Origin of the sequence: Martinezella tropici (assembly GCF_003287875.1) — a bacterium.
Classification (GTDB): Bacteria; Pseudomonadota; Alphaproteobacteria; order Rhizobiales; family Rhizobiaceae; genus Rhizobium; species Rhizobium tropici_C.
Window position 1 is genome coordinate 112576 of sequence record NZ_QMKK01000020.1, and the last position, 57671, is coordinate 170246.

Annotated in this window: 50 protein-coding genes (2 of these 50 only partly in view); 22 read left to right on the forward strand and 28 right to left on the reverse strand. The window is 61.1% G+C overall.

All coding sequences use genetic code 11. From position 1 onward, the window contains the following. Positions 1 to 923 carry the 3' portion of a hypothetical protein gene (locus DQ393_RS03750; RefSeq protein ID WP_112340464.1) on the forward strand. The gene continues 286 nt to the left of window position 1, outside the view, so 923 of the gene's 1209 nt are visible here — the last part of the coding sequence; the start codon falls outside the window, past its left edge; it ends in the stop codon at positions 921 to 923. Between the two features lie 9 nt (positions 924 to 932). Here DQ393_RS03750 and DQ393_RS03755 read toward each other — a convergent pair whose 3' ends face one another. Beyond that, complete coding sequence (locus DQ393_RS03755; RefSeq protein ID WP_112340465.1) at positions 933 to 1763, reverse strand: TrmH family RNA methyltransferase; 831 nt, start codon at positions 1761 to 1763, stop codon at positions 933 to 935. A gap of 10 nt (positions 1764 to 1773) precedes the next feature. After that, positions 1774 to 2151, reverse strand: a complete 378-nt coding sequence (locus DQ393_RS03760) for a hypothetical protein (RefSeq protein WP_112340466.1) — start codon at positions 2149 to 2151, stop codon at positions 1774 to 1776. A gap of 49 nt (positions 2152 to 2200) precedes the next feature. On the opposite strand from DQ393_RS03760, the gene DQ393_RS03765 reads away from it, so the two are divergent. Beyond that, a complete protein-coding gene (locus tag DQ393_RS03765; RefSeq protein ID WP_112340467.1) occupies positions 2201 to 3226 on the forward strand; it encodes an RluA family pseudouridine synthase in 1026 nt (341 codons plus the stop codon). A gap of 370 nt (positions 3227 to 3596) precedes the next feature. Beyond that, positions 3597 to 4505, forward strand: coding sequence for an RNA polymerase sigma factor RpoH (gene rpoH, locus DQ393_RS03770; RefSeq protein WP_112340468.1), 909 nt, complete (start codon positions 3597 to 3599; stop codon positions 4503 to 4505). 89 nt (positions 4506 to 4594) lie between these two features. Here rpoH and DQ393_RS03775 read toward each other — a convergent pair whose 3' ends face one another. The 3 genes from DQ393_RS03775 to DQ393_RS03785 form a co-directional block, all read right to left on the reverse strand. Then, positions 4595 to 6964 carry a hypothetical protein gene (locus tag DQ393_RS03775; protein ID WP_112340469.1) on the reverse strand — a complete coding sequence of 790 codons (2370 nt, stop codon included), beginning with the start codon at positions 6962 to 6964 and terminating at the stop codon, positions 4595 to 4597. Positions 6965 to 7025: 61 nt separating this feature from the next. Beyond that, positions 7026 to 8321: an adenylosuccinate synthase gene (locus tag DQ393_RS03780; RefSeq protein ID WP_112340470.1), complete on the reverse strand. Its 1296-nt coding sequence runs from the start codon at positions 8319 to 8321 to the stop codon at positions 7026 to 7028. A gap of 347 nt (positions 8322 to 8668) precedes the next feature. Then, complete coding sequence (locus DQ393_RS03785) at positions 8669 to 9526, reverse strand: GNAT family N-acetyltransferase (protein WP_112340471.1); 858 nt, start codon at positions 9524 to 9526, stop codon at positions 8669 to 8671. Positions 9527 to 9853: 327 nt separating this feature from the next. Here DQ393_RS03785 and DQ393_RS03790 point away from each other — a divergent pair, with 327 nt between their 5' ends. From DQ393_RS03790 to DQ393_RS03800, 3 genes are all read left to right on the forward strand, one after another. After that, positions 9854 to 11176: a UDP-glucose dehydrogenase family protein gene (locus DQ393_RS03790; RefSeq protein WP_112340472.1), complete on the forward strand. Its 1323-nt coding sequence runs from the start codon at positions 9854 to 9856 to the stop codon at positions 11174 to 11176. 71 nt (positions 11177 to 11247) lie between these two features. Next, positions 11248 to 12252: an NAD-dependent epimerase gene (locus DQ393_RS03795; RefSeq protein WP_112340473.1), complete on the forward strand. Its 1005-nt coding sequence runs from the start codon at positions 11248 to 11250 to the stop codon at positions 12250 to 12252. A gap of 5 nt (positions 12253 to 12257) precedes the next feature. Further along, positions 12258 to 13031, forward strand: a complete 774-nt coding sequence (locus DQ393_RS03800) for an alpha/beta fold hydrolase (protein ID WP_169645338.1) — start codon at positions 12258 to 12260, stop codon at positions 13029 to 13031. Between the two features lie 18 nt (positions 13032 to 13049). On the opposite strand, the gene rutF is transcribed toward DQ393_RS03800, so the two are convergent. From rutF to DQ393_RS03825, 5 genes are all read right to left on the reverse strand, one after another. Further along, positions 13050 to 13589, reverse strand: a complete 540-nt coding sequence (rutF, locus tag DQ393_RS03805; protein ID WP_181592280.1) for an NADH-dependent FMN reductase RutF — start codon at positions 13587 to 13589, stop codon at positions 13050 to 13052. A 179-nt stretch (positions 13590 to 13768) separates the two neighbouring features. Further along, positions 13769 to 14497: a class I SAM-dependent methyltransferase gene (locus DQ393_RS03810; protein WP_112340475.1), complete on the reverse strand. Its 729-nt coding sequence runs from the start codon at positions 14495 to 14497 to the stop codon at positions 13769 to 13771. 126 nt (positions 14498 to 14623) lie between these two features. Then, on the reverse strand, positions 14624 to 15130 hold the full coding sequence (locus tag DQ393_RS03815) for a VOC family protein (protein WP_112340476.1): 507 nt from the start codon (positions 15128 to 15130) through the stop codon (positions 14624 to 14626). Further along, positions 15130 to 15519, reverse strand: coding sequence for a RidA family protein (locus tag DQ393_RS03820; RefSeq protein ID WP_112340477.1), 390 nt, complete (start codon positions 15517 to 15519; stop codon positions 15130 to 15132). The genes DQ393_RS03815 and DQ393_RS03820 overlap by 1 nt, the downstream gene beginning before the upstream one ends. Before the next feature lie 62 nt (positions 15520 to 15581). Continuing rightward, complete coding sequence (locus DQ393_RS03825; protein WP_112340570.1) at positions 15582 to 16478, reverse strand: DMT family transporter; 897 nt, start codon at positions 16476 to 16478, stop codon at positions 15582 to 15584. Between the two features lie 241 nt (positions 16479 to 16719). On the opposite strand from DQ393_RS03825, the gene DQ393_RS03830 reads away from it, so the two are divergent. Then, positions 16720 to 17145 (forward strand): hypothetical protein, encoded by a 426-nt coding sequence (locus DQ393_RS03830; RefSeq protein ID WP_112340478.1) that lies wholly within the window; start codon positions 16720 to 16722, stop codon positions 17143 to 17145. 51 nt (positions 17146 to 17196) lie between these two features. On the opposite strand, the gene DQ393_RS03835 is transcribed toward DQ393_RS03830, so the two are convergent. The 3 genes from DQ393_RS03835 to ung form a co-directional block, all read right to left on the reverse strand. Next, complete coding sequence (locus DQ393_RS03835; protein ID WP_112340479.1) at positions 17197 to 17808, reverse strand: alpha/beta hydrolase; 612 nt, start codon at positions 17806 to 17808, stop codon at positions 17197 to 17199. Positions 17809 to 17823: 15 nt separating this feature from the next. Further along, positions 17824 to 18756, reverse strand: coding sequence for a VOC family protein (locus DQ393_RS03840; RefSeq protein WP_112340480.1), 933 nt, complete (start codon positions 18754 to 18756; stop codon positions 17824 to 17826). A 167-nt stretch (positions 18757 to 18923) separates the two neighbouring features. Continuing rightward, positions 18924 to 19625 (reverse strand): uracil-DNA glycosylase, encoded by a 702-nt coding sequence (ung, locus tag DQ393_RS03845; protein ID WP_112340481.1) that lies wholly within the window; start codon positions 19623 to 19625, stop codon positions 18924 to 18926. Positions 19626 to 19960: 335 nt separating this feature from the next. Here ung and DQ393_RS03850 point away from each other — a divergent pair, with 335 nt between their 5' ends. Next, on the forward strand, positions 19961 to 20392 hold the full coding sequence (locus DQ393_RS03850; protein ID WP_245430248.1) for an AAA family ATPase: 432 nt from the start codon (positions 19961 to 19963) through the stop codon (positions 20390 to 20392). A gap of 45 nt (positions 20393 to 20437) precedes the next feature. Here the strand turns inward: DQ393_RS03850 and DQ393_RS03855 are convergent, their stop codons facing one another. Both DQ393_RS03855 and DQ393_RS03860 read right to left on the reverse strand, forming a co-directional pair. Then, on the reverse strand, positions 20438 to 22885 hold the full coding sequence (locus tag DQ393_RS03855) for a GcvT family protein (RefSeq protein WP_112340483.1): 2448 nt from the start codon (positions 22883 to 22885) through the stop codon (positions 20438 to 20440). A 9-nt stretch (positions 22886 to 22894) separates the two neighbouring features. After that, complete coding sequence (locus DQ393_RS03860) at positions 22895 to 23773, reverse strand: choline/ethanolamine kinase family protein (protein WP_112340484.1); 879 nt, start codon at positions 23771 to 23773, stop codon at positions 22895 to 22897. A 310-nt stretch (positions 23774 to 24083) separates the two neighbouring features. On the opposite strand from DQ393_RS03860, the gene DQ393_RS03865 reads away from it, so the two are divergent. Then, positions 24084 to 24893: a DeoR/GlpR family DNA-binding transcription regulator gene (locus DQ393_RS03865; protein WP_112340485.1), complete on the forward strand. Its 810-nt coding sequence runs from the start codon at positions 24084 to 24086 to the stop codon at positions 24891 to 24893. Positions 24894 to 24951: 58 nt separating this feature from the next. On the opposite strand, the gene DQ393_RS03870 is transcribed toward DQ393_RS03865, so the two are convergent. Next, a complete protein-coding gene (locus DQ393_RS03870; protein WP_112340486.1) occupies positions 24952 to 25833 on the reverse strand; it encodes a LysR substrate-binding domain-containing protein in 882 nt (293 codons plus the stop codon). A 116-nt stretch (positions 25834 to 25949) separates the two neighbouring features. Here DQ393_RS03870 and DQ393_RS03875 point away from each other — a divergent pair, with 116 nt between their 5' ends. Further along, on the forward strand, positions 25950 to 26972 hold the full coding sequence (locus tag DQ393_RS03875) for a YeiH family protein (RefSeq protein WP_112340487.1): 1023 nt from the start codon (positions 25950 to 25952) through the stop codon (positions 26970 to 26972). Here DQ393_RS03875 and DQ393_RS03880 read toward each other — a convergent pair. From DQ393_RS03880 to DQ393_RS03905, 6 genes are all read right to left on the reverse strand, one after another. Beyond that, positions 26935 to 28761, reverse strand: a complete 1827-nt coding sequence (locus tag DQ393_RS03880; RefSeq protein ID WP_112340488.1) for a bifunctional diguanylate cyclase/phosphodiesterase — start codon at positions 28759 to 28761, stop codon at positions 26935 to 26937. The genes DQ393_RS03875 and DQ393_RS03880 overlap by 38 nt on opposite strands. A 232-nt stretch (positions 28762 to 28993) precedes the next feature. Continuing rightward, entirely contained in the window at positions 28994 to 30778 is a 1785-nt protein-coding gene (locus tag DQ393_RS03885; RefSeq protein WP_210209406.1) for an IlvD/Edd family dehydratase, read from the reverse strand. A 7-nt stretch (positions 30779 to 30785) separates the two neighbouring features. Further along, positions 30786 to 31670, reverse strand: coding sequence for an NAD(P)-dependent oxidoreductase (locus tag DQ393_RS03890; RefSeq protein ID WP_112340490.1), 885 nt, complete (start codon positions 31668 to 31670; stop codon positions 30786 to 30788). Positions 31671 to 32009: 339 nt separating this feature from the next. Continuing rightward, on the reverse strand, positions 32010 to 35207 hold the full coding sequence (locus DQ393_RS03895) for an efflux RND transporter permease subunit (RefSeq protein ID WP_112340491.1): 3198 nt from the start codon (positions 35205 to 35207) through the stop codon (positions 32010 to 32012). A gap of 120 nt (positions 35208 to 35327) precedes the next feature. Next, positions 35328 to 36518, reverse strand: a complete 1191-nt coding sequence (locus tag DQ393_RS03900; RefSeq protein WP_112340492.1) for an efflux RND transporter periplasmic adaptor subunit — start codon at positions 36516 to 36518, stop codon at positions 35328 to 35330. Positions 36519 to 36688: 170 nt separating this feature from the next. After that, a complete protein-coding gene (locus DQ393_RS03905) occupies positions 36689 to 37501 on the reverse strand; it encodes an alpha/beta hydrolase fold domain-containing protein (protein WP_112340493.1) in 813 nt (270 codons plus the stop codon). A gap of 231 nt (positions 37502 to 37732) precedes the next feature. On the opposite strand from DQ393_RS03905, the gene DQ393_RS03910 reads away from it, so the two are divergent. Continuing rightward, positions 37733 to 38644, forward strand: a complete 912-nt coding sequence (locus DQ393_RS03910; RefSeq protein ID WP_112340494.1) for a LysR family transcriptional regulator — start codon at positions 37733 to 37735, stop codon at positions 38642 to 38644. A gap of 59 nt (positions 38645 to 38703) precedes the next feature. Here DQ393_RS03910 and DQ393_RS03915 read toward each other — a convergent pair whose 3' ends face one another. Beyond that, a complete protein-coding gene (locus DQ393_RS03915; protein WP_112340495.1) occupies positions 38704 to 39162 on the reverse strand; it encodes a carboxymuconolactone decarboxylase family protein in 459 nt (152 codons plus the stop codon). 134 nt (positions 39163 to 39296) lie between these two features. Here DQ393_RS03915 and DQ393_RS03920 point away from each other — a divergent pair, with 134 nt between their 5' ends. Beyond that, positions 39297 to 40181, forward strand: a complete 885-nt coding sequence (locus DQ393_RS03920; RefSeq protein WP_112340496.1) for a sigma-70 family RNA polymerase sigma factor — start codon at positions 39297 to 39299, stop codon at positions 40179 to 40181. 2 nt (positions 40182 to 40183) lie between these two features. On the opposite strand, the gene DQ393_RS03925 is transcribed toward DQ393_RS03920, so the two are convergent. Continuing rightward, on the reverse strand, positions 40184 to 40945 hold the full coding sequence (locus tag DQ393_RS03925; RefSeq protein WP_112340497.1) for an AraC family transcriptional regulator: 762 nt from the start codon (positions 40943 to 40945) through the stop codon (positions 40184 to 40186). 136 nt (positions 40946 to 41081) lie between these two features. On the opposite strand from DQ393_RS03925, the gene DQ393_RS03930 reads away from it, so the two are divergent. From DQ393_RS03930 to DQ393_RS03960, 7 genes are all read left to right on the forward strand, one after another. Beyond that, the gene (locus DQ393_RS03930) at positions 41082 to 42041 is read left to right on the forward strand and encodes a DMT family transporter (RefSeq protein WP_112340498.1); all 960 of its coding nucleotides are present in this window, start codon (positions 41082 to 41084) and stop codon (positions 42039 to 42041) included. Between the two features lie 82 nt (positions 42042 to 42123). Then, the gene (locus DQ393_RS03935; RefSeq protein ID WP_112340499.1) at positions 42124 to 42846 is read left to right on the forward strand and encodes a GntR family transcriptional regulator; all 723 of its coding nucleotides are present in this window, start codon (positions 42124 to 42126) and stop codon (positions 42844 to 42846) included. Positions 42847 to 42945: 99 nt separating this feature from the next. After that, a complete protein-coding gene (locus DQ393_RS03940) occupies positions 42946 to 44226 on the forward strand; it encodes a cysteine desulfurase-like protein (RefSeq protein ID WP_112340500.1) in 1281 nt (426 codons plus the stop codon). 168 nt (positions 44227 to 44394) lie between these two features. Continuing rightward, the gene (locus DQ393_RS03945) at positions 44395 to 45171 is read left to right on the forward strand and encodes an HpcH/HpaI aldolase family protein (RefSeq protein WP_112340571.1); all 777 of its coding nucleotides are present in this window, start codon (positions 44395 to 44397) and stop codon (positions 45169 to 45171) included. Positions 45172 to 45365: 194 nt separating this feature from the next. Beyond that, positions 45366 to 46571 carry a pyridoxal phosphate-dependent aminotransferase gene (locus DQ393_RS03950; protein WP_112340501.1) on the forward strand — a complete coding sequence of 402 codons (1206 nt, stop codon included), beginning with the start codon at positions 45366 to 45368 and terminating at the stop codon, positions 46569 to 46571. 79 nt (positions 46572 to 46650) lie between these two features. Continuing rightward, positions 46651 to 47448, forward strand: a complete 798-nt coding sequence (locus DQ393_RS03955; protein ID WP_112340502.1) for an ABC transporter substrate-binding protein — start codon at positions 46651 to 46653, stop codon at positions 47446 to 47448. A 92-nt stretch (positions 47449 to 47540) separates the two neighbouring features. Then, on the forward strand, positions 47541 to 48215 hold the full coding sequence (locus DQ393_RS03960) for an amino acid ABC transporter permease (protein WP_112340503.1): 675 nt from the start codon (positions 47541 to 47543) through the stop codon (positions 48213 to 48215). 9 nt (positions 48216 to 48224) lie between these two features. On the opposite strand, the gene DQ393_RS03965 is transcribed toward DQ393_RS03960, so the two are convergent. Together DQ393_RS03965 and DQ393_RS03970 are read right to left on the reverse strand one after the other, a co-directional pair. Further along, positions 48225 to 48740 carry a MarR family winged helix-turn-helix transcriptional regulator gene (locus DQ393_RS03965; protein ID WP_112340504.1) on the reverse strand — a complete coding sequence of 172 codons (516 nt, stop codon included), beginning with the start codon at positions 48738 to 48740 and terminating at the stop codon, positions 48225 to 48227. A 97-nt stretch (positions 48741 to 48837) separates the two neighbouring features. Further along, positions 48838 to 50406 carry a phytoene desaturase family protein gene (locus DQ393_RS03970; RefSeq protein WP_112340505.1) on the reverse strand — a complete coding sequence of 523 codons (1569 nt, stop codon included), beginning with the start codon at positions 50404 to 50406 and terminating at the stop codon, positions 48838 to 48840. A gap of 399 nt (positions 50407 to 50805) precedes the next feature. On the opposite strand from DQ393_RS03970, the gene DQ393_RS03980 reads away from it, so the two are divergent. The 3 genes from DQ393_RS03980 to DQ393_RS03990 all read left to right on the forward strand — a co-directional run bounded on the left by DQ393_RS03980 (position 50806) and on the right by DQ393_RS03990 (position 53779). Then, on the forward strand, positions 50806 to 51588 hold the full coding sequence (locus tag DQ393_RS03980; protein ID WP_112340507.1) for a cyclase family protein: 783 nt from the start codon (positions 50806 to 50808) through the stop codon (positions 51586 to 51588). A gap of 70 nt (positions 51589 to 51658) precedes the next feature. Continuing rightward, positions 51659 to 53248 carry a phytoene desaturase family protein gene (locus tag DQ393_RS03985; RefSeq protein WP_112340508.1) on the forward strand — a complete coding sequence of 530 codons (1590 nt, stop codon included), beginning with the start codon at positions 51659 to 51661 and terminating at the stop codon, positions 53246 to 53248. A gap of 24 nt (positions 53249 to 53272) precedes the next feature. Continuing rightward, positions 53273 to 53779 carry a MarR family winged helix-turn-helix transcriptional regulator gene (locus DQ393_RS03990; protein WP_112340509.1) on the forward strand — a complete coding sequence of 169 codons (507 nt, stop codon included), beginning with the start codon at positions 53273 to 53275 and terminating at the stop codon, positions 53777 to 53779. A 191-nt stretch (positions 53780 to 53970) separates the two neighbouring features. Here DQ393_RS03990 and DQ393_RS03995 read toward each other — a convergent pair whose 3' ends face one another. Together DQ393_RS03995 and DQ393_RS04000 are read right to left on the reverse strand one after the other, a co-directional pair. Beyond that, positions 53971 to 55530, reverse strand: a complete 1560-nt coding sequence (locus DQ393_RS03995; protein ID WP_112340510.1) for an indolepyruvate oxidoreductase subunit beta family protein — start codon at positions 55528 to 55530, stop codon at positions 53971 to 53973. 9 nt (positions 55531 to 55539) lie between these two features. Continuing rightward, positions 55540 to 57671 carry the 3' portion of an indolepyruvate ferredoxin oxidoreductase subunit alpha gene (locus DQ393_RS04000; protein WP_112340511.1) on the reverse strand. 22 nt of this gene lie beyond the right edge of the window, so only the last 2132 of its 2154 coding nucleotides appear in the window; the start codon falls outside the window, past its right edge; the stop codon is at positions 55540 to 55542.

Sequence of the window (57671 nt, forward strand, 5' to 3'; positions counted from 1 at the left end):
CCGCCGGAAACGCGGAGCTGCAGACACGCATCGACGATCTGGAAGCGGAAGCGGGTGAACTGCGCTCCCGCCTGAGGCAAGAGGAGAGCTATATCAGCCAGCTCAAATCGGGCATCCATGCTGCCGAGCAGGCCAGTGCCGAAAAAGAAGCCGATATCGACGGGTTGCGCAAGCGGATGACGAAGATGGCCGCCGACACGGACAATCTCAAGATCGATCTCGCAACGCGCGAAACCGAAATCGAAAGCCTGAAGCTGCGCATCAATACATTGCGGGACGAGCGTGATACGCTGCGCCAGGAGCTGAGCGCGGCAAACCTGCGCGCTGCGGATGCCGCACAGGCTCTGCGGCAGGAAAGCGACAAGAACAAGCGGCTCGAGGAGCGCCTCAATCGCGAGATCGCCGGCAGCGCCGACAAGGAAACCGCGATCGAGCGGCAGGCTCAGGATGTCATCCGACTGAGGGAGCGGCTCGAGACCGCCGTCAGGGAATCCAAGGAGGCCGGCAAGGCGTTGCGCGCCGCCGGTCTAACGCCACCGAAAAAGCCGGCAAGAACGCCGAAACTTTCAGCCGCCGCGGTGATCGCGACCGCCGATGATCAGGCAAAATCTGCAGAACCGCCGCAAATGGCAGAACCGGAACGGACAGTGGAAGACGAGATCGCCGAAATGACGGAAGAGGTCCGCAACCGGGCTACGGCTCTTTCGGACCGTCTGGCAAAGACCCGCTCGCCCGCGCATGACGACGCCATGCGCGAGGAGATCGCGAAGATCGCTGCCAATATGGTGGCGCTGACGGCGCTGAAGGAGGGCGATAGCTCTCCGATCTTCGATCTCCTGCCGAAGGATAGAGAACCCGCCGACTCGGGTGCGCGCCTCAGCCTTGCCGATCGCGTCGCGGCCATGCTGCCGAAGCATCCCTGACCGCCCTGCTCAGATGCGGCCGTGCTTCGCTGCCATCTCGTAAAGTGCGATGCCGCTGGCCGTTGCGACGTTGAGACTGTCCAGCCCCGGCGCCTGCGGAATGCGCACGCTGTCGAAGGCGGACAGAATACTCTCCGGCAAACCGTCCCCTTCCGTGCCGACGACAAGCGCCATGCGCTCCGAAGCCGTGACGTCGCGAATATCGACCGCCCCGTGCGGCGAGAGGCTCCAGATCGCAAAGCCATGCTCGGCCAGCGCCGCAAGCAGCTCCACGCTGCTCGATTGCCGGCGGTAGGGCACGGTCAGGATCGAACCGACCGAAACCCGCAGCGCCTTGCGATAGAGCGGATCGCAGCAGCTCTCGTCGAGCAGTACCGCATCCGCGCCGAAGGCTGCCGCATTGCGGAACATGGAACCCATATTGTCGTGATTGGAAATGCCACAGCCGACGAGCACGAGCGCGTGCTTCGGGAGGCGATCGAGAAGGCCGCTCATCCCGTCTTCCACCGTTCTGCGTCCAATTGCCAGAACACCGCGATGGAGATGGAAACCGACAATGCCGTCGAGCACCTCGGCTTCGGCGACATAGATCGGGACATCCGACGGGAAGGTGTCGATGATGTCGCTTAGGCCGGCAACGCGGTTCTTGAGGAGCAGCACCTTTTCGGCGGTGAAATCGCCAGCCGCCGAATGAGCGCTGGCAAGAAGCCGCAGCACGACAGTGCCTTCCGCAACAAAGCGGTTCTCGCGACCTGTCAGATCGCGCTCGCGGATATTGCGGAATTCGGCGATACGCGGATCGTCGGGATGCGTGATCTCGATGAGCCGCTCACTCGCCATCGTCAGGCCGTCAGTTGGACAGCGATACGGTCGCCACGATGCGGCCGATACCGTAGTCGAAGACGATGGCTTGGCGCTGGCCGCCGGCAAGCGTGCCGTAGAACAGGATCTGGTTGCCCGACAGCGCCGTGGACTGCACCGTAAAGCCCGCCGGCAGCAGTGCCGTCACCGCAACCGGGGCATCGGACGGAATGCCGGACGCCGCCTGCCCTGCGGGCTTGGCCGCTGGCTTCATCGTCTTGTAGACAACCGCACCGAAGACAGCCATAAGGCTCACCACCATGACGGCCGCAGAGACGATCTGCAGGCGGATCATCTTGCGTCGGACTTTCTCCAGGGCCGGATCGAGGGGTTTTTCCTCTTGATCGTCTGGCTCGAGATTCGTCATCGATGCGTCCTTGCTTCCTGAAGAGCGCTTTGAGCGCCGGAGAATAGATTTGAGCGACCCCTTTAAAGAAGCCGCGGGCATTAGAAAAGTCCTAACCGCCGATGAAAATGCCGAAGGACGGCTGGATTCATGGCTGACGGCCGAGATCGGCGAGGAATTTTCCCGCAGCCGCGTGCAGGCGCTGATCAAGGACGGCGCCGTTAGGCTCAACGGCGCGCCGGTGACCGACGCCAAGCGCAAGGTTCGCCCCAGCGATGTCTACGAGATCACCCTGCCCGAGCCGGAAGACCCGACGCCGCTGGGCGAGGATATTCCGCTGGACGTGCTCTACGAGGACGACGATGTCATCGTCATCTCCAAGCCCGCCGGGCTGGTCGTTCATCCCGCCGCCGGCAATTGGACCGGCACGCTGGTCAATGCACTGATCCATCATTGCGGCAGCAGCCTTTCCGGCATCGGGGGCGTTCGCCGTCCAGGGATCGTGCATCGGCTGGACAAGGATACGACTGGCGTGATGGTCGTCGCCAAAAACGATATCGCCCACCGGCATCTGTCGCTGCAATTCGCCGATCATGGCAGGACGACTTCGCTGGAGCGTGCCTATCGGGCCATTGTCTGGGGGCGCCCCCGCCAGCTTGTCGGCACCATCGATGCGCCCCTCGGCCGGTCGAGCAGCGACCGCACCCGCCGAGCCGTCAAGCGTCCGGATTCACAGGAGGCCGATGAGGCCATCACGCATTACGAGGTGCTGGAGCGCTTTCACGAGACGCCGGACTCGACTGCACTCGCCTCGCTGATCGATTGCCATCTGGAAACCGGCCGCACCCACCAGATCCGCGTGCACATGGCGCATATCGGTCACCCCCTGCTTGGCGACGCCGTCTACGGCGGTGGTTTCAAGACCAAGGCCAATCTTCTGCCCGAGACCGCAAAGCAGGTCGTCAACCGCTTCACCCGCCAGGCCCTGCATGCCTACATGCTGCAATTCGAGCATCCCCGTACCGGCGAGGTCATGCATTTCGAGGCGCCACTGCCCGAGGATATGGAAGAACTGGTTGAAGCTCTCAGGGGCTAGGAGTTCGTCTCCGGAGCGAGCGGCTGGACGTTCACGGCCTGCCGCCCTATAATGCCAGATATGGAGGACCGAAGTCCGAGCGCTTGTGTCTATCGAAAACGCGACCGCGTTTTCGAGGTCTATGTGACCGAGTTGCCTGGTGCCGGAGCATTCGGGAGGATAAACCCAAGGGCGAAGTCACGGCGGGACCGGCGGTCACGCTGCAATAACACTTGCGTGACCACATCCTTGAATCACCATTTCGCCGTACTTATCTTTACATTGGTTCAGTGCGGGGTCCTCGGACCCGTACGCCTTGGTCCGCTTCGAAGAAGGCGCGCAAAATACGCCCCCAGGAGGAACCAAATCTCGAATAGGAGGGTGCAAAATCATGGCCCGTAATACCTTACCGTCTATTGCTGCCGGAGAAGCCGGCCTCAATCGCTATCTCGATGAAATCCGCAAGTTCCCGATGCTGGAACCGCAGGAAGAGTACATGCTCGCCAAGCGCTATGCGGAACATGCCGACCGTCAGGCCGCGCATAAGCTCGTCACCAGCCATCTGCGCCTCGTGGCGAAGATCGCCATGGGCTATCGCGGCTATGGCTTGCCGATCGGCGAAGTCGTGTCGGAAGGCAATGTCGGCCTGATGCAGGCCGTGAAGAAGTTCGACCCGGAACGCGGCTTCCGCTTAGCCACCTACGCCATGTGGTGGATCAAGGCTTCGATCCAGGAATATATCCTGCGCTCCTGGTCGCTGGTGAAGATGGGCACGACGGCTAACCAGAAGCGCCTGTTCTTTAACCTGCGCCGGCTGAAGGGCCGTATCCAGGCTATCGACGATGGCGATCTGAAGCCGGAACACGTGGCCGAGATCGCCACCAAGCTGAACGTCTCGGAAGAGGAAGTCGTTTCGATGAACCGCCGCCTTTCCGGCGACGCTTCGTTGAACGCCCCGATCAAGGCTTCCGAGGGCGATTCCGGCCAGTGGCAGGATTGGCTCGTCGATGATCACGACAGCCAGGAAGACGTGCTGATCGAACAGGACGAGCTCGACACGCGCCGCCGCATGCTGGCGCGCGCCATGGGCGTGCTGAACGATCGCGAACGCCGCATCTTCGAGGCACGCCGCCTCGCCGATGAGCCGGTGACGTTGGAGGATCTCTCGTCTGAATTCGACATTAGCCGCGAACGTGTCCGCCAGATCGAAGTTCGTGCCTTCGAAAAGGTCCAGGAAGCCGTTCAGAAGGATGCGCTGGAACGCGCCAAGGCGCTTCGCGTCGTTGAAGCGACGGCCTGAAGCCTGTCTTCGGATAGATTTCTCTATAGGTGAAAATCAAAAGGCGGGCGGCAAGCCCGCCTTTTGCATATCCATCGATTTCAGAAGCCTTACTGACCGTTCGAGGCGACACCGCCAAGTGCCTGCCATTCCGAAATCGCCTTGTTGAAGGCATCGGTGCCGGTCGGGCCTTTTTCCATCGTCAGCAGGGCGCGCCGGCCGTTGCGATAGACGACCGGAATATCGATCCAGTTACGGCTCTTCAAGAGATCGAGATTGGTCTTGCGCGCATCGGGGAAATCGTTGAGCGCGACCATATAGACATCATCGGTCACCTTGGCCGGCACCGCGATCAACGCATCGCCACGATCCTGCTCGGTCGCCTTCAACGCCACACGCTGGACATTATCGATCGCTCCGCCTTCGAAAGTCGGGGGAACCTGGAACGCCAGCTCGATCAGATGGCTCGCCGGAAGCGAGGAATCCGAATTTCGCGAAACGGTGATGGTAGCGGTCAGGCCGCGATCCGGAACGGTGATAAGACCCTGTACTGAAGGCTCCGGCCGGCCATCAGCCCCCTTGCCTTCCTGAACGGACCAGGTGACCGTGCCCTGGAAGGCGGATGGCGACGTTTGACCAAGGCGCTCCTCATAAAGGAAAACCTTCTGCCCGTTGGTAGCCGTCGCCGTCTGCTGCGTCACAGGCGGCGGCTGGTTGGCAGGTGCCTGCTGTTGCTGGCTGGCCGGGGGTGTCTGCTGGTCCGCGGAAGCGGATGGGTTCGGCGCGGCAGTCGCAGGTGCCTGGGTCTGCGCGGCAGCAGCATTGTTCGCCGGCGGCGTCGCCGTCGCGGAGGGTGCGGCGGAAGCGACATTCTGCTGCGCAACGGACTTGCCCTCGACGACACCCGGCTGACCGGTGGGGGCAGGCCCTTGATCCTCTTCCGTGCCATTGGCCAGAAGACGCTGCGTGAACTTCGTGTTGACCGTATTCGGGTCGCTGGTCACCGCGGCAACATCCGTATTGCCCGCACCCGACGGCTGCTGGCTCGCCGGATTGTTCGGCTGCGGCGCGGCCGCCTGCTGCTGGGCGGGGGCGGAAGCGTTACCGTTCTTCGGTGCATTGTTGCCTGCCGTATCAGCCGCAGGTGGCGTTGCCCCATTCTTCGTTGCCGAGCTGACGAGTTTCGTCACCATGTTGTTGAGCGCATCACGGTTCAGCCAGGCCGCATAGCCACCGCCTCCAACGACCGCAAGTCCCACAAGCGTGACGATAATGCCGGTAATGTTGAGCCGACGGCGCTTCGGCTCCATGCGGAAGCTGCGGCCCTGCAGTTTTGCCGCCATGCCCTGGTCGAGATCAGGCGGACCGGAGGAGCCACCACCGCGCTCGTCTTCCGCGCGCTTATCGAAGCCGGCAAGCTCCTTGAGTTCGCGCCAGCCATCGCTGGCAGCATCGGCATCAGGCGCCGTCTTGCTGGGAGAATGCACATCCGCAAAGAGATCGACGTCGTCAAAGGCGTTTTCCGGCATCTGCCGAGCCGGCTGCTGGACCGGCTTGGCAGCGGTAGACGAAGACTGCAATTCCTCGAAGACATCGGCATCCCAGACGAAGCCCTTGTTGATGGCCGGCGCCTTTGCGGCCTCGGATGCCTCGACGGGATGGCCGAACGGCGTCTCCGCGAAAGCTGCGGCCGGCATGACCGGCTCGGGCGCGGAATGACGAGTCGGCGCATCCACCTCGGCCCAGATCTGCTCGACCTGGCTTATGACGTCGTCGACCGGCGTATATTGCGCGCGTTGGTCGGGCGCGGCCTGGACAGGCTCAACGGCAACCGCCGGCGCTTCCTCCACGTGATGTTGCGGCTCGTCCTGATAAACCGGCTCGACCGCCGGCGCCTCGTCTATCTCGGCATGGTGCTCGGCGCCGGCATGTTCAGCAGCAGGAACATGGAGTTCCTCTTCACGATGCGGCTCGCTCCATTCCTCGGCTACCTGATGCTCATGTGCATGGTCCTGCTCCACATACGAAGCAGGCTCTTCGTGAGCGGGCTCCTCACGGACAGGTTCTTCGTGGGCCGGCGGGGCAACGTCCGGTTCCTCATGGGCATGAGCCTCGGCCGGAGCCGCTGCAGGCTCTTCCACATCCGCTTCGGCATGGACGTCCTCAGCCGGATGTTGCTCGTAAACAGGCTCGGGCGCAACATCCTCGTGCACCGCAGGCTCTTGCACCTCGGGCGCTTCCGCGATCGGTTCCTCCGCTCCGGGAAGGGCCTCGGCATGCTCGGCCTCGACCTCGACGATTGCGGCCTCGAGCTTGTCGAGCTGACGGCGCAGCATTTCCTCGGGGGGGCGCGGCTTCATGCTCTCGAGCTGCCGCTGCACGGCACCGCGAGCTCGATCATAAACCTTGACCCGCATTTCGGGAGTATTTTCGGCCAGGCCGTCAACGGCCCGTCGAATAACTGCTACAAAATCCGCCATCAGTACTTTCTCATGATGCCCGACGGGCAGCCGGGCCGGGATTCGTCATAGATACGCGACTTTAGCCCTCAAAGGGGTCAGTCACAAGTATGGTGTCCTCGCGCTCCGGACTGGTCGAAAGCAGTGCTACCGGAGCCCCGATCAGCTCTTCCACCTGGCGGACATACTTGATCGCCTGCGCCGGCAGATCGGCCCATTTGCGCGCACCGACGGTCGATTCCTTCCAGCCTTCAAGCGTGATGTAGATCGGCTCGACGCGAGCCTGCGCCGCCTGGCTTGCCGGCAGGTAGTCGATTTCCTTGCCGTCGAGCGTATAGCCGACGCAGATCTTCAGCTCGTCGAGGCCGTCCAGAACGTCGAGCTTGGTAAGCGCGATACCGGTGATGCCCGAAGTCTTCACCGTCTGGCGCACCAGCACGGCATCGAACCAGCCGCAGCGGCGTGGACGGCCGGTGTTGACGCCGACTTCGCGGCCGACGGTCGAAAGATGCTGGCCGATCTCGTCATGCAGTTCGCAGGGGAACGGTCCCTCGCCGACGCGCGTCGTATAGGCCTTGGTGATGCCGAGCACGTAGCCGAGCGCCGTCGGGCCAAGGCCGGAACCGGCCGCTGCCTGTCCGGCGACCGTGTTGGACGAGGTCACGAAAGGATAGGTGCCGTGGTCGTTATCCAGCAGCGCGCCCTGGGCGCCTTCGAAAAGAATGCGGGCGCCGGCCTTGCGCTGCTCGTCGAGCAGCCGCCAGACCTGATCGATATAGGGAAGAACATGCTCTGCAACGGAGCTGAGCTCATCGTGCAGGGCATCGAAGGAGATCTCGTCGACGCCCATGCCGCGGCGCAGCGCATTGTGATGGGTCAGAAGCCGGTCGATCTTGGCCGGCAGCGTTTCCGGCTCGGCAAGATCGCCGACGCGGATGGCCCGGCGGCCGACCTTGTCTTCATAGGCGGGGCCGATACCGCGACGGGTCGTGCCGATCTTCGTGCCGCTGTTGGAGGCAGCATCTTCGCGCATGGCGTCGAGATCACGGTGCAGCGACAGGATCAGCGGTGCGTTCTCGGCAATGCGCAGCACATCGGGGGTCACCGCGACGCCCTGGGCGCGCAGCTTTTCCACCTCGGCGACGAAATGGTGGGGATCGACGACGACGCCATTGCCGATGACGCTGAGCTTGCCGCGCACCAGCCCGGAGGGCAGCAGCGCCAGCTTGTAACTGACACCGTCGACAACAAGCGTATGACCGGCATTATGACCGCCCTGAAAGCGCACAATCACATCGGCGCGTTCCGAAAGCCAATCGACAATCTTGCCTTTGCCTTCGTCACCCCATTGCGAGCCGATCACTACAACGTTCGTCATTTATCCATTCCCGCTTCCTGCGCGCAGCCGCGCGCCTTGCTCAAACCCGCGCATCTATAAAGCTTTGTTTTTGGGAAAGCGACCCTGTTGTCTCAGGAGATTCGGCTTTTTGCATGACGAATCAGCCCCTCCAACAGGAATTTTCCCGGCCAGCGGCTGGGCGCACCCCGCCAATAACCCTCATCCAGCTGACTACCCCTCCTCATAAAAGACCGGACTTGCGCGCGACGGCATGGAAATATCCGGGCTCTGCCAAGACCATCGCACCGGTTATACTCCGATGCCGTGATTATTCTTCCATCGAAGATCGGCGGCTCCCGCTCCTGGTTAGCACAAGAAGATTGTGGCTAACCGAGCTCGAGCGTGGTCACGCCAAAAATGCGATCGAGGGGTATTTCCGGCGCCTTGCCGCGATACATGCGAGCCGTTTCGAAAACCGGCGACAGGCCGCAATCTTCCGCAAGCTTGATGGCGTGAGCATTCTCCGCCGGCACATCCAGATAGACCGGCGCGCCCTTGGCCTTTGCAAGCAGCCTGCTCAGCAAGGCAAGTGCCACATCGGGCTTGTTGGCGAACAGCGGGCCGATCTTGTAGCCCTCGAAACAGCGCCGGATCGTGCCATAGCCGCGAACCCTGCTGCCGCCGCCTACGATAAAGGATGCGCGCCTCTCCGGAGCACCGCACCACGCACGAATGAAGGAGTGGCGCAGACCGGGGAAGATTTCCGCATCGTAGTGCACCAATCCGTCAAGCTTGCCGTCGATTACCGGCACCACCTGCCTTGCCTGCTGCTCCTCCACATCGGGCACCTTTGGGATGCCGCCGTAGCGCAGGGTCCGGTACGCGGTCTCGAAGCCGTGGCGGCGATAATTTTCCTGTTGCGCGACGACGCCGTCCAATCCGACCGTGCGGTTGCCCGCAAGCATCATGCCCTTGTTCCAGAGCTGCTTGCCGTATCCTCTGCCGCGAAGCTCCGGATGAAGAATGTAAAGACCGAGAAACGCGAAAGCCTCGCCGTATCGAACGACGGAGATGCAGCCGACAGGCACCTCTCCGACCGCACCGACCAGAAAGCCGGATGGATCTGCTTCCCAAAAGGCGGGAGCATCATCGACCCCGGGGTTCCATCCCTCTTGCCGAGCCCATTCCAGAGCAAGCTCCAGCTCACCAGCCCGCATTGTACGCACGGCAAAAGTCGACTTCATGCAATAGTCCCGAACCGCCCATTATACAGCCGCTCCCCACGGAACGATTGCGCCCAATTCATCATGCGGCAACATGATGCCAATCACAAGCGACAGCAATGATAAGCTGGAACTACAAAGGCTTCGTTTCACGCCGACCACAAAGAACAACGCCAGTGAAACCACAGCAAGACAAACCGCCTTTTGTGACACTTCTATTGCAATTACTCCGGCAGGGTCGTCGCATATAGGCGTCCCTCGCGATCCTGTGTATAAGCACATTCAATCGCCAATGCCGGTTTCGTGCTTTCTCATGGGATCCGGCGCCAGCAAAAGGAATGAAGTTTCATGCGCATCACGATGATCGGCTCGGGTTATGTGGGACTGGTGTCCGGCGTCTGCTTTGCCGACTTCGGCCATGACGTCATTTGCGTCGATAAGGACGCAAGCAAGATCGAGGCACTGCGGCGAGGCGAAATACCGATCTTCGAACCGGGCCTGGAGCAGCTCGTTGCGGACAATGTCCGCGCCGGCCGCCTCTCCTTCACCACGGACGTCGAAACCAGCGTCGCCGACAGCGACGTCGTCTTCATCGCGGTCGGAACACCTTCAAGGCGCGGCGACGGCCATGCCGATCTCTCTTACGTTTATGCTGCCGCCCGCGAAATTGCCGAGCATGTCAAAGGCTTCACCGTCATCGTCACCAAATCGACCGTACCGGTCGGCACTGGCGACGAGGTCGAACGCATCGTGCGCGAAACCAATCCGCAAGCCGACGTCGCCATCGTCTCCAATCCGGAATTCCTGCGCGAGGGTGCCGCGATCGAGGATTTCAAACGACCGGACCGCATCGTCATCGGCCTCAACGACGAGCGCGCCCGCGGCGTCATGACCGAAGTCTACCGGCCTCTCTACCTCAACCAGGCGCCGTTGCTCTTTACCTCCCGCCGCACATCGGAACTGATCAAATACGCCGCCAATGCCTTCCTCGCTATGAAGATCACCTTCATCAACGAGATGGCCGATCTCTGCGAGAAGGTCGGCGCCAATGTGCAGGAAGTCTCCCGCGGCATCGGGCTTGACGGCCGTATCGGCCCGAAATTCCTGCATGCCGGCCCAGGCTATGGCGGCTCCTGCTTCCCGAAGGATACGCTGGCGCTCGCCAAGACGGCGCAGGATTACGACAGCCCCGTGCGCCTGATCGAAACGACCGTGTCGATCAACGACAACCGCAAGCGCGCCATGGGCCGCAAGGTGATCGCGGCCATGGGCGGCGATATCAGGGGCAAGGCGATCGCGGTGCTCGGCCTGACCTTCAAGCCGAATACCGACGACATGCGAGACAGCCCGTCGATCTCGATCATCCAGACACTGCAGGATGCCGGCGCCACGGTGACCGGCTACGATCCCGAGGGCATGGAGAATGCCCGCCTGGTGATCGACAACATCACCTATGCGGACGATGCCTACAGCGCCGCACGCGATGCCGACGCGCTTGTCATCGTGACGGAATGGAACCAGTTCCGCGCACTGGATTTCGCCCGGCTCAAATCCGTCATGAAGGCTCCGGTCCTCGTCGACCTCAGAAACATCTATCGCCATGACGAGGTCACAAAGCACGGCTTTGCCTATACTAGCGTCGGCAGACCCTCGAACGACGCCACACTTTAGAGCGTTTACGCATTCCGAACGGAAAACCGCTACGCACTTTTCCTGGAAATGCTTTAAGCAAAGGCCGATCAATGCGCTATCTCATCACCGGCACCGCCGGCTTTATCGGATTCCACCTCGCCAGGCGCCTGCTCGACGAGGGGCATTTCGTGGTCGGTTTCGACGGCATGACGCCCTATTACGACGTTAGGCTCAAGGAGAAGCGAACCGCCATCCTCGCACGCTCCAACGGTTTCAAGGCCGTCACCGGCATGCTGGAGGACAAGGCGGCGCTGGATCACGCCGCCGAACTCGCCGAGCCGGATGTGATCGTCCATCTCGCCGCGCAGGCAGGCGTCCGCTACAGCCTCGAAAATCCGCGTTCCTACGTCGATTCCAATCTCGTCGGTTCGTTCAACATCCTGGAATTGGCAAGAAACCTGCAGCCGAAGCACCTGCTGCTTGCCTCCACCTCGTCAGTCTATGGCGCCAACGAAAAGATCCCCTTTGCCGAAAGCGACAAGGCCGACGAACAGATGACGATCTATGCGGCGACCAAGAAGAGCATGGAGCTGATGGCACATAGCTACGCCCATCTCTTCCATGTGCCCACGACAGCCTTCCGCTTCTTCACGGTCTATGGCCCCTGGGGCCGTCCGGACATGGCGCTCTTCAAGTTCGTCGATGCCATCAAGAACGACAGGCCGATCGAGATCTACGGCGAAGGCAAGATGAGCCGCGATTTCACCTATATCGACGATCTCGTCGAAGGCATCGTGCGCCTCATCGGCGTCGTGCCGTCGGAGGAAAACCGCGTGGTATCGGATGCGGTCATCGACACCCTGTCGAAGAACGCTCCCTTCCGCGTCGTCAATATCGGCGGCGGCCAGCCAGTCGGCCTGATGAGTTTCGTCGAAACCATCGAGACGATGCTCGGCAAGAAGGCGATCCGCAAGATGCTGCCCATGCAGCCCGGAGACGTCCACAACACCTATGCCGTACCGGACCTCTTGATAGCGCTGACAGGCTTCAAGCCGCAGATCGAAGTCGACGAAGGCGTGCGGCGCTTCGTCGAGTGGTATCAGGAAAACTATTGAGCGAAATGACAGGCATCGTCGAAACGGAACATTGGATCGAGAGCGGCGCCGGGCGCCTCTATGCAAAATCGTGGACACCGGATGCCGGGATCTCCCTGCCGCCGATCATCCTCTTTCACGATTCCCTTGGATGCATCACGCTCTGGAGAGATTTCCCCGAGCAGCTCGCTCATTCCCTCGGCCGTCAGGTGATCGCCTATGATCGGTTGGGCTTCGGTCGATCCGATGCCCGCACCGACGTTTTGCAGCAGAACTTCATGACCCTGGAGGCCGGACAGGCTGTGCCGCTGCTATGCGAGCAGTTCTCCATCCAAGAGTTCGTCGCCTGCGGGCATAGCGTGGGCGGCGGCATGGCAGTTGAAACGGGAGCGCGCTTTGGCGAACGCTGCCGGGCCGTGATCACTATCGCCGCTCAGGCTTTCGTGGAGGAGAGAACCCTGCAGGGCATCAGGAGCGCGCAGCAGGAATTCAGATCTGCCGAGACCTTCGCCCGGCTTGCGAGATATCACGGCAGCAAGACCGATTGGGTGCTGCACGCATGGATCGACACCTGGCTTGCTCCCGAACGCGCCGAGTGGAGCCTCGACCCTGCGCTTGAAAAGCTACATTGCCCGGTGCTTGCCATTCACGGGGACCGTGACGAGTATGGTTCCGAGGCCCATCCGCGCCGGATTGCGGCCAGACGTGGGTCGCTCCATATCCTGCCGGACATCGGACATTCGCCGCATCGCGAACGCCCTGGCCTCGTTATGAAAGCCATCGAAGACTTTCTGGCGTGAAGCGATGAGAAGGCCGGCTTACTCGGCCTGACCGGCGGAATGATAGGCCCGGTCGAAATAGATGAGTCCCTGTCCGCCATCGCGCTGGCGGATGGCATCGACCTCGCAGAACAGAATGTCATGCGTGCCGCCATCGGCCCGACGCACAATCCGGCAATCGAACGATACGAGAGCATCTTCGAGCACCGGCGCACCGGTGGACAATTCCGACCAGGAAGCGGCTGCGAAACGCTCGGCGACCGGGGTCTTGCCACCGAAGAGACGCGACAGATCCTCATGCGCTTCCGACAATACGTTGACGCAGAGCACGCCATTTTGCGTGACGGCGGGATGAACGGAAGCGCCGCGGTTCAGGCAGACGAGCAAGGTCGGAGGACTGTCGGTGACACTGCAAACCGCCGTCGCCGCAAAGCCGGCAAGCCCGGCCGGGCCATCGGTCGTGACGATGTTCACGGCTGCCGCCATCCGTGCCATGGCGTTACGAAAATCGGCGCGCGCAATATCCGGATCGGCGACGGGCACCGCCCTCTCGATTGCCACGGAGGTTTTCATGTTCATTCCCACAGTCCCCTAACTCGCGCCGGATAACTCATACTATCTGGAGGATCGATGCGCCTCAAGAAACGACATTTTACGGAAGCGGCTCTTCGCGAGCAATTAGTTCCCCATAAAATCTATAAACAAAGGAAAATAACCAAGGCAGGAACCGAAGCTGTGAGGATATTCCGAAGCAGGTTTCAGGTTCGGGTGGAAATCAGAAGAAACATCGGCCGCTCGCGCTCGATTGCCCAATCCGGATGGACGGCGAGCTCCTCATCGCTCGGCGACCATTCCTCGACATGCGCAATGGCGAAGCCCGATTTGATCAATAGGTTCAATGTCGTGCCCATCGTCCGATGCTGCTTGACGACGCCTTCGGCGAGCCAGTTCGTCACCCGCGGCCCCTCGATCTGATAGGCGCTGAGCGGCCAGACCTTGTGACCCTCGGCATCATCTAGCCATTCCGGCCGCCGTGGCGCCATATAGATCGGATGCTCGATCGAAAAGATCAGCCGACCGCCCGGCTTCAGCGCTTGACGGATCGTCGCCAGAAGGCGTGCAAAGCCTTCGATATAGTGGAAGGCCAGGGAACTATAGACGAGATCGAAGGCTGCCTCGGGAAGCTGAAGTTTCTCCAGATCGGCCCGGTCATAGCGAATGCATGCATCCGCCGTCTCGGCGCGAGCCCGCGCCAGCATCTTCTCGGAAACGTCGAGGCCCAGCACGCTGGCGGCCCCCTGCCCGACAGCCCACCGGCAGAACCACCCGAAACCGCAACCAAGATCGGCGACGTCGAGGCCTTTCATGTCAGGCATCAAGGCACGGATGGCAGGCCATTCCGCCGCGCCCTCCAACCCGTCGATCGAGCGCTGCAGGCGGCTATAGCCTTCAAAGAAGGCCGGATCGTCGTAGATATTCTGGGTCATATTCGTCTTCTATCCGCTCCGTGGCCCGGAACCGGCCGTATCGGAGGCATAGTTCGTTTCCTCTTCGCTTAGACCATAAACATGCCGACGAAAAGCCGGTTGAAAGGGAGGTTCGGCCGATGTCGGTCAAGCTGCCGGCTTTGGCCGCGATAGCCACTGCGAGTAGGGCTTTACGCCGAAATCCGGATCCGCCGCCTCCTCAAGCACATGGATGAATTCGATCGAATGCCCGTCGGGATCCGAAAAATACTGCGACACGGCCGGCACCCAACCGCCAACGACCGGCTCATCGAGCGGCTCTCCATTAAAACCCTTCGGCTGAATGCCATGAGCCTTCAATGCTGCAGCGGAGCCGAGTACATCGGCAAGAGAGGTTCTGAACGCGATATGAAGGCGCATCTTGAGAGGGGAACTGCCCGTTTCCCACAGGCCGAGCATACCCATGCGTTTATCGTCGATCCAAAGGAAGGCGACATTCCTGCTCTCGATGACCGTCCCGACCTCCAGCTTCAGGACGTCGCGATAGAAAGCGATCGAGCGCTGAAGATCGGCAACCGTCAAATGCGTCTCGTAAAGGCCCAGAATGCGGGGCATCGACGGATCGGCCGAATGCTCGGCATGACCGGTCGTCATCACATCACCTTCGCCGCCGTGACTTCGACCTCGACCAGAAATTCGGACCGTGTAAACCCGCCGACGATCAGCAGCGTGGAGGCCGGTGCAGGATTTTGGACATAGCGGTCACGCACGGCCATATAGGCGGGAAAATCCTCGCGCGTGGTCACGAAGCCGGAAATGCGGATGACGTCGGCAAAGCTCATGCCGGCCTCATCCAGGATGGCATTGATCGCCTTGAAGCATAGCTCGGCCTGGGCGGTAACGTCAGCCGGAATGCGGTCGTCGAGACCGATGCCGAGCTGGCCGGATGTGACCAGCAGGCTGGCGCCCGGAGGCACCAGCAGACCATGATTGTAATTGCCGAAAGGGCGGCGGACGGATGGGGGATTGAATACCTTTTTCATCGATACCGACTCCTAGTGGACCGGACCGATTTCAGCATTTTGATTGTATGCCGACAAGCCGTTCAATGCGCTTGCGCTGAAATATCAGCCCGATTTCGGCGCACTTCCAACAAGATATGTCCGAAAAGTGCTGCAAGCACAATCGGCCCGCCGATGAGCGTCGCCGTCGAAGGGCGCTCGGCAAAGATCATCCAGACCCAGAGGGGCGTCAGCGGCACTTCGAGCGCTGTCAGCAGGGCGGCATCCGACGCCGGAACCAGCCGCGAGCCGAAGGTATAGAGGCTGAGGCCCATGGCGTTCTGGATAATGCCGAAGGCGATGATCAGCCCGAGATCCTCTCCCGACAGGGAAAGCGGCGAGGCAAACCAGAAGGTGATGAAAGAGCACAGCCAGGCGGACAGGGCCATGGCCGGCAGCATCGGCACGTTGCGATGCTGGCGCATGACGACGGCAAGGCAGGCGACGGTCAGCGTCATCATGGCGGCCAGCCCCTTGCCGAGCCAGCTGCCGGCATCGCTCACATGGCCGGAAAGCATGACGAGCACGCCGATGAAGGCAATGCCGCTCGCAATCAGCGTCCGCAAATTCGGACGCTCGCGGATGAAAAGGAAAGCGACGCCCGCGGTGACAAAGGGCACGGTCGCATAGATGACCATGGCATCGGCGACCGACGTATAATAGATCGAGCCGATGCCGCTGATCATTGAGGCGGTGGAAAAGATCGTTGCCGCCAGCGAAGGCCCACCCATGGAGCGCAGGATGCGAAAGGCGTTGCGGCGCTCGATATAGAAGAACAGCGCGAAAACGCCGAGCCCGGAGACAATGCCGCGGCAGAACAGAATGGTCATGAGATCGGCGTGGATCGCCCGCACGAAGAGACCGGACGTCGACCAGGCAAGCGCCGAGAGCGCGACATAAGCCACACCCAACCTATATTGCTGCTGTTCCCCCGGCGTCACGATGAAATCCCCTGCCCCGTCGAGGCAGATCATTAGCGGGTGGCCATGAGGCCTACAAGCTAAGCTTGCGTCGCAGCGTGTCGCTGATGCCGGAAGATGACGATGGTTGCAGGAACGCCACGCCAGTTGCGGCGAACCATCGAAGGCCGTCATCTCGCTCTGTTGTTGGCGAGATCATATTGATCTTGCACATATTTGCGATCGCTCTACGGTTCCGGCAGCTTCGCCGAAGGAGAATCAATTGCGCCTGCTGTCAGTCACCTTGTTTGCCTGCGGCTGCGTCAGCCTCATCGACGGTCCGCTTTGGCCGCCGGCGCAAACCTATGTCGACAAGACGGTGCAATGCAGCCAAAGCGGCAATCCCGGCCGCTGCGAACACACGCGCGATAGCTGGAAGGCCGATTATGAGGAAGCCGTCGCAGGCAGATATCGGGCGCAGAAGCATGTCGCCCTGTGCCTGAGCACCGGCTGCGACGAGGCGATCCAGCCCGACAAGATGCTCGGCTGCGCCTGGCGCATGGTCATTGCCGAATCACAACATGCTCTGCCTGACAGCATGGATGTCGCAAATCTCAACCGCTTCTGCGGAACGGACTATCTTGACGAGAAGGGAAAGCTCGCAGCCGCCTCGCAAGCGAGGGCGATGCTGCGCCTCATCGGCAAATAGCAGACCACGCGGCAGGAGCTTTCTGCCGCGTGGCTTGGTCATTTCTCGAGCTTACGCATAGGGCATAAGGAATTTGCCGATGGCCTCGATCTCGTTAGGGCGAATATCGTGACCGCCCGGATGCCATTCGAGGGTGACCTCCACATCCTGCCGCGCAAAGTAATCGGCGAGCGACTTGGTGACCGGCGCCGGCGCGATCGGATCGCGCTCACCCGCGGTGATCAGCACGCGCTTGCCCGCCAGCCTGGCATTGTCCTTCGGCTGAAAGGGGATCAGCGGATGCATCAGCACCGCCGCATCGAACAGATCGCCATGCTCGATCAGGACGTTGGCGAGGATATTGGCGCCGTTGGAAAAGCCGAGGCCAAGCACCTGCGATGCGCCATATTCCGCCGCCAGTTCCGAGACATACTTCGCCATCTTTTCCGTCGCCCTGGCAAGATCGGCCATGTCATAGATGCCCTCGCCTGTGCGGCGAAAGAAGCGCGCCGCGCCATATTCCGAGACATCGCCGCGCGGCGAGACAATGGTGGCGTCAGGCAGCAGCCGAGCAGCGAAATCAAAAAACTGGTTCTCGTCGCCGCCGGTGCCATGGAAGGTGAAGAAAATAGGCTTTCCGGGTGCACCGGCCTTCAGCCGGTGCACATAAGTCGTATCCGTCATGATCTTTCTCCTGGATTAGCCTTCCAGCGGTTCGAGATGCTGCTCGATCAGCCCACGCAGATGCGCATGTTGTTCTGGCAGTTTCAGCGCCTCGCCAAGATGGGCCGTATCCTCATCGCGGTTGAAGCCAGGTTCGTTGGTGGCGACTTCGAACAGCACGCCGCCCGGCGTGCGGAAATAGATCGCCCAGAAGTAATCGCGGTCGATAACGGGGGTCACCTGATAGCCCGTATCCATCAGCGCCTTGCGCACCTCGAGCTGCTTTGCGCGGTTCTCGACGGCAAAGGCGACATGGTGGACGGAGCCGGCGCCCGGAAGCGCCCGATTGATGTTCGGCATGGTTTCGAGGTCGACATAGTCGGCACCATTGCCGCCGGGAATGGCAAGCCGCTTAATGCCTTCATGCGTATCGACCACCTCGTAGCCCATGTATTTCAAGAGCTCGGCCGTGGCGCCGTCGTCCCTGAGCCGCATGGCAACGGAATGGAAACCGCGGATGGCATGCTCGGCATCGACGCCGCCATGAGTCCATGGCAGACGCTTGTCGTCCTTGACCTCGACAAGCGCGAAGCCATCGCCATCCGGGCCGGCAAAATGCAGGCGCTTCTGACCGAAGGATTCGTCGGTTTTCAGGCCTTCGACACCGCGCTGGCCAAGCCGTTCAGTCCAGTAGCCGATGGAACCTTCGGGAACGGAATAGACCGTATTGCCGACTTCGCCGGTGCCCGGGCGGCCGCGCGCCATCTTCGGAAACGGGAAGTAGGTCATGATCGTGCCGGGCGTGCCGATCTCGTCACCATAGTAGAGGTGATAAACATCGGGAGCGTCGAAATTCACGGTCTTCTTGACGCGGCGCAGGCCGAGCGTATCGGTGAAGAACTTGTTATTGGTGCGGGCGTCTTCCGCCATCGAGGTAACGTGGTGAAGACCTTTGATCTGGTTAAGCATCTTAAACCCCTTGTCTCGCCTGCACCGGCAGGCGTTTCTCATGGGCAGAAGATGGTCTTGTCGGCCGCGTTTCGATAGCCCCGAATAGCCAAACGGATTGTCTTCTATGAGTGAACGATAAATTCTGATCGTTCACTGACATAAGCTACGATCCGGAAAGCAGCGCCTTACTGAGCATCCGGATTGCTCGGCAGCGCCCAGTCGATCGGATCCCGGCCATGCGCGACCAGATAGGCATTGGCCTTGGAAAAATGCCGGCAGCCAAGAAAGCCGTTATGGGCCGATAGCGGCGAAGGATGCGCTGCCTTCAGCACCAGATGGCGATCGGTGTCGACAAAGGCGGCTTTCTTCTGCGCATAGGAACCCCAGAGCATGAAGACGACGCCGTCGCATTCGTCGTTGACCCTGCGGATGACGGCGTCGGTGAAGCGCTCCCAGCCCTTGCCCTGATGCGAGGCGGCCTGCGATTCCTCGACAGTCAGCACACTGTTGAGCAGGAGTACGCCCTGCTTTGCCCAGCTTTCCAGAAAACCGTGGCGGGCCGGCGGAATGCCGAGATCGGTTTCCAGTTCCTTGTAGATATTGACCAGCGACGGCGGAATGCGCACGCCGGGACGCACGCTGAAGCAGAGCCCATGCGCCTGGCCGAAACCATGATAGGGGTCCTGCCCGAGAATGACCACCTGCACTTCGTCAAGCGGCGTCAGATCCAACGCCCGGAAATATTCGCTGCCACGGGGAAAGATCACCTTGCCGCGCTGCTTTTCCTCGACAAGAAAAGATTTGAGCTGCTGCATATAAGGGCTTTCGAACTCCTGCGACAGCGCCTCTTTCCAGCTCTCCTCAAGCTTGATGTTCGCCTCAGCCATCGTCTCGGGCCTCCGTCTGTTGTCAGCATGTCGATTGAGGATGAAAGAGCCGGCGTGTCAAGAAAATGGCGGGGGCCGCGGTGGGGAGATCACAGTTTTTGGAGGTGGTGTGGCCTGCCTCCGGGCTTGTCTCGTAAATGACGTATAGTAGCAGCAGGACACGCAAGCGTTGACAAGGCGGTTCGCTTCCGCCAATGGAAGCCATCCCAATTTCCGACCGGTGTCTCATGCTTCCCTTGCATTCCCTTGGCGAGCGCATCGTTGTGCTCGGCCCCTCCAATGCTGGCAAGTCAACCTTGGCGGTTGCACTCTCCAAGAAGCTCGGCTTTCCGACCGTGCATCTCGATCAGCTCCATCATCTGCCCCATACCGATTGGCAACAGCGACCTGAAGCAGAATTCGCAGCACTTCACGACGCGGCGATTCTGGGCGAACAATGGATCATGGAAGGCAATTATACGCGCCTGATGCCACAACGTTTGGCCCGCGCGACCGGCGCCATCCTCATCACCTCCAATCATTGGCTGCGCTTTTCCCGCTATCTCAAGCGGACCCTGATCAACCGCTCAGATCGAGCAGGCCATCTCGAAGGCGCCAAGGACAGCGTCAAATGGGAGATGATTCACTGGATACTCGTGAAGACACGCAACAGCGGCGCAAAATACGCAAAAATTCTTCAGGAAGCCAATTTGCCGATAGTGGAATGCCACACAGCGGAGGCGCTCAATGGCCTTTATCGGGCTTGGGATCTGCCGAGCAGGCGATAGGCCTCATACCGAAATGGTCTTCAAGTTAATACACGCGGTCCCCAATCACCCCTTGATCCGCACCATCTGCGGATCATAAAGCGGCTTCAGCGACACCCGACACGGCACTCGGCTCTGTGCGACATCAAGCTCATAGCGCCCTGAAAGCACGAAATCCTCGGTCACACCGCCGGGATCGCGGACATAGCCGTAGCCGATCGCCTTGCCGATCGTGTAGCCATAGCCGCCACTCGATAGCCAGCCGACGCGCTGGCCGTCGCGATAGATCGTCTCGCGGCCGAGAAGCACGATTTCGGGATCGTCGGGCACGAAGCAGGCGAGCATCTTCTTCACGCCCGAGGCCAGCTGCCGCTCGATCGCCTCCCTGCCGCGAAATGCGACGTCCTTCTTCGTCTTCACTGCCCAGGCGAGCCCGGCTTCGACCGGCGTATGATCCGGCCCGATATCCGAGCCCCAGGCGCGATAACCCTTCTCCAATCGGCAGCTCTCGATAGCGCGATAGCCGGCATTGATAAGCCCGTATTCGCGGCCGGCCGCCATCAGCACGTCATAAACCGTAGTGGCATATTCCACGGGCACATGCAGCTCATAGCCAAGTTCGCCGACATAGGTGATGCGCAGTGCCCGTACCGGGCAGCCGGCGATGCCGACGGTTTTCACCTTGCCGAAGGGGAATGCGGTGTTCGAAACATCCGCCGAGGTCGCGGCCTGCAATATCTCGCGCGACTTCGGCCCCATCAGTGACAGCACGGAATAGGCGGAGGTCACATCCACCAGCTCCGCATGCATCTCGTGCGGAATGTTGCGGGCGATCCAATCGAAATCATGAGTGGCGAAGCCGGTGCCTGTCGTGATGTAGAATTCATTCTCGGCGATGCGGGCAACGGTAACGTCGCACTCGATGCCACCCCGATCATTCAGCATCTGGGTGTAGGTCAAAGCACCGGCGGGCTTGGTGATATCGTTGGCGGCAATCCAGGAGATCGCCGCCTCGGCATCCCTGCCCTTCAGCACGAATTTCGCAAAGGAGGTCTGATCGAAAATAACGGCCGCTTCGCGCACCGCCTTATGTTCGCGGCCGACGGCATCGAACCAGTTCTGCCGTCCATACGTGTACTCGTCCTTCGGCTCCTCGCCGGCAAAGAGATCGGCAAACCAGTTCGGCCGTTCCCATCCGAGCTTTTCGCCGAAACAGGCGCCCTGCGCCTTCAGCCGATCGTAAAGCGGCGACTTGCGGCAGGGCCGGCCGCTGGAATGCTCCTCGAAGGGCCAGGCCATGGTGTAATGCTTGCCATAGGCCTCCAGCGTGCGGGTGCGCACCCAGTCGGTGTCGAAATGCGGGCGGCCGAAGCGCCTGATATCGACAGGCCAGAGATCGTAGGGCGGTTCGCCCTTGGCAACCCATTCGGCGAGCGCCATGCCCGCCCCGCCGGCGGATGCGATGCCGAAGGCATTGAAGCCGGCGCCGACGAAGAAATTCCTCAGTTCCGGCGCCTCGCCGAGAATGAAATTGCCGTCGGGCGTAAAGCTCTCCGGCCCGCAAAGCAGCTGCTTGATGCCGGCCGTCTGCAGCGCCGGCACACGCACCAGCGCCTGCTCCATGATCTGCTCGAAGTGGTCGAAGTTGCTGTCGAGCAAGGTGTAATGGAAATCTTTCGGGATGCCATCGAGCGCCCAGGGAATGGGATTGGGCTCATAGCCGCCCATGACCAGCCCGCCGACCTCTTCCTTGTAATAGGTCAGCCGATCCGGATCACGCAGCGTCGGCAAGTTGGAAGGCACCCCGAAGGATTCGGTGATGAGATATTGGTGCTCGACGGAGACCAGCGGCACATTGACGCCAAAACGGCTTGCAAAAGTTCGCGTCCATTGCCCGGCGCAGACGACGACGCGCTCGCATTCGATACGGCCTTTCTCGGTGATGACGGCACGGATCCGGCCCTGGTCGATCTCCAGATCGAGAACTTCGGTATCCTCGAAGATCGACACGCCGCTCATGCGGGCGCCTTTCGCCAGCGCCTGGGTGATATCGGAAGGATTGGCCTGACCGTCCGTCGGCAGGAAGGCGGCGCCGACGAGATCGTCGACATCCATCAGCGGCCAGAGATTGAGCGCTTCCTGCGGCGTCAGCAGGTGCATCTGCAGGCCGAAGGACTGCGCCGTCGTCGCCTGCCGCTTTACCTCGGTCCAACGCTCCTCGTTGCAGGCAAGGCGCAGGCCGCCATTCATCTTCCAGCCGGTGGCAAGCCCCGTCTCCGCCTCGAGCTTCTTGTAGAGATCGACGGAATAGCCGAGCATCTGTGTGATGTTGGCGCTGGTGCGCAGCTGGCCGACGAGGCCGGCAGCATGGAAGGTCGTGCCCGAAGTCAGCTTCTTGCGCTCCAGCAGCACGGTATCGGTGAAGCCGAGTTTGCCGAGATGGTAGGCCGTCGAGCAGCCGATGATGCCACCGCCGATGACGACGGTCTTTGCGGTAGCTGGCAGTTCCTTCATGACATTACCTCAAGAATGGCGAAAATCCTGCCAGGCGCTCTCGAAGCGTCTGAGATTTTCAGCTGTATAGGAAGAATAATCGAAATCGATGTCGGAATGGATTTCCGAAACCATGCTCCACATCGTCTCGCGCAGGAGTGAGGCGCATTTCATCGCCTGATAACGATGGCGCAGATCGCCGCTGACGGGAGCCTCGAAATAGGCCTCCAGCATCGCCTCTTCCTGCGCCTCGGAGAATTCATTGTTGGAGGCAAGGCCGCCCAGATCGAACAGCGGCGTGTTGAACCCCGCATAATCCCAATCGATCAACCACAGCCGCTTGCCGTCGTCGAGGAAATTCGCCGCCAGCAGATCATTGTGGCCGAAACCGATCTCGAAAGGACCCGCTTCGCGTTCGAGGCGCTCTGCCGTCTCCAGAAAGGAAGGCAGCATCGCTCGATGCCGGCTACCGCCGGCCTCGAGAACGGCCGCATAGTCCCTGACCACATGGAAGACCCAGAAGATCGCCGCCTGCCCACGAAAATACTTGCCGACGTCGCGATGACAGGACCGGACGAGCGGCACGGCACGGCTCATCCTGGCTGGATTTCTCATATCATCGGCCGACAGCGGCCTCGCATCGATATAGTCGAGCACCAGTATGCCGGGTTCATGATGGATCACAGCAGGCGAAAGACCGGCCGCATGGGCAGCCCTGCTCGCCGCCAATTCATTGGCGCGGCTGATGTGGTGAACGGGAATATCCGCCCCAAGTCGGACGACGAAACGCCGGCCTGCGTTGCCGACCAGATAGTTGCGATTGGTAATGCCGCCCGCCAGCGGGGCGATCTCGATCGCCCCGTGCCAGATGCCCAGAGACTGGATCCTGTCTTCCGGCGTCGCGGCCATTCCCCCTCCGGTACCACTGCTGAGCATCCTTCGGATGAGAAAGGTCCCTTACAAACGCGAAGCTGTCAAGGGCACCCCACAAAATGAAACGAGAATTTGGCTTTTTGTTGGTTTCGAGAGGCCACTCGAATTGGATGAGCTATGGATATCGCGAATACGGCGCTTCACCATAGGTGAGATTTGTCTTAAAAACTCAAGCGCGAGGCAATCGGATCAAGCTGTGCGAACTGGCGCCTCTGGGGCGACAGGGTCAGTTATTCTGGACGCCGGGCACATTTCGGGATCAATACCCTCAATAGGATCAGCAACCATGTCGGGCATATCCCAGCCACCGCTTCACTCCAATCATCGCGAACGCGAGATTCTGGAGGAACTGCGCCTGGCCGGCGGCGCGAGCCGCATCCAGTTCCTGGCCGAACGGCTCGGCGTTTCCGAAGAAACCATCCGCCGCAATATCCGCAGCCTGGAGGCCAACGGGCTCGTTACCAAGGTGCATGGCGGCGTCCACATCAAGGATTCGATGATCGAGCCGCCGCTGCATCTGCGCATGAACGAGAACGCGGAGGCCAAGCGGATGATCGCCGCTTCGGTCGCCGCCATGATCGAGGATGGAGACGCACTCTTCCTCGATGTCGGCTCGACCACCGCCTTCATCGCCGTCGCGCTGCAGAAGCATCAGAACCTCTTCGTCGTCACCAATGCCGTGGCGGTCGCTCACGCGCTTGCCACTCGCAATGGCAACCGCGTCTTTTTCGCCGGCGGTGAGCTGCGCGGGCATGACGGCGGCGCCTTTGGCATGGAGGCCGCCAATTTCCTGCGCCGCTTCAACATACGCCATGCCATCCTGTCGGTGGGTGCCATCAACGCCACCTCCGGCTTCATGCTGCACGATTTGGAGGAGGCGGAATATTCCCGGGAAGCGGCCGGCCGCGCCGAAAACTGCATCATCGTCGCCGACAGCGCCAAGTTCGGACGCAGCGCGCCCATTGTCCTCAACGAACCGTCAGCATTCGACAAATTGGTCACCGACGATACGCCGCCATCAGACATTCGCGCCATGCTGGAGCGCAACAACATCGAACTCGTGGTCGCCAATCGGCAGCGGGCCGAGCGGCGATAGATTGAAAGTGATGCTATCAGCATCGCCGGCATCCGCTTCCGGAATGCGTTGAATCTCCTCAATCCTTGCACATCGCCTCAAGCGTCAGCGCCGCCTTGCTCGCATGACGCTCCTTGTGACGCAGCAGCCGGAAGCTGCGGACGGGCAGATCGAAGGTTGCTTGAACAAGCAAACCCTGTCCGAGATAGGCGCTTGCCGCAGCACTGGAAACAGCCGCAGCGCTTTCCCCGGCACAGACGGCGGACAGCACCGCCTCATTGGAGGGAAGGACGAGCGCCACGTCGAGATCTCGCGGGTTTGCACCGAGCCTGGCGACCGCATTCTCGAATTCCGAACGCGTGCCCGAGCCCTCCTCGCGCATCACCCAGGAGGTGCCGGTGGCCAAGTCGGCCGCGGTCAACCGCCGACCATCGGCCCAGAGATGATGCGGCGGCACAACGATGACGAGCGCATCCTGAGCGACGATCTTCATCGACAGCGCCGGCGCATCTACTTCGCCTTCGATGAAGCCCAGCTCGGCCGCACCGTCGATAACGGCTTCGGTTACGGTTCGCGTATTGCCGATCGTCAGATCAAGTTCGATGCCAGGATAGTCGCGATGAAACCGCATCAGCAGAGGCGGCAGCCAGTAACTGGCGATGGTCTGGCTCGCATAGATGCTGAGCCGGCCGCGCTGCAGCCCACCCAATTCGGACAGCATGAGTTCCGCCGAGCGCACGCGGGCGAGCGTCGCCTTGGCTTCACCCAGGAAGGACCGTCCCGTCTCCGTCAGCTCGATCCGCCGGCCGACGCGATGAAACAGCTCCACGCCGTAATAGGCCTCGAGATTCTTGATCGCCGAGCTGACGGCCGAAGGCGTCAGATGGATGGCTTCGGCAGCGTTAGTCAGATGTTCGCGCTCGGCGACGGCGACGAAAATTGCGAGCTGCTCGAAGGTCATGGGAAATCATTCTAATTTATCGAATGAAACATAGGATAATATTCGATGGATGTCGACATCGACAGATGAGACTTTCCTGCCGTCACCGAAGCATACCAAACGAACGACGGCACGATATGTCACTTGCTCGACGCGCAAACACGATCCTCCCCGGCCTCGCGCTCACCTGTGCCGTCGCCTCTCTCGCCTATGCCGGCGAACATCTCGAAATCGGCCTGTTCGGAGGCCGATGGATCGAAAGCCTGGTGCTTGCCATCGCGATCGGCATCGCCGTCTGCACTCTCAAGCCGCTGAACCCGGCCATGAAGCCCGGCATCGATTTCAGCGCCAAGACCCTGCTGGAAATCGCCATCGTGCTTCTCGGCGCCTCCATCAGCCTCCCGGCCATTCGCGGCGCCGGCGTCTGGCTGATCGCCGGCATCGCCATTGTTGTCATTTTGTCGATCGCCGCCACCTACGTCATCGGGCGCGCGCTTGGCCTGCCGCCGAGGCTGGCAACGCTGATCGCCTGCGGCAATTCGATATGCGGCAACTCGGCAATCGTAGCCGTGGCCCCCGTGATCGAGGCGGATTCGCAGGAGATCGCAGCCGCACTCGCCTTTACCGCCGTCCTTGGCATTGCGGCAGTGTTTCTGCTGCCGCTTTTCTATTTCCATCTCGGCATGAGCGTACCGCAATACGGCACTCTGGCCGGATTGACCGTCTACGCGGTGCCGCAGGTACTGGCCGCGACCGCGCCCGTCGGTCTGCTCGCCATCCAGACCGGCACGCTCGTCAAGCTTGTCCGCGTCCTGATGCTGGGTCCCGTGATCTTTCTGTTCGGCATCATTACCAAGGCTGAGGCCGTTGGCGCCGACGCCCGCGGCAGCCACCATCATTCGCTTGTTCCCTGGTTCATCTGCGGCTTTCTCGGGCTGATGGCGCTGCGCTCCTTCGGCCTTATTCCGGATACGCTGGTTGCTCCAATGGAGGTGGTCTCGGGCATCCTGACGGTCATCGCCATGGCGGCGCTCGGCTTGTCCGTGAATATCCGCTCCGTCGCGCATGCGGGAGGTCGGGTCATCGCCGCTGCGACGCTATCGCTGCTGATGCTCGGCCTGATCAGCTACGGCTTGATCGCCGTCTTGCAGATCCAGTAACCCGCGTGCCCGCCGTGGATCGGTTCTTGTCCACGACAAGAGCCGCTTTCAGCAACGCAGCAATCTCGCTTCCAGAAGCGGGATAGCCGATGGCATAGCCTTGCAGTCCGTCGCAGCCGACTTCCGCCAGGATGCGCGCATGTTCTTCGGTCTCGACCCCCTCGGCTACGACCTCGACATTCAAGGCGCGCGCAATATCGACGATGGAACCGACGAGTCGGCGCCGCTCGTCCGATACCGTCACCGCCGTCACCAGTTGCCGGTCGATCTTCAACCGCTTCGGCTTCAACGCGACCAGGCCGATCAGCGACGCGTGTCCCGAGCCGAAATCATCGATCTCGATATCGATTCCCATCTCCTTGATGCCGGCGATATTGGCGAGCACCCGCTCGTCGGGAGCATCGAGAAAGATTGTCTCGACCAGTTCGAAGGCGATGGCGTTGCGGGGCATCTTGAGCGCCCTCAACCCTTCGATAAGATCCGGATCCGCAAGTCGGCGCCCGGAGATATTGACGGCAATGCGCGGCGGCGAGAGACCTTGCGACACCCAGTCCGACCGGTCGGCAAGCGCGCGCTTCAGGACGGCCGCATCGATCTCCGCGGTGAGCCCGTATTCATCGGCCACCTTCAGGAAGGCGATCGGGCTCAACAATCCCCTTTCCGGATGGCGCCAGCGGGCGAGCGCCTCCAGCCCGACAATGCGGCGGCTGCGGGCATCCACCTGAATCTGATAGAAAGGCTCGATCTGACACAGCACCGGCGCCAAACGCAATTCGTCGGCCAGTTGACGTTCCGCCTGCAGGTCGGACTGCAGCTTCGGCGTGAAGAACTCCACCCGGTTGCGACCGAGCTTCTTGGCCTGGAAAAGGGCGACATCGGATTCCGCCAGCAGATTGCCGGCGCCGCCGGCCTCGCTCATGGCCACACCGATGGACGCGCCAATGCTCAGCATCTCACTGCCGAAACGCACCTCGCGTCGCAATCGCCGGAAAATATCATTCGCGATCGCCTCCAGCCTCTCGGCGTTACCGACATTCACCAGCACAGCCACGAATTCATCGCCGCCGATACGCGCGACTATATCGTTGGCGGTGATGGCTCCGGATATGCGCGCGGCAGCACTCTGCAATGTCGCGTCTCCGGCCGCATGACCCCATTTGTCGTTGATCTCCTTGAACCCGACGAGATCGATGTGGAGCACGGCCAATGTCTCGATAGATGCGTCGTTGCGCAATTCAGCCAATCGCCGATCGAAATAGCGCCGGTTCGGAAGGCCGGTGAGATAATCGTGGTCGGCGGCATGCTCGATTCGCGCGCGGCTCTGCTCCAGCGCAACGGCGCGGGCTTCCGCAATGGCCTTTTGGCTGGTCAGCTCGCGATTGAGCAAAACATCGGCGGTTACATCCCATTCGGCGCCGATGAAGGAAGGCCCGCCGTCGGCATCTTCATAGTAATGCGCGCGCGAACGCAGATGGCGCACCTCACCGCTGGGCAAAATGATGCGGAACTGCGAGTTGTAGAAACCCTTCCCCTCGAGCGCGATCTGGAAGTCGTTGATCGCCCTTTCATGATCCTCCGGATGCAGCGCCTTAAACCAGACATCGGAGGAAACCCGGCGGTTGTGGCGCCCTGTTCCGTAGAGCTTGTGCATCTGCTGGTCCCAGAGCAGCTCCTGCTCGTTGACGTTATGTTGCCAGACGCCGATTTGTGACGCCTCCAGCGCCAGCTCCAGCCTTCTCAAAAGGTCCTGGAACTCTTCTTCGCTTCGCCCTGATATAGTCTCTGCCAAAGAGCTCCACTCCCTTCGGGAACTGAAGAGACCGCATAACTGCCGCAAGTATATATGCACTACTCCCTTTCACGAACTTTAATGGTAGTGCATTGGTCATCAGCAGTTTTCGATATCTGAACCAGAGCATGATGCCGAAAATGCAAACGGCTTCGGAACGACATCTTGCCCCACCTGTCTGTTTCTAGCGCGGATTCAGATTGTAAGTCGATTTTACCTAAATCACCCGGCGCTAGTGGTTATGCCTCGGCGGTATAGCGGCGATATTGCGGAAATCCGCAGCGCCATCGAGGACGGCGCCATCGGAAAGCTGCGTGACCGACCGGCGATAGATCCGCTGCCACGGCGTCGCATCCGGCGGAACGGACGGAATGCCGTCGCCCTTGCGGCGTTCGATTTCAGCTTCGTCGACCAGCATGTCGCATCGGCCATGATTGAAATCGATGCGGATGATGTCGCCGGTCCTGAGCCAGGCAAGGCCGCCGCCGGCGGCACTTTCCGGCGATGCGTTGAGGATGGACGGGCTGTCAGCCGTACCCGACTGGCGACCGTCGCCGATCGTGGGGAGGCTGCGGATGCCCCGCTTCAGAAGCGCGTCCGGCGGCTGCATGTTGACGACCTCGGCCGAACCCGGCCAGCCGATCGGCCCTGCCCCCCGAATGACGAGGATCGTGTTCTCATCGATCCCGAGCTCGGCATCGTTGATGCGCTTGTGATAATCCTCCGATCCGTCGAAGACGACAGCCCTGCCCTCGAACACACCTTCGCGGCCCGGCTCCTGCAGGTAACGGCTGCGGAATTCATCGGAGACGACGCTCATCTTCATGATGGCGAAATCGAACAGATTGCCCTTGAGAACGAGGAAGCCAGCCCGCTCCTTCAGCGGGTCGGCGAAGGGGCGAATGACCTCGCGATCGGTCGCCTCACGACCCTTCAGATTCTCCGCCATCGTTTTGCCCGTGACGGTCGGACAGCTTCCGTCCAGCTTGCCGGCCTGCAGCAGCTCCCACATGATGGCCGGAACGCCGCCGGCGCGATGGAAACGCTCGCCGAGATAGGCGCCTGCCGGCTGCACATTGGCGAGCAGTGGAATGTCGAAGCCATGCACCTGCCAATCGTCGGGATGAAGCTCGACGCCGGCGTGCTTGGCCATGGCGGCGAGATGCGGCTGCGCATTGGTCGAGCCGCCAATGGCGGAATTGACGCGGATGGCATTGAGGAAAGCCTCGCGCGACAGCACATCGGAAGGCTTGATATCGGCGAGAACCAGCTCGACTGCCCGCCGCCCGGTGCGATAGGCCATCTGTCCCCGCTCGCGATAGGCGCCGGGAATGGCGGCGCAGCCGGTCAGCGACATGCCGAGCGCTTCCGCCATGGCATTCATGGTCGAGGCCGTTCCCATGGTGTTGCAATGGCCGACGGAGGGCGCCGAGGCGAGCGAGGCCTCCATGAATTCTTCCTCGTCGATCTCACCCGCCGCCAGCTTGCGGCGCGACCGCCAGATCACCGTGCCGGAGCCGGCGAGCTCGCCCTCATGCCAGCCATCGAGCATCGGACCACCGGAAAGAACGATCGCCGGAATATTGACGGTCGAGGCAGCCATCAACGCCGATGGCGTGGTCTTATCGCAGCCGGTCGTCAGCACGACGCCATCGAGCGGATAGCCGTAGAGCACCTCCACCAGGCCGAGATAGGCAAGATTGCGGTCGAGTGCCGCCGTCGGACGCTTGCAGTTCTCGAAGATCGGGTGGGTCGGAAACTCGATCGGGATGCCGCCGGCATCGCGGATACCGTCGCGCACGCGCTTGGCAAGATCGAGGTGATGGCGATTGCAGGGCGTGAGATCGCTGCCGCTCTGGGCGATGCCGATGATCGGCTTGCCGGAGCGCAGCTCTTCCGGCGTGATGCCGTAGTTCATGAAGCGCTCGAGATAGAGCGCTGTCATATCGATATGATCCGGATTGTCGAACCAGTCCTGCGAACGCAGACGACGCTTGGATGCACCCTTATCGTTCATCACTTCCTCAAGCCTTTCCTCGGGCATTCTTGTCTTCCAAATGCCGCAGCAAACCGCTGTGATCCTGCTCGCCGCCGCCATTCTCGACGAATTCGGCAAATTCGGCTCTCACAGCTTCCGTCAAAGGGAGATGAAGGGCGAGACTCTCCGCCGTCGCCAAGACGGTATCGAGATCCTTCAATTGGTTGCGGGCGGTTCCGCCCGGCTCGAAGTTGCGCTCGATCATGCGCTGGCCATGCAGTTCCAGGATGCGGCTTTCAGCGAAGCCGCCGCGAATGGCGGCACGGAATGCTTCGCGCGAGCCGCCGCCGGCCTCGACCAACAGCATCGCCTCTGCGACGGCTCCGATGGTAACGGCAACGATCTGCTGATTGCCGAGCTTCGCAAGCTGGCCGGTGCCGCTGGGGCCAACATGGGTCACGCGTCCGAGAGGCGCCAAGATATCGCGCACGCTGTCTATCACCTCGGCATCGCCGCCAGCCATGATCGCAAGTGTCCCCCTTTCGGCACCCACGACGCCACCGGAGACCGGAGCATCGATATGCCGGATGCCACGCTCGGCAAGCTTGCCCGCATGTTCGCGGGCAATAGCAGGCGATATCGAGCTATGATCGATCACGATCGCACCGACCTCAAGCACGTCAGCCACGCCGCCACCGAACAGGACCTCGCCGACGGCGCCGCCATTGGTCAGCATGGTGAAAAGAACGGATGCTCCCCGCGCCGCTTCGACCGCCGTATCCGCGACAGACGCGCCGTCGGCAGCCAAGGGTTCCGCCTTGCTGCGGTCGCGATTCCAGACCGTCACCGCGAAACCGGCGGCGAGCAGCTGCCGTGCCATCGGCGCGCCCATCAAGCCCGTACCGAGAAAGGCGATCTTTCTATCCTGCATAAAGTATCCTCCGAATTGCAACGCATCGGACACCGAAACCGGATAGCGAAGCGCCCTTGGTCATGCCGGCGGATCCGGCGACGATCTCGCGCCGCGGCCGACCTCAAAGCTCCACGATCCGCAGGCGACTCCCCACGCCCGATGTACGTCAATCAACTCATCCAAAAGCTTGATAAACCTCTGGAGGCAGCATGCAAAGGAAATCGGCTATCATGCGGCAAATTCTTCGAAAGAAGGGTAAATTAGCCAAAATGAAAATATGAATATATGAAAAGGGCGGGACCTTTCGGTCCCGCCCCTTGGCGTGTCGACGACTGGAGTGCCGCTCGGCACCGCCTCCTATTCGGCGGCGATCGGGAGTACCTCCGCCGAATGTTCGTTGTCGTTGTGGTGATGCTGCTTGAGCGGACGGTTGCCCGTCAGCCTGCGGATCAGCACGTAGAAGACAGGCGTCATGAAGATGCCGAAGAAGGTGACGCCAATCATGCCCGAGAACACCGCGACACCCATGGCAGCACGCATCTCGGAACCGGCACCGGTCGAGGTGACCAGCGGCACGACACCCATGATGAAGGCCATGGAGGTCATCAGGATCGGACGCAGACGCAGGCGGCTGGCTTCAATCGCAGCCTGAACCGGCGTGCGGCCCTCGAATTCCAGCTCGCGAGCGAATTCCACGATCAGGATCGCGTTCTTCGCTGATAGACCGACGAGCACCACCAGGCCGATCTGGGTGAAGATGTTGTTGTCTCCACCCGTGAGCCAGACGCCGGTCAGCGCCGCTAAGACGCCCATCGGCACGATCATGATGATGGCGAGCGGCAGGGTCAGGCTCTCGTATTGGGCGGCCAGCACGAGGAAGACGAGGAGCAGCGCCAGCGGGAAGACGACGACGCTGGAATTGCCGGCCAGGATTTGCTGGTAGGTCAAATCAGTCCATTCGAAGTCGATGCCGGGCGGCAACGTCTCATGCAGAATCTTCTCGATCGCCGCCTGTGCCTGGCCGGACGAGAAACCGGGCGCCGGGCCGCCATTGATGTCAGCCGCCAGGAAGCCGTTGTAGCGGTTCGTGCGTTCCGGACCGGTCGTGGCATCCACCTTCAGCAGGGCTGAAAGCGGGATCATCTGACCCGATGCCGAACGAACCTTCAACTGGCCGATATCTTCCGGCTGAGCGCGGAACTTGGCATCGGCCTGCACGCGGACGCTGTAGGTGCGGCCGAAGGCGTTGAAGTCGTTCACATAGAGCGAACCGAGATAGATCTGCAGCGTCTGGAAGACGTCGGTGACGGAGACTCCGAGCTGCTCAGCCTTGGCGCGATCGAGATCAGCAAAGAGCTGCGGCACGTTGATCTGGAAGCTCGAGAAGATGCCGGTGAGTTCCGGTGTCTGGTAGGCCTTGGCGATCACTGCCTTGGCCGCCTGGTCGAGCGCATGGTTGCCGAGGCCGGCGCGATCCTCGATCTGCAGCTTGAAGCCGCCTGTCGTACCGAGACCGTTGACCGGCGGCGGCGGGAACATGGCGATGAAGGCATCCTGGATGGCGCCGAACTTCTGGTTCAGTGCCATGGCGATCGCCCCGCCCGAAAGATCCGGCGTCTTGCGCTCGTCGAAGTCCTTCAGCGTCACGAAAACGATGCCGGCATTCGAGGAATTGGTGAAGCCGTTGATCGACAGGCCCGGGAAGGCGATCGCATTGGCGACGCCCGGCTGCTTCAGCGCAATGTCCGTCATGCGCTTGATCACGTCTTCCGTACGGTCGAGGCTTGCGGCATCCGGCAACTGTGCGAAGCCGATCAGATACTGCTTGTCCTGCGACGGCACGAAACCCCCTGGAACCGTTGTGAACAGGCTGTAGGTCGCTCCCACCAGCGCGAGATAGACCACCATGACGATGCTCTTGCGCGACAGCAGGCCGCCGACGCCCTTGCCGTAGTATTTCGAACCGGCTCCGAACGCCCGGTTGAAGCCGCGGAAGAACCAGCCGAAGACCGCATCCATGATCCGCGTCAACCCATCCTTCGGCGCATGATGACCCTTCAGAAGCAGGGACGCCAGTGCCGGAGACAGGGTGAGCGAGTTGAAAGCCGAGATGACGGTCGAGATGGCGATCGTCAGCGCGAACTGGCGGTAGAACTGGCCGGACAGGCCGGAGATGAAGGCGAGCGGCACGAAGACCGCGACGAGGACCAGCGCGATCGCGATGATCGGGCCGGAGACTTCCTTCATGGCCTTGTAGGTGGCGTCTCGCGGACTGAGCCCGTTCTCGATATTGCGTTCGACGTTCTCCACCACCACGATCGCGTCGTCCACGACGATACCGATCGCCAACACCAGGCCGAACAGACTAAGCGCGTTAATCGAGAAGCCGAAGACATACATCACCGCAAAGGTGCCGATGATCGACACGGGAACGGCGATCAGCGGGATGATCGAGGCACGCCATGTCTGCAGGAACAGGATGACGACGAGAACGACGAGCGCGATGGCTTCGAGCAGTGTGTCGATCACCTTCTCGATCGAGGCGCGGACGAATTTCGTCGTGTCGTAGACGATCTCGTACTTGACGCCCGCAGGCATGGCCTGCTGCAGCACGTCCATGGTCGAGCGCACGTTGTTCGCGATCTCGATGGCGTTCGAACCGGGCGCTTGGAGAACGGCGACGGCGACGGCCGGCTTGCCGTCGAGCAGCGAACGCAGCGTATAGTCTTCCGCGCCGAGCTCGACGCGGGCGACGTCGCGAAGGCGGGTGATTTCGCCATTGGCGCCCGTCTTGACGATGATGTTGCCGAACTCCTCAGGCGTGCGCAGGCGGCCCTGGGCATTGACGTTGAGCTGTAGATCCACGCCCGGCCGGCTGGGTGAGGCACCGATGATGCCGGCTGCAGCCTGGACGTTCTGGGAGCTGATCGCATTGCTGATGTCGCTGGCGGCAAGATTATGCTCGGCGGCCTTCTGCGGATCGATCCATACGCGCATGGAATAGTCGCCGGCGCCGAAGACCTGCACCTGGCCGACGCCTTCGATCCGGGCAAGTCGATCCTTGATGTTCAGGGTCGCATAGTTTCGCAGATAGGTGATGTCGTGGTCGGCTCCGTCCGAGACGAGGTTGACGACCACGATGAAGTTGGGCGAGCTCTTGATGGTCGTAATGCCGAGGGCACGGACTTCCGCGGGCAGGCGCGGTTCGGCCTGCGAAACGCGGTTCTGCACGAGCTGCTGCGCCTTGTCCGGATCGGTGCCGAGCTTGAAGGTGACCGTCACGTTGAGAGCGCCGTCTGATGTCGCCTGGCTGGACATGTAGAGCATGCCCTCGACGCCGTTGATCTGCTCTTCGAGCGGCGTTGCCACCGTTTCGGCAATGACGGTCGGGTTGGCGCCGGGATAGGTGGCGTGCACGACAATCGATGGGGGCACGACCTCTGGGTATTCGGAGATCGGCAGCGCTCTGAGGCCGATCAGGCCGGCGACCACGATGAGGACCGAAAGAACACCGGCAAAGACCGGACGGTCGACAAAGAATCTGGAGATGTTCATATCAAAGCCCCCTCTGGGGTGAGAACGGATGCAAAATTCCTGTCCGACGATTTGAGAGCCGCCGGCGGATCATGTGATTTCGGAATGTCGGCCTTCTGCCCATGGGCAGAAGGCGAAGTCTTACTGAGCGGTCGCGACCTTCTCTGCCAACTGCGGTGCGACGACTGCACCGGGACGGATGCGCTGCAGCCCGTTGACGACGATCTTTTCGCCGGCTTTCAGGCCGTTCTCGATCACGCGCTGGCCGTCGGCCAGCGACCCGAGCTGGACCTGCCGGTAATTGACCTTGTTCTCGCCATCCACGACGAAGACGAACTTCTTGTCCTGGTCGGTGCCGACTGCCCGGTCGTCGATGACGATCCTGTTCTCGGCCTTCGGCTGGCCCATACGGACCCGCACGAACTGACCTGGGATGAGACGACCGCCCGGATTATCGAATACGGCGCGAACGCTGACGGTGCCGCTCGCCGCATCGACCTCGTTGTCGATCAACTGCAACTTGCCCTTGATCGGGGTGCCGTTGTCGCTTGCCGTCCCGATCTGAACCGGGATCTGCTCGACCGGCGGAGCCACGCCATTGCTGGTGGGCAGCTCGGAGAGCGCCTGGGTGACGGTCTGTTCGTTGGCGCTGAAGCTCGCATAGATCGGATCGACCGAAACGAGCGTCGTCAATGCCGGTGAAGAAGAACCGGCGGCCACGAGATTGCCGACGGTGACGGCGATCTTGCCGACGCGGCCGGCGATCGGAGCGCGAACCTGCGTATAGTCGAGGTTCAGCTGCGCGGTCTGCAAGGCCGCTTGCGCCGCCTTCAGATTGGCCTCGGCTTCGGCATAGTTGCTTGTGCGCGTGTCCATGTCGCTCTGCGAAATGGTCTTGTTGTCGAAGAGCTTCTGTCCGCGACCGACTTCGACCTTGGCGAGATCGAGCTTGGCTTTTGCTGCTCCGACCTGGGCCTGAGCCTGGGCGACGGCCGCCTCATAGGGTGCGGGATCGATCGTCACCAGCAGGTCGCCCTGCTTGACCAAGGCGCCTTCGCGGAAATGCACGGACTGGATTGCGCCGGCGACACGCGGCCGGATTTCAACCCGGTCGATGGCTTCGAGCCGGCCGGAAAATTCCTGCCAGGAGGTGACGTCGCGCTGCTCGACAGCGGCAACCGTAACGGGGATAGCCGGCGGTGCCGCCTGGCTGGCCGTTTCCGTCGCCTGAGCACCGCGCGGCAGCTCCAGATAGAAAGCCGCACCTGCAACAGCCGCAGCAACACCCATGCCAGCGCCCCACAGGGCCCAGCTTTTACCGTTGGACTTCATGTTGGTCTCTCCTTTGGTCCCGCCTTGGGACACGGGACCGAAAATTCCTATCGTCTCAATAAAATCAGGGGCCGAAGCGCGCGCATTCGCGTGACCACCGCTCCGATCTCGTGCCTTCGACGCCTCACCCCATTCGCGCTTGTCTCTCGCGGACGGAATAGTCTAGCCGATCAAGCCTGCACGTCTTCGACAAACCCCTTGAAACAGCAACAGATATCCTGCTGCCACGAAGGCCTGTCTTTCGACTGCCCGCCATAGAGGGTGGGCCAGCCTGTCCCGGCGGGAAGGACTTGCTGGCGAACACGGACGCCAGCCGCTTTCAGCCGGCTGCCGTATTCCATGCTCTCGTCGCGGAGCGGGTCGTCCTCGGCCGTGAGCACCAATGCCGGCGCGAGGCCCGAAAGCCGCGAACAGTATCGAGGCGCTGCATAAGGATGGCAGACACCGCCCAGGAAGCCCAGGTATCGGTTCCAGCCGTCCGTCCAGCGCTCGCGCATGCCGCTTTCCTCCGCCTGGAGGAAAGATTTCGATCCCATGAAAGGATCAAGCAAAGGCGAAATCAGCACCTGTCCGTCCAGCGAACCGGGCATCTGATCGCGCGCCTTTAAAGCGACGCCCGCTGCGACATTGCCACCCGATTCCTCTCCGGCGACAAACAGCAGCGATTTTTTCGCTCCACCCAGCGCAAGCATATTCCGCTTGTTGCTGAGGTAGGCGAGAATTCCGTAGGCACATTCGAGCACCTTCGGAAAAGCATTCTGATTGCCGCTCGTATAATCCGCGGCAACCACGATGGCACCAGCCTCGGCGAGACTTGCCGCCACCGGCCTGTCGGTTGCGTGATCGGTGTCGAGGAAAGCGCCGCCGTGCAGATAAAGCACGAGAGGTGCCGCCTTCTTCAAACCTTCGCCGTTGTAGATCCGGGCTTCCACGGGCCCCGTAGGCACGTTTTCCAGCACAACATCTTTCCACGGCGCACTCATCGACCAATTCCTTGTCTGCTCGAGCGAATATGATTCAATTCAGCAGCGGTCTATCCGGCTTTGCAATCATATTCTCGAATGCGGTCTTTGGCGCCCCCATGCCGCATTGCAACAATTACGATAAAAACATATTGTTATTCCGCTTCGAGAATAAGTAGCATATATTCGATCAGACTATTCACGATTACAAACAATCGGCCTCTTTTCTTTACGGTCCAGGGATATCATAGAATGGATCAGTTATCAGCAATGCGGGCATTCGCGCGCGTGGTGGAAACGGGTAACTTCACCCGAGCCGCCGCTGCCCTTTCCATGCCGAAAGCGACGGTGACGACGCTCATCCAGTCGCTCGAGGCGCATCTGCATGCCAAGCTCCTCAACCGCACGACCCGGCGCGTCATGGTGACGACGGATGGCGCGCTCTATTACGAACGGGCGGTTCAGATCCTTTCGGAAATAGAGGAGCTGGACGGCAGCATCAGCAATTCACAGAGCCTGCCGAGCGGGCGCCTGCGTGTCGAAATGGCCGGCGCCTTCGCCGAGAAGATCGTCATGCCGGCGCTATGCGATTTCCATCAACGCTATCCCGATATCCATATCGACCTCGGTGTCGGCGACCGTCTGGTGGATTATCTGGCCGAGAATGTCGATTGTGCGCTGCGCGCCGGCATGCCGAGCGACCAGTCTCTGATTGCCCGCCGCGTCGGTGAAGTACACCTCATCACCTGTGCGGCGCCGCTTTACATCGAGAAGCATGGCTTCCCCGAACGGCCGGAGGATTTGGAAACCAGCCATTATGCAGTCAGCTATTTTCGCGCGCAAACCGGCCGGACGATTCCTTTCCTGTTCGAACATGGCAACGAGGCATTGGAAATCAGCCCTCGCTATATCCTTTCGGTGAATGACAGCCGCAGCTATCTCCAGGCGGCATTGATGGGGCTTGGCATCGCGCAGGTTCCGAGCTTCATGGCTCGGGATGCGCTTGCAAGCGGCGAGCTCGTTCCCATTCTTCCCGCGTGGACCCGGCCATCATTGCCCCTGCATATCGTCTATCCGCCCAACCGGCACCTCAGCAACAAGGTGCGTGTCTTCGTGGACTGGATGGCGAAATTGCTGGTGACCTCGCGAGTAGGCGAGGTTTGAGAATCCAGGCCACCTTCCTCCTCTTGCTGTGAGAAGAAGGTGGCGCTCATTGCGGACGATCAGTTCCAGGATGCGCCTGCCTGCTGGCGGACGGTCGAGTTCAGCCGGTTCCAGACATTGTCGATGGCGATCGCGACGATCAGCGCCGACAGGGCCTTCTCGTCAAAATGCTTTGCCGCTTCGTTCCAGATCTCATCGCTGACGGCATCGGGCCGATCGGCAAGCCGGGTAGCCGCCTCCCCGAGAGCGAGAGCAGCGCGCTCCGCATCCGAAAAATAGGGCATTTCGCGCCAGGCCGAGACGCCGACGATTCGCTCGATCGTTTCGCCGGCTTTCTGAAGCTTGCGAAAGCCCATGTCGGTGCAGACGCTGCAGCCGTTGATCTGGCTAACACGCAGATGCACGAGGTCCATGATATTTTCCGAAAGGCCCTGATCCTTGATCGAATTGATGACGGCCAGAAGCGCCTGCAGCGTTTCTGGCAGAACGAGGGCTGGGTTCTTCATACGAGCTTGCATATCTATTTCCTCTGATTGTGAGAGCATGGTTGCGGCTCAAGTCCGGACGATGCACTTTCCTGCCGATCCGCTGTCACACCGGCCGGATTTCACTCGTCATGGGTCTGACGAAACGAGATGAGGGAATGTGACCGATGGACGAAAAAAAGTGGCAGGCTGAAAAATTCGAGGCAAACCGGCCGCATCTTCGCGCGGTCGCCTATCGCATGCTCGGCTCGCGGACGGAGGCCGAAGATGCGGTGCAGGAAACATGGCTGCGCCTGATGAGGAGCGATACCTCCGGCATCGAAAACCTCAGCGGATGGCTGACGACAGTGACGGCGCGCATCTGCCTCGATCTGCTGCGGTCACGCAAATCCCGCCGCGAAGAGCCGCTGACAGTCCAGATCCCCGAACCGATGGTCGTGCATGAAGCCGGAGCCGGCACCGATCCGGAACAGGATGCATTGCTGGCCGATTCCGTCGGCCTTGCCCTCCTTGTCGTGCTGGAGAAGCTGAATCCTGCCGAACGGCTTGCCTTCGTCCTACATGATATGTTCGACGTCTCCTTCGTCGAGATCGCCGCGATTCTGGGACGCACGACAGTCGCGACGCGCCAGCTTGCAAGCCGTGCCCGCCGCCGCGTGCAGGATACGCCGTTAACGACGGAGGCCGATCTTACCCGTCAGCGCCATGTCGTCGATGCCTTCTTCGCTGCCTCGCGTGACGGCGACCTGCAGGCGCTGCTCGCCGTCCTCGACCCCCAAGCCGTCTTCCGGCCGGATGCCGTTGCCGCCCGCATGGGCGCGGCAGGCGAAATCCGCGGGCGCGTGGATGTCGCCAAGACCTTCCAGGGCCGTGCACGGGGAGCCCGGCTGGCGGTTATCAACGGCGCCGTCGGCGCTATCGTTGTCATCGACGGACAGCTGCGCATCGCTCTTCGTTGCACCTTCAATGCGGATGGCATGATTAACGTCATCGACGCGATGGCCGATCCGGAAGAACTGCGCAAGCTCGAGATCGTTTTAATTGAAACCTGAAATTAGCGCATCTGCGTCGGGCTCGTGCCCGTCAGCCGGCGGAACATGGCGATAAAGGCGGAAGCATTGCCGTAACCCAACTGCGCCGCGATCCGGTGCACGGGCTCACCGGCCTCGATCAGCGAAAGCGCCGCGACGAGCTTTAGCCGCTGCCGCCATTCGTTGAAGGAGAGGCCTAGATCCTCCTGGCATCGGCGCGATAATGTGCGCTCGGTCGTCCCCATCCTGCGCGCCCATTCTGAAAGAGAATGCCGGTCGCCGGGGTCGGCCTGCAAAGCGCTCAGCACCGGACCGAGCAGTGGATCGTCGGAAAGCGGCAGATAGCTCTCGCAGCGTGGCGCCAGGCGAATCTGATCGACCAGCACCTGAGCAAGCCGCAGGTCCTCGGTTGTTTCGGGTATGGTGACATCACGCGCCGCAAAATCCGCCAGGATCGCCTTCAGCAGCGGGCTGATGCCGAGCGTGGAAGGCCTGTCCGGCAGATCGTGGCAGAGCGCGCGTTCGACATAGACGGTGACATAGCGCAGGTCATGCTGGTTATAGGCACCATGCATCGTGTCCGGCGGCAGCCAGATGGCATAATGCGGTGGTGACAGATAGCGCACGCCCTCGATGTCGAACTCGCAGACACCGATAAGCGCATAGTTGAGCTCGCCCCAGGGCTGGCTCTTTCTGGGAAAAACCGTGCCTGCCCTATAATTCTCGGTTCGGAAGGAAACCGGATTTGGCGGATCGCCCTCGATGCGTGGAGACCTGACGGACATGTCCTCATTTCGCTACTGATGTCTTAATCTCGCTATATACCAGAATTCGGACAGACGATAGAAACACTTCGGGACGGCGATCCACGTCCGCCCTCCTTTGTTTCGCCCAGGCCCGAGGATGACGAGAGACATTCATATGAGCACCCAGCCGAACGTTTCCGCTACCATCGTCGGCGTGGCCGGACTTGCGCCGCTGCTGACGGTACTGATCTGGTCCGGCAACACCGTGGTCACCAAGGCATCCGCAGGCGTGATCTCGCCGGGCTCGATCTCCTTCTATCGCTGGCTGCTCGCCTTCGTCGTGCTCCTGCCTTTCGTTGGCCGCGCGGCATGGCACAACCGCGCCCTGCTCCGGCAGCACTGGCTGAAACTCGCCACGCTCGGTGCCCTTGGCATGGTGATTTATCAGAGCCTCGCCTATGAGGCGGCCAAGACCACCTCGGCCGTCAATATGGGTGTCATTGTTGCTCTGATGCCGTTGCTGTCGACGTTTTTCGCAAGCCTTCTGGCCGGAGAGAAACTGACTGCAACAAGCCTTATAGGCGGCGGCATTTCATTGATCGGGCTCGTCTATTTGACATCGCAGGGCGATCCGATACGTCTTGTGGATGGCGGTTTCCATATCGGCGACGGCCTGATGATCATCGCCGTCCTCTCGAATGCGCTCTATGGCGTCATGCTGAGGCGCTGGACGATGCCGATTCCCATGTGGCAGCAGCTTTTCTGGCAGATCGGCTTTTCAACCCTGTTGCTGATCCCGATCTTCCTGATGGGTGATATCTCGCCGATCACCACGGCCAACCTGCCGCTAATTCTCTATGCCGCGATCCCGACCTCCCTGGTCGCGCCCCTCTGCTGGATGATCGGCATTCAGAGGCTCGGAGCCAGTCGCACCTCGCTGCTGATCAATCTCCTGCCGATCATCGTTGCGGCACTGGCCTGGGCGCTGCTTGGAGAACAGCTGCATGCCTATCATGCGATCGGCGGCGCTCTTGCCCTCATCGGCGTCGGGCTTGGCCTGCGAAAGACCCCGGCGAAGAAGGAGGAAGCCGCACCTGCAGCGGATGAGGCGGGCTGGAAGGCCGAGGAGGCCTGAGCGCCGTTCTGCAAGACCCTTTCCTTTCGCTCGCCCTTCGTTCTACCATGAACGAGTCCTGATAAGCGAAAAGGAAGCGAGCGTGCGCATAGCCCTGGAACCGGTGTCCTCCAGAACGACGATCCAGGAGAGCGTCTATCAGCAGCTGCGAAACGCGCTGATGGCCGGCAATTTCGATCCCGGCCAGACGCTGACCATCGCCTCGCTTGCCGAAACCTTCGGAACCAGCAACATGCCGGTGCGCGAGGCCCTGCGCCGGCTCGCCGCTGAAAACGCGCTTGAGGTCGCGGCAAACGGCTCGGCCCGCATCCCCATTGTCACGCTCGCCCGCTTGGACGATCTCTGCCGCGCCCGCATCGCCGTAGAGGGCCTGGCCGCGGAGCTCGGCATGCCGAACCTCACCCCGACAGACATTGAAGCGCTCGAGCGCATCGCCGGCGAACAGCATGTGATCGGCCGCGGCGCCAATGTTTACGACCTGATGGCCAAGAACCAGCAGTTCCACTTCACCATCTATCGCGCCTCCGGCTCCGAGGTGCTGCTGCAGCTGATCGAAACCTTGTGGCTGCGCTTCGGCCCCTACATGCGCATGCTTTCCGCCTCGGTCGAGCCTTTGATGCGCAGCGGCGAACTCGATCCCGCCGGCGAGCATGTTGCCGTTGTCAACGCTTTAAAGATCGGGGACTTCGCCGCCGCTCGCGACGGTATCGTCGCCGACATAAGCCGTACCCACGAAATCCTCCGGGATTATTGCCCGGCCACGCAGGATGAGCCGCGCAAAGGCTCCGGCTCCGGCCGCCGCTAGCTTCAAAAAGAGACTGAGAAATTTGGTTGAACCTTAAAGTATTTTGTGATCAAATGATCAAAATTGAGATTTCAATCCCATGATCAGAGCGAGATCCCCATGAACTCCGCCGCTTCCGCATCGCAATTCGCCGGCCACAACAGCTTCCCGGTCGACGAGATCCGCGCCATGTTCCCGGCCATCCGGAAGGCTGGCGATTTCGTCTTTCTCGACAACGCGGGCGGCGCGCAGGTCCCGCAGTCGGTTGTCGATGCAGTCGCCAATCACCTCATCGATTTCAACGTCCAGCGCATGGCGAAATACCAGCACAGCCAGGGTGTCGACCGCAATCTGGAAGAAGCCCGCGAAAGCGTCGCCATGCTGGTCAACGCCTATCGCCCGGAAGAAATCTCCTTCGGCCAGAACGCCACCTCCTTCATCCGTCTTGTCAGCCTCGGCATTGCCAAACTGCTCGGCGAGCGCAACGAGATCGTCGTCACCGACATGGATCACGACGCCAACATTGCCACCTGGATGGCACTGGACGCCGATGGCGCCAAGATCGTCTGGTGGCGCATGCGCGAGGACGGCACGCTGCATGTGGAAGACCTGAAGCCGCTGCTCAACGACAAGACCCGCCTCGTTGCCTGCACCGTCACCGCGCATTCCATCGGCACCATCGTCGATGTCGCCAGCGTCTGCAAACTGGCGCAGGCAGCCGGCGCCGAAACCTTCCTCGATTGCGTCCATTACGGCCCGCATGGTCTGATCGACGTGCAGGCCTGGGGCTGCGACTATCTCGTCTGCTCCGGCTACAAGAATTTCTCGCCGCATATGGGCTTCCTCTGGGGCCGCTACGACGCGCTGGTGAAATTGCCGACATTCAAGGAAGACTTCATTCCGGACGTACCGCCCTACAAGATCGAAGTCGGCACCTTCACCTATGAGAACGTCGCCGGCATGAATGCCGCGGTCAAATATCTCGAAGGCCTTGGCCGCCGCTTCCTGCCGACCGGTGATCACAGCCGTCGCGAGGCGCTTGCCGCCGCCATGGGCGCAATCCGCCAATACGAACTGATGCTCTCGCGCGAGATGATCGCGGTTCTAAAGCGCCACGGCGCCACCATCTACGGCATCTCCGACGAGGCACGTCTCGAACAACGCGTTCCCACGATCTGCTTCAACATGCCGGGCATCACGCCGCAGGAATTTGCCGACGAGATGGGCAAGCAGCGCATCGGCCTGCGTGACGGCCACATGTTCGCACCACGCCTGATGAAGCGCCTCGGCTTGTCCATGGAAACGGGTGCCATCCGCGTGTCGCTGGTGCATTATAACAAGATCGAAGAGATCGCGCGGTTCGACGCGGTCCTGACCGAGATCATGGCGCGGCGCAAGTAAGCCGTGCCTCAGAGCGGTGGCGGCGCCCGAACAACTCCGCCGCCGCAATGCCTCCGTGCCGCTGCGTGATGGCACGGAAAGCTGTTTTGAACGCAGAGCAGATTGCCGTTTCGCAGTTGTATCTTTCGGTCTATCCCTCGATGGGAGACCGCTAAATTGAGGATGACGATGAGCGATTTCCGCCGGAACTGTATCGAGCAGAAGCTGCTGATTGGTACGTTTGCGGCCATTCCGCATCCAGTCGCGATCGAAGTCACGGCAGCCTCGGGTGTCTATTTCCTCTGCATCGACTGGGAGCATTCGCAGATTAGCCGCGAACGCATCGAGGATCTGATCCGCGCCGCCGATGTTCATCGCGTTCCGGCCATGGTCCGCGTCCCCGGCCATGCGGCCGAGGATATCGCGGCCGTTCTGGATGCCGGCGCTGCGGGCGTTCTCGTGCCCCGTGTTTCGACGGCGGAACAGGCACGCGCCGCCGTCAACGCCACCCGCTATCCCCCGCTCGGCGCGCGTGGCGTTGGCCCGGGTCGGGCAGCAGCCTATGGCTACCGCATTCCGGATTACCTCGCCAAAGCCAACGCGGAACTTGTGCTCGCCATTCAGGTCGAGACGGCCGAGGGGCTTGCCAATATCGCCGAAATCGCTGCGGTCGATGGGGTCGACCTCATCTTCGTCGGACCTGGCGATCTCTCGGTTTCGATCGATGCGACAGGACCGACGGGCAAGGACAGGCTCGACGCGGCGATCAGAACCATCACCGAAGCCGCTTTGGCCGCCGGCCGCGCAGTCGGCATCTTCCGCCCCTCGCCCGATGATATCGGCGCATGGTCCGAGGCCGGTATCAGCTTCTTCATTCTCGCGAGCGACACAATGTTTCTGGGCGCCGGCCTGGCCGCCGGCGTCGATGCCGCAAGAGCGGGCGCGCATGACAGAGGAGCGAAATAAAGCTGATTTTTATCAGAGAGTTACCGCATGGAAGGACAGCATGAAACCGAGCAGGAAGGTAGACTTTTTAAGCTTAAAATTTGTCCTTGAAATGCGGTTGTTTTTGGATAACCATTCGAAATCGAGGGGTTGCTCGAGCGAAAGCTTCCAGAGCCGTTTGAACCCTCCAATACCGAATTCCCAGGGGAAATTTCTTGTCTCTACCGCAGCATAACCTGCCGAACGCGATATCAGGCCGCGATGCTCTCGAAGGCATTCGCGCGCAGATCCGCGACATGCGCACCGACAACATTGCCGTGCTTGCAAAGCGCGCCCGCGAACTCGGCGGCGTCATTCCGCTCTGGTTCGGCGAAGGCGATATCGTGACGCCGGGGTTCATCCGCGATGCTGCGAAGAAAGCGCTCGACGACGGCGCGACCTTCTATGTCCCGAATATGCGTGGCCTGGCGACGCTGAACGAGACACTGTCCGACTATCAGACGCATTGGCACGGCCGCCCCATTCCGATCGAGCGCACGACGGTTGCCCCAGGCGGCATGCAGGCGCTCTACATGGCGCTCGAGCTGCTCGTCGATGTCGGCACCAATGTCGTCTATGTCGCCCCGCAATGGCCGAACATCCATAACGCCATCCATCTGATCGGCGGCGAGCCGCGCGCCGTGTCGCTCGATTTCGATACCGATTGGCGCCTCGATCTCGACAAGCTTTTCGCCCGCTGCGATGCCCGCACCCGCGCCATCTTCCTGTCGACGCCATCCAATCCGACGGGCTGGACAGCGTCGCGCGAGGAGATGCAGGCGCTGCTGGATTTCAGCCGCCGCACCGGCATCTGGATCATCTCCGACGAGGTCTATGCCCGCCTCTATTTCGATGGCGACATCGCCCCTTCGATCTTGCAGGTGGCCGAGGACGGTGATCGCGTCATCGCGATCAACAGCTTCTCGAAAGCCTGGGCAATGACCGGCTGGCGTGTCGGCTGGCTGACGCACCCGTCTGCCGTTGCCGGCCAGCTCGGCGCCATGACGCAGTATATCAACAGCGGCACCTCCGCCATGGTTCAGGCCGGTGCGGCAGCCGCGCTGCGTGAAGGCGAGCCGCTGGTTTCAGAAATCCGCGGGCGCATCAAGGCCGGCCTCGATCTGGCCTATGAGAAGCTGCCGAAGATACCGGGTATCATCTTGCCGGAAAAGCCGCGCGGCGGCATGTATGCCTTCTTCGCGCTGCAGGGCGAGCCCGATGCGACGGCGCTGTGCGAGCGTATTCTTGAAACGGCCCGCGTCGGCTTGGCGCCCGGATACCATTTCGGAGAATCGTCGCGCGCCTTCCTGCGCATGTGCACCTTCCGCGAAACCGAACAGATGCGCATCGCGCTCGATCGCATGGTCAATGCGATGACATGAGACGGCCGCCGGTCGGGCGGACGGAATACCCCGCGGGTGAGAGGAAAAGCCCGCGGCCATCACCAGAGGGAGACTAAAAATGTCCATGACTCGTCGCAGTCTGCTGATCCTGGCGACCGCCATCGGCCTCGCCGGCGGAAGCCATTTCGCCTATGCCGCCGATGTACTGAATGTCGGTTCCTATCCCAACAACCCGCCCTTCGAATACAAGACCGCGAATGGCGGCTTCGAAGGCTTCGAGGTCGATGTCGTCAACGAAGCGGCCAAGCGCGCCGGCATGACCACCAATATCGCAGACTACGGCTTCCAGGCCCTGTTTGCCGCAACCAGTTCCAAGCGCATCGATGTGGCGATCTCATCCATCACCATCACGCCGGAACGACTGAAGTCGCAGTCCTTCACACAGCCCTTCTACGATTCCGACATGGGCGTCGCCGCCAAGGACGGTAGCTCGATCAAGACGCTTGCGGATCTGAAGGGCAAAACCATCGGCGTGCTGTCGGGTTCGACGGGTGAAAAATGGGCCAATGACAACAAGGCCGCTCAGGGATTTGCCGACGTCAAGGGCTACAACTCGCAGCAGGACATGTTCCTCGATCTCGGCGCCGGCCGCATCGATGCCGTCGTCAGCGATATCCCGGGTATGCAGTATCTCTTCGTCAAGACCAAGGGCTTCGCCATCAAGGATCGCATCAAGACCGGCGAACAATACGGCCTGATGATGACCAAGGATTCGCCGCTGCTCGGCAAGATCAACGATGCCATAACGGCGATGAAGAAGGACGGCACGCTGGGAAAGATCCACGAGAAGTGGTTCGGCGGCAAAGCGCCGGCGGGTTCCTCCACCGTCACCGAATTGCCTATCCCCAAGGCGTGATCAAAAGATCATTGTTGAAATGAGCTACGCCGGTCGCAACGACCGGCGTGGGTATAAGAAATCATATCTTCGTTCTGCGCGCGGGAGTGCCAATGTCTTTCGTCGATACCTTCTTCAATTCCGACGTCATGATCTCGGCATTTCCTCAGCTGGTGCGCGGGCTTTGGATGACCATCGCGCTCGGCGTGGTCAGCATCCTGATCGGCGTGACGGGCGGCCTCGTCATCAGCCTGATCCGCCTCTATGCCCCCAAGCCGCTGCAACTCCTGATGATCGCCTATATCGACATCATGCGCGCCATGCCGATGCTCGTCGTGCTGATCCTCATCTACTACGCGCTGCCTTTCATCGGCATCAGCTTTTCCGCCTGGTGGTCTGCGATCCTCGGCTTCTCGATCGTGCTGGCGGCCTATTCGGCAGAAGTCTTCCGCTCAGGGATAGAAAGCGTACCACGCGGCCAGTTCGAAGCCGCCGCAGCACTTGGCATTCCCTTCCTGATCACGCTCTACAAGGTCGTGCTGCCGCAGGCGGTTCGCATCGTCATCCCGCCGACGACGAGCAACTGCGTGTCCATGTTCAAGGATACGTCGCTCGCGTCGACCGTGGCTTTGCCGGAACTGCTAAAAGAAGGGCAGAATGCCCAAGGCCTCTATGCCAACCCATCGCCGCTGATCATGGCCGCGCTAATCTATATCATCCTGCTCTGGCCGATGGTGCGCCTCGTCAGCGTGCTCGAGAAGAAATTCAAGAACGAGCGGGCTAGATAAGCACCGTCTTCAGTCGAAGTCGGCACCGGAAAGATGGTTGCTGACTGAGGACTTCACCGCGCCGATATCCCGCCACAACTCGCTGACGATCGCGGGCTCCACATCCGCCATCAAGTCGCGCAGCCAGCCTTCATGGGCAGCGGCCATGGCGCTGAATTGAGTTTCGCCCTTCTCCGTCAGCTTCGCGACCGTCACGCGCCGGTCGCCGTCGGGCGTCACGCGCTGCACAAGGCCATCCGCTTCCAGCCGCTCGACAAGACCAGTAACATTGCCATTGGTGACCATGGTGCGCTTCGAAAGCTCCCCAAGCCGCAGACCCTCGCGTTCGCGATAGAGCTGCGCCATCAGGTCGAATTGCGGCAAGGTCGCGCCGAACTCATTGCGCAGCCGGCGACGAATTTCCTGCGAGATCAGCTTCGTGGTCGAGAGCATGCGCAACCAGAGCCGCAACTCCAGCTTTTTGCCTTCCTGCGCGCCCTGAACGATGATCTCCAGGTCAACGGTTGCACTTTCCGGTTCTGCCATCACGCCAGCTCAATTCAATGCTCTGCATTCACGATGTGAACGATCTAGGGACCGACATTTGAAATGTCAAAGGTTTACGCGTCAAGCCAAATGGTGCTTATTTGGCCAGCATTTTCCCCAGCATGAAACCGGAGCCTGCCCCCGTTCCCGCACCCGGCCATGTCGAAGCCCCGCACATATACAGAGATGCCACGGGCGTCCGGTAATGCGAATAGCCGGCAACGGGGCGGAACAGGAAATTCTGGTCGAGATGATGGCTGCCCGAGAGATTATCGCCGCCGACAAGGTTCGGATTCTCGTGCTCGAGATCGATAGGTGAAAAAACAGAACGGCCCAGTATCTTGCCGCGCAAGCCTGGGGCATAGCGTTCGACGATATCGAGAACGCGCGCTGCATAGGCATCCTTGATCTCGTCCCAGCTTGTGCCGGTGATCTCGCCGGCCGCATCGCCATGGAATTCCGCCGGCAGGACACGCACCTGTATCCAGAGCACATGCTGCCCGGCCGGCGCGCGCGACGAGTCGATGGCCGTCGGCTGCCCGACCACCAGCGCAGGTTCGGCCGGCAGGAGGCCGCCCATCGCCTCGGCATAGACACGCGACATCATTTCAAGATCCGGCGCGATATGCACATAGGCGAAATTCTGCAGCGCCTGGCCCGCCGTCCAATCCGGAAGACCCGACAGCGCCAGATGAATCATCATCGTGCCGGGTCCAGCCCGGAAGCGGGACACCTTGCCGTCGAACTCCCGGCGTGATGGGTCTTGTTCCAGAAGCTTGCCAAACAGGATCTGCGGATGGACATTGGCGATGACCGCCCGCTTCGCCTCGTAGCGGCGTCCATCGGCCAGCACGACACCCGTCGCCCTGCCGCCCGACGTGACGATCTTGTCGACGCGCGTTCCCAGCATCAGCTCGCCGCCCTTGCTCGTCAGCACGGCAGCCATCGCCTTGATAATCGTATCGGCTCCGCCCTTGCCGATCACCATGCCGAATGCCTGATTGGCCATGGATTCGAGATAGGGAAACAGCGCACCGCCGGCGACATCGGGCGCAAAGTCGAGATGCAGCCCCCAGGCGGCCATCATCGTCTTGAGCTTGGTATTCTGGAAACGGGCATCGAGAAAATCACGCGGCGAGGCAAAGAGCATCCGGGCGGTATCGTACACCCAGCCCATCCCCTTTTTGCGCCAAGCCTTCCAGACGACCTTGGCCGCGGCCATAGATGGCATGGGCGAGCCGAGCAGACCGAAAATATGCGGGGCATCCGTCCCGAACTCAGAGAGCATGTTGCGCCAGGCGGCGGCATCCTGCGGCGAGATATCGGCGATGGCGCCGGCGGTCTTCTCAAGATCAGTGCTGACGCCGAGATAGGTGTTGTCACGAAAGACACTCGCGAAGCAATCCGACGCAGGCACGAAGCCCAGACCTTCGGCCAATAGCTCGTTCTTATACTGCGCGAAGAAGGCAGAGCCGGCGAACATGGAGAGATTCATGGCACAGAGATCATGCCGAAAGCCGGGCAGCGTCACCTCGCGCGTCTTGACCGCACCGCCAGGCTCCGCATTGCCCTCGATGACAGCCACTTTCCAGCCCCTGGAAGCCAAATGCACGGCCGCCGCCAAGCCATTATGGCCTGCCCCCACTATGATCGCATCATAGCTCATCGCTTGCCCCCTCTTTGAATTGTGATTATTATTGTCATATGCATACATTCTGCGCTTTAAGCTTCAAGTATCTATAGGCGCGAATGATAGGATCATGGCACAACTATAGGTAGAAAATCTGCAAGCAGTCCCTGAGATTAACGTTCCTTTTCAGTATTTTATCGATCCAATCCGGCTTCGGATCGAAGCCCAATTTTGACCTCCGGAAGTAGCCTGCAATGCTTGCAATATCATATATTGTGACATAGGCTCCCTTCATTCCGCCGCCGCGCGGGCCCGGTGCCAGGAGGAAAGGCACCCCGCGCCTGGCGATACTGACTTCAAGCCTGATCCTGAACAAAAGACCCGCAGAAAGGCTCTTCCCATGGGATCATGCGACAACAAGGGGAACTCGAAAACATGACCGCTACCACACTCGCCAGCCTCGCCTCGGCCCTGCTTTCGGGCTCCGTCAAGGTCGTCGATCTCACGGCGCCGCTCGGCCCGGATACTCCGGTGCTCTACCTGCCGCCGCAGTTCGGCAAGAATACGCCGTCGGTCAAGGTGCACCAGATTTCCGAATATAACCAGGACGGCCCTTTCTGGGCGTGGAACTGGCTGGAACTCGGCGAGCACACCGGCACGCATTTCGATGCGCCCTGCCACTGGATTACCGGCAAGGACAATCCGAACAATACGACCGACACCATCCCGCCGCAGAATTTCGTTGCTCCGGTCAATGTCATCGATCGCTCCAAGGAAGCAGCCGCCGACCCCGACTATCTGCTGACGGTCGAGAGCATCAAGGAATGGGAAGCTGAGAACGGCACGATAGAGGCCGGCAGCTGGGTGTTGCTGCGCACCGACTGGTACAAGCGCAACGGTTCGACCGAGACCTTCCTGAATGCCGATGAGAGCGGCCCCCACTCTCCCGGCCCGACGGCCGAGGCGATCGAATATCTGCTGAGCAAGGGGATTATCGGCTGGGGTTCGGAAACGATCGGCACCGATGCCGGCTCGGCCGGTGGCATGAACCCGCCCTTCCCGGCGCACAACCTCATGCACAAGGCCAACCGCTATGGCCTCGCCAGTCTCTCAAACCTCGACCAGCTTCCCGCCAAGGGCGCCGTGCTGATCGCCGCTCCGCTGAAATTCGTCAAGGGCACCGGTTCGCCGGTTCGTGCACTGGCATTGATTGCATGATAGGCTGAAAGGACCGGAGCCCGGCGGGCTTCGGCCCTTTCGTTCATCTTGCCTGTGAGGGGCAGCGGCAATGGGCGATCATGATTACATCGTCGTCGGCAGCGGCATCAATGCGCTCGTCGCAGCCGCGATGCTCGGCAAAAAAGGCCACAAGGTGCTCGTCCTCGAGCGCAACGACCGCATCGGCGGTTGCCTGCGCACCGAAGAGATCACCGAACCCGGCTTCATCCATGACGTCATGGCAACGACCATGGTGCTGTTCCTCACTTCGCCGGCCTATGGCGCCATCGGTAAGGATCTCGAGGCGCGAGGCCTGGAATTTGCTCATGCCGAGCTTCCTACAGGCGTACTGCGACCCAACGGTTCGCATGTGATCTTTTCCAAGAACAGGCAGCGAAATATCGCCACCTTCGACGAGTTGTCGCTCGGTGACGGGCAAACCTTTTCCCGGGAGATGGAGGCCCTTGCCGCCGACGCGCCATTCCTGTTTTCCCTGCTTGGCGGTGCGTTGTGGTCCGGATCGACGCTGAAGACTGTTGCAAAGCAAGGCTGGAGCCGCGGACTGCGGAAGCTGGCTGCGTGGTTTGGCGAGGCCCTGACACCAGCGCGCGGCTATCTCGAAACCAGCTACAAGTCAGAGGATATCCATGCCCTCTGGGCGCCTTGGGTACTTCACTGCGGCCTAGGCCCCGAAAGCGCCTATTCCGCCGAGATGCTGAAGGTCATCGGCTTTGCGCTGGAGCTGGGCGGCGCCCCGATCGTCAAAGGCGGAGCCGCGAAACTGCTGGCCGCCTTCGAACGGCTGATTGCCGATAATGGCGGCGAAATCCGTGTGAGTGCCGATGTCGAGGCCATCGTTCCAGGCCCCAACCGCCGCGCCGGCGGCGTGCGCCTCGTAGATGGCGAGATATTAAGAGCAAAAGCCGGAGTGATCTGTTCCGTGACCCCCAACCAGCTCTACGAGCGGCTGATCGGAGATTGGCCGGATTCGCTGCCGGCCGAGATAAAATCCGGCGTCGCCGGCTATCGCTATGGCAAGGGCGACATGCAGATCCATTACGCCCTTTCCGAGCCGCCGCGCTGGAAAGCCGATGCCGAGCTCGGCAAGGTAGCGCTGCTGCATCTGACCCCGGGCCTCGACGGCGTCTCGCGCGCCGCCAACGAATGTGAGCGCGGCCTATTGCCTGCCGAGCCCACCGTCTGCGTCGGCCAGCCCATCGCGCTCGACCCCAGCCGCGCGCCGGATGGCAAATCGATCCTCTGGCTGCAGCTTCCCGAAGCGCCGCGCCACATCAAAGGCGATGCCGCGGGCGAGATCGAAACGCCGGAGGACGGCCGCTGGACAGAGGAGGTGCGCGAGCGCTACGCCGACCGCATCGAAGCCCTGCTTGCGCACCATATCGAGAATTTTGCAAGCATCAAGCTCGCGCGCCGCGCTTATTCCCCGGGTGATCTGGAAGCGATGAACATGAACCTTGTCGGCGGCGACCCCTATGGAGGCTATTGCGGCCTCGACCAGTTTTTCATCTGGCGTCCCCTCAAGTCATCTGTTAACCACCGCACCCACATACCACGCCTCTACCACATCGGTGCTTCGGTGCATCCCGGTGCCGGCCTCGGTGGGGGCTCCGGCTTCCTGCTCGCATCGTCGCTGAAGTAACACGTTTCCGGAGGAATATCGTCGATGGAAGAACGGTTTTCAGGCACCGTTTTGAGGCGCAAGCGGGATGAGAACGCAAAGCGCCCGACCATGGGCGAAATCGGCCTCAATCACTTCGCACCCTATTTGATGAACCGGCTGATGGCCCGCTGGAATGCCAACCTTTCGGAAGAGCTGCGCGAATACGACATGACGACCGCGAAGATGCGCGCGCTTGCCGTCCTCAGCGTCTCCTCCAGCGTCACCATCAACGAACTCTCCGTCTTTGCCGTCACCGAACAATCGACGATGAGCCGCACTTTGGACTCGCTCGAGCAGCAGGGCTATATCCGCCGTCAGCCGCGCGCCGAAGACATGCGCATCCGCGATGTCTCGATCACCGAGGAAGGCCGCGCAGCCTTCGAGAAGGTCTGGCCGACCATGTACGACCTATTCCTGCAGATGTTCGACGGCGTCGACGAAGCCGAATACCGCACCTTCATCTCGACCCTGCACAAGGTGCTGCACAATATCAGGAAGCACGAGATCTGAGGAGATCGGGGGCCGTGGCCACCTCGTGGTTCGAGGCCCTGCCGCCTACGCTGCGGCTTCGACGTCAGAGCACCTTACCATGAGGTGGAGAGAGTTGCCCGACCAAGCGAAAAAGATCAGTCCTCATGGTGAGGTGCGCAGGTCCATCGGACCGGAGCCTCGAACCACGAGGGCGGGTGATTGACCCCGTCTCATAGCGTCTCTACAGTCTTCAGCGCCCCATCAAGCGCAACACCCTTCTCGTCCAGTAGTGCCGCCTGCCGGAGCCGCCGCATCCAGGCGGCACCATCCTCGCGGTCACGCAGCATCGGCAGCGCCGACATGACCCGATCGAACTTCGACAGCCCCCGCGCATGCGTATCGGAATAGCCTTTGACGAGGCGGCGGTTACCGAGCACTTCGACGGCGAGATCGTAATTCACGGCCAGCAAATTGGAGGCCGCCGCAAGCCAGGCCTCGCGATGCTCGACCTCTCGCGCATGACGCAGCGTGCCGCGACGGATACGGCGTAATGCCGAGACCATATAGAGGCTGAGGAACCAGAACAGCGTGCCGGTCTGAACGCGGCGTCCCTTGTTGATGAAGCGGTCGAGCCGCGCAAACAGGCGCGGCCGGCTTTCGATCCAGAGACCCATCGCCTTCGGCATGGTGCCGCAGACTTCATCCATGCGCGGATGCATGTATTCGGTCATGTAGACGATCTGGTCGTCCTTGGCGCCGACTTCCTTACGAACGCGCTCGAAGCGGGAACCGCGCACCTTCAGATCGGCAACGCGGATGACATCGTCATAAGCCATGGCGACGGCGACATACTTCGCCGCCTGCACGGTGAAGGCGAAATCCCTGTTCGCGCCGCCGGCCTTGCGATCCAGCTCATGAAGTGCCGCGACACGGCTCAAATACTCATCGGCATAGGCCGGGTCCTGATAATCGGTCAGCCTCTTGACGCCGGCAAACAGCAGCGGCCAGGCAACTTCCGGAAATTCCGAGCGGATGCGATTGACCAGCCGATCCAGAGCCGGATGACCGGCCGTCTCGGGCAGAGCATCGAAATGCTTCGGCGGCGTTGCGGAAACCGCATCGCGCGGCTTCTCCTTGACACGCTCAAAGGCGGCGTTGAATGCTTTCAGGCTAGGCTCGATGCCCTTGCCGCCGGCGCGTATCATCGCTTCGAAAGCCTGCTTGCCGAACGGCAGCGCACCTGAGCCGGCCAGAGCGCCGAACATGGAAGCCGAAATCACACTGCCGTTCCTAACGGCCATCGTTTCCATATCGAAGGCGATGGTGCGCTTGGCGGCGAAATCCGTAGCGTCGACCACCACCTCGGCATTGCCGATGCCATCGCCCGGCTTTTCCTTTTCCGCAACCGCAAAGGAGCGGTGCGTCGAGGCGATCAGCAGCGTCTTGTCCGGCGTGACCAAGCCGCGCAACACAGAGCGGCCAGCCTCCATCAACTCGGCCGCCATGACGACATCGACATCGCCCGGCGTCGGCATCAGCGAAAAGATCGGCGCGTGGCCATCCTTGGCCGGCAGCATCTCGATATAATAGATCGTCGCACCGGTACGCTGGGCAACGCCGGGCACAGAGGTCGTCTGCGCCATCCAGCCCTCAGCTTCCGCAAGTCCAACGATCCAGTCGGCCAGGACGCCGCCGCCCTGCCCGCCCATGGCGAGGATGGCAAGCGACAGCGGCTTATCCGTCGAAAGCCTGGCAGCGCCGAGATCACTCATGCTCACATGCTCGTTCATAGCGCCCCCTCAATCTGAAAAGACGATGCGGCCGGCGCGGCGACGTGCTTGCAGCCAGCCGATGACGCCGGAACGCATGCGGGCAACGAAGCGATCCCAACCCGTCGGATTGTGGATGATATCGGCACGATAGAAGGAAGGACAGAGCACCGCAGCCTCCGAGACCTCACCGCAATTACCGCATCCCACGCAATTATTGTCGATCGCCGCCACCGGATCGTCCTTCAGCGGGTCGTCGGTATGTTTGACCGACAACGAAGGACAGCCGGAAAGGCGGATGCAGGCGTGATCGCCGGTGCAGACATCCTCGTCCACGCCGAAGCGCTCCTTGACCATGCGCTTGCCGTCCTTGACAGCCTTGGCAAACTGCGGCTTCACGCGGCGCTGCTTGTTGAGCATGCATTCTGAGGAAGCAACGATGATCTTCGGCCCCGGTTCCTTCGAGGTAAGAGCCTCGCGTAGCGTGTCGCGCATCTTGGCGACATCATAGGTCCGGTCGATCTGTCGCACCCATGTCGCGCCGATGCCCTTGACGGCATTGACGATGGAATTGTTGGTCTTGCGGCGCGGATTGAGGGCACGCGAAGACGGTATGTCCTGCCCGCCGGTCGCCGCTGAGTAATAGTTGTCGACAACGAGGATGACGCCATCCTGCTTGTTGAAGACGGCATTGCCGACCGACGTCGCAAGCCCGTTGTGCCAGAAGCCGCCATCGCCCATGACGGAGATCACGCGCTTGTCGGCTTCGACATTGAAGGCCGAGGCGGCTGCTGGCCCGAGCCCATAGCCCATGGTCGTACTGCCGATATTGAAGGGCGGCAGGATCGAGAAGAGGTGGCAGCCGATATCGCCTGATATGTGATGCTGGCCGAGTTCGCTCTCCACCATCTTCATGGCAGCGAAGATCGGCCGCTCTGGACAGCCGATGCAGAAGCCGGGCGGGCGTGGCGGCACGACTTCGGCTAGCGCCTTGATCTTCGGGTCGTTGAGAACAGGCGTCGGATCCGGCAGCGGCGGCTGGTTGCCAAGTAGCACGCGTTGATGAACTTCCAGAAAATTCTTGATGCCCTTCATCAATACGGGCGCGGTATATTCGCCGCCCATCGGCAGCACGTCCTTGCCAGCCACCTTGGTCTGGATATCGCGGCGGCGCAGGATGGTATTCAGCGACTGCTCGATATATTCGGGCGCGCCCTCTTCCACCATCAACACGGCCTTTTTGCCAGCGCAGAATTCGGCGATCTGGTCATCGACAAGCGGATAGGCGACATTCAAGACATAAAGCGGCACGGCGGAATTGCCGTAGACATCGGCAAGTCCAAGCTGCTGCAGCGCGCGCAGCACGCCATTATACATGCCGCCAAGCAGGATAATGCCGACATCGCCTTCCGAGGGGCCGAAATACTCGTTGAGCTGGCGCTTCCTGATGAAATCGACAGCAGCCGGCCAGCGCTTCTCCAGCTTTTCCTTCTCATGCATAAAGGATGCGGGCGGCAGCACTATACGGTTGACGTCGCGAACCGGATTTTCCAGCGCCTGCCTCAGCGTATAGGCCGGCCGCTTATTATCCTTGGCGACGAACTGGCCGTGGACATGGCAGCTGCGGATGCCGACCTGAAGCATGACCGGCGTGTTCGACACTTCCGAAAGCTCGAAGCCCTCTTCCACCGCCTGCACGATCGACGGCAGGTTCGGGCGCGGATTGAGCAGCCACATTTGCGATTTCATCGCATAGGCATGGCTGCGCTCCTGCATGATCGAGGAACCCTCGCCGTAGTCCTCGCCTATGATGATGAGCGCGCCGCCGGTCACCCCGCCCGAAGACAGGTTGGAAAGCGCATCGGAGGCGACATTGGTGCCCGCCGTCGATTTCCAGGTGACGGCGCCGCGCACCGGATACATGACGGAGGCGGAGAGCATGGCAGCAGCAGCAGCCTCCGAGGCCGACGTCTCGAAATGGACGCCCAGATCCTGCATCACGTCCTTGGCGTCTGCCAGCACGTCCATGAGATGGGAGATCGGCGAGCCCTGATAGCCGCCGACATAGGAAACACCGGACTGCAGAAGTGCCTTGGTGATCGCGAGAATACCCTCGCCGCGGAAGATATCGCCTTCCCCGAGCTTCAGATCCTCGACCTCGC

Excerpts from the sequence above, each read along its gene's own strand:
- DQ393_RS03925 (WP_112340497.1), bottom strand. The coding sequence starts at position 40,945 with ATGTCCGTCAGGTCTCCACGCATCGAGGGCGATCCGCCAAATCCGGTT.
- DQ393_RS03940 (WP_112340500.1), top strand. The coding sequence starts at position 42,946 with ATGAACTCCGCCGCTTCCGCATCGCAATTCGCCGGCCACAACAGCTTC.
- DQ393_RS03985 (WP_112340508.1), top strand. The coding sequence starts at position 51,659 with ATGGGCGATCATGATTACATCGTCGTCGGCAGCGGCATCAATGCGCTC.
- DQ393_RS03785 (WP_112340471.1), bottom strand. The coding sequence starts at position 9,526 with ATGAAGTCGACTTTTGCCGTGCGTACAATGCGGGCTGGTGAGCTGGAG.
- DQ393_RS03890 (WP_112340490.1), bottom strand. The coding sequence starts at position 31,670 with ATGCAGGATAGAAAGATCGCCTTTCTCGGTACGGGCTTGATGGGCGCG.
- DQ393_RS03995 (WP_112340510.1), bottom strand. The coding sequence starts at position 55,530 with ATGAACGAGCATGTGAGCATGAGTGATCTCGGCGCTGCCAGGCTTTCG.
- DQ393_RS03960 (WP_112340503.1), top strand. The coding sequence starts at position 47,541 with ATGTCTTTCGTCGATACCTTCTTCAATTCCGACGTCATGATCTCGGCA.
- DQ393_RS03900 (WP_112340492.1), bottom strand. The coding sequence starts at position 36,518 with ATGAAGTCCAACGGTAAAAGCTGGGCCCTGTGGGGCGCTGGCATGGGT.
- DQ393_RS03980 (WP_112340507.1), top strand. The coding sequence starts at position 50,806 with ATGACCGCTACCACACTCGCCAGCCTCGCCTCGGCCCTGCTTTCGGGC.
- DQ393_RS03780 (WP_112340470.1), bottom strand. The coding sequence starts at position 8,321 with ATGACGAACGTTGTAGTGATCGGCTCGCAATGGGGTGACGAAGGCAAA.
- DQ393_RS03865 (WP_112340485.1), top strand. The coding sequence starts at position 24,084 with ATGTCGGGCATATCCCAGCCACCGCTTCACTCCAATCATCGCGAACGC.
- DQ393_RS03810 (WP_112340475.1), bottom strand. The coding sequence starts at position 14,497 with ATGACCCAGAATATCTACGACGATCCGGCCTTCTTTGAAGGCTATAGC.
- DQ393_RS03965 (WP_112340504.1), bottom strand. The coding sequence starts at position 48,740 with ATGGCAGAACCGGAAAGTGCAACCGTTGACCTGGAGATCATCGTTCAG.
- DQ393_RS03840 (WP_112340480.1), bottom strand. The coding sequence starts at position 18,756 with ATGCTTAACCAGATCAAAGGTCTTCACCACGTTACCTCGATGGCGGAA.
- DQ393_RS03800 (WP_169645338.1), top strand. The coding sequence starts at position 12,258 with ATGACAGGCATCGTCGAAACGGAACATTGGATCGAGAGCGGCGCCGGG.
- DQ393_RS03755 (WP_112340465.1), bottom strand. The coding sequence starts at position 1,763 with ATGGCGAGTGAGCGGCTCATCGAGATCACGCATCCCGACGATCCGCGT.
- rutF (WP_181592280.1), bottom strand. The coding sequence starts at position 13,589 with ATGAACATGAAAACCTCCGTGGCAATCGAGAGGGCGGTGCCCGTCGCC.
- DQ393_RS03945 (WP_112340571.1), top strand. The coding sequence starts at position 44,395 with ATGAGCGATTTCCGCCGGAACTGTATCGAGCAGAAGCTGCTGATTGGT.
- DQ393_RS03795 (WP_112340473.1), top strand. The coding sequence starts at position 11,248 with ATGCGCTATCTCATCACCGGCACCGCCGGCTTTATCGGATTCCACCTC.
- rpoH (WP_112340468.1), top strand. The coding sequence starts at position 3,597 with ATGGCCCGTAATACCTTACCGTCTATTGCTGCCGGAGAAGCCGGCCTC.
- DQ393_RS03895 (WP_112340491.1), bottom strand. The coding sequence starts at position 35,207 with ATGAACATCTCCAGATTCTTTGTCGACCGTCCGGTCTTTGCCGGTGTT.
- DQ393_RS03970 (WP_112340505.1), bottom strand. The coding sequence starts at position 50,406 with ATGAGCTATGATGCGATCATAGTGGGGGCAGGCCATAATGGCTTGGCG.
- DQ393_RS03775 (WP_112340469.1), bottom strand. The coding sequence starts at position 6,964 with ATGGCGGATTTTGTAGCAGTTATTCGACGGGCCGTTGACGGCCTGGCC.
- DQ393_RS03920 (WP_112340496.1), top strand. The coding sequence starts at position 39,297 with ATGGACGAAAAAAAGTGGCAGGCTGAAAAATTCGAGGCAAACCGGCCG.
- DQ393_RS03930 (WP_112340498.1), top strand. The coding sequence starts at position 41,082 with ATGAGCACCCAGCCGAACGTTTCCGCTACCATCGTCGGCGTGGCCGGA.
- DQ393_RS03860 (WP_112340484.1), bottom strand. The coding sequence starts at position 23,773 with ATGGCCGCGACGCCGGAAGACAGGATCCAGTCTCTGGGCATCTGGCAC.
- DQ393_RS03790 (WP_112340472.1), top strand. The coding sequence starts at position 9,854 with ATGCGCATCACGATGATCGGCTCGGGTTATGTGGGACTGGTGTCCGGC.
- DQ393_RS03835 (WP_112340479.1), bottom strand. The coding sequence starts at position 17,808 with ATGACGGATACGACTTATGTGCACCGGCTGAAGGCCGGTGCACCCGGA.
- DQ393_RS03815 (WP_112340476.1), bottom strand. The coding sequence starts at position 15,130 with ATGACGACCGGTCATGCCGAGCATTCGGCCGATCCGTCGATGCCCCGC.
- DQ393_RS03820 (WP_112340477.1), bottom strand. The coding sequence starts at position 15,519 with ATGAAAAAGGTATTCAATCCCCCATCCGTCCGCCGCCCTTTCGGCAAT.
- DQ393_RS03875 (WP_112340487.1), top strand. The coding sequence starts at position 25,950 with ATGTCACTTGCTCGACGCGCAAACACGATCCTCCCCGGCCTCGCGCTC.
- DQ393_RS03885 (WP_210209406.1), bottom strand. The coding sequence starts at position 30,778 with ATGAACGATAAGGGTGCATCCAAGCGTCGTCTGCGTTCGCAGGACTGG.
- DQ393_RS03990 (WP_112340509.1), top strand. The coding sequence starts at position 53,273 with ATGGAAGAACGGTTTTCAGGCACCGTTTTGAGGCGCAAGCGGGATGAG.
- DQ393_RS03760 (WP_112340466.1), bottom strand. The coding sequence starts at position 2,151 with ATGACGAATCTCGAGCCAGACGATCAAGAGGAAAAACCCCTCGATCCG.
- DQ393_RS03870 (WP_112340486.1), bottom strand. The coding sequence starts at position 25,833 with ATGACCTTCGAGCAGCTCGCAATTTTCGTCGCCGTCGCCGAGCGCGAA.
- DQ393_RS03915 (WP_112340495.1), bottom strand. The coding sequence starts at position 39,162 with ATGCAAGCTCGTATGAAGAACCCAGCCCTCGTTCTGCCAGAAACGCTG.
- DQ393_RS03905 (WP_112340493.1), bottom strand. The coding sequence starts at position 37,501 with ATGAGTGCGCCGTGGAAAGATGTTGTGCTGGAAAACGTGCCTACGGGG.
- DQ393_RS03955 (WP_112340502.1), top strand. The coding sequence starts at position 46,651 with ATGTCCATGACTCGTCGCAGTCTGCTGATCCTGGCGACCGCCATCGGC.
- DQ393_RS03855 (WP_112340483.1), bottom strand. The coding sequence starts at position 22,885 with ATGAAGGAACTGCCAGCTACCGCAAAGACCGTCGTCATCGGCGGTGGC.
- DQ393_RS03910 (WP_112340494.1), top strand. The coding sequence starts at position 37,733 with ATGGATCAGTTATCAGCAATGCGGGCATTCGCGCGCGTGGTGGAAACG.
- ung (WP_112340481.1), bottom strand. The coding sequence starts at position 19,625 with ATGGCTGAGGCGAACATCAAGCTTGAGGAGAGCTGGAAAGAGGCGCTG.